53 protein-coding genes and 1 tRNA gene (1 of these 54 running past the window's edge) are annotated in these 57,671 nt (G+C 59.7%); 32 read left to right on the top strand and 22 right to left on the bottom strand.

The features are described 5' to 3' along the window. Positions 1–1,358: the 5' portion of a TonB-dependent receptor gene (locus tag FHS09_RS02095; RefSeq protein WP_183456235.1), read on the bottom strand. Its footprint begins 742 nt before the window's first position; only the first 1,358 of its 2,100 coding nucleotides appear in the window; its start codon is at positions 1,356–1,358; its stop codon lies off the left edge, out of view. A gap of 300 nt (positions 1,359–1,658) precedes the next feature. Between FHS09_RS02095 and FHS09_RS02090 the strand changes: the two genes are divergently transcribed. From FHS09_RS02090 to FHS09_RS02040, 11 genes are all read left to right on the top strand, one after another. Further along, positions 1,659–1,735, top strand: a tRNA-Met gene (locus FHS09_RS02090). A gap of 234 nt (positions 1,736–1,969) precedes the next feature. Next, the gene (rimP, locus tag FHS09_RS02085) at positions 1,970–2,434 is read left to right on the top strand and encodes a ribosome maturation factor RimP (protein ID WP_183456233.1); all 465 of its coding nucleotides are present in this window, start codon (positions 1,970–1,972) and stop codon (positions 2,432–2,434) included. A 37-nt stretch (positions 2,435–2,471) separates the two neighbouring features. After that, positions 2,472–3,974, top strand: a complete 1,503-nt coding sequence (gene nusA, locus FHS09_RS02080; protein ID WP_183456231.1) for a transcription termination factor NusA — start codon at positions 2,472–2,474, stop codon at positions 3,972–3,974. A 73-nt stretch (positions 3,975–4,047) separates the two neighbouring features. Next, positions 4,048–6,780 (top strand): translation initiation factor IF-2, encoded by a 2,733-nt coding sequence (infB, locus tag FHS09_RS02075; RefSeq protein ID WP_183456215.1) that lies wholly within the window; start codon positions 4,048–4,050, stop codon positions 6,778–6,780. Between the two features lie 138 nt (positions 6,781–6,918). Continuing rightward, positions 6,919–7,341 carry a 30S ribosome-binding factor RbfA gene (rbfA, locus tag FHS09_RS02070; protein ID WP_183456213.1) on the top strand — a complete coding sequence of 141 codons (423 nt, stop codon included), beginning with the start codon at positions 6,919–6,921 and terminating at the stop codon, positions 7,339–7,341. A 3-nt stretch (positions 7,342–7,344) separates the two neighbouring features. Next, positions 7,345–8,286, top strand: a complete 942-nt coding sequence (gene truB, locus FHS09_RS02065; RefSeq protein ID WP_183456211.1) for a tRNA pseudouridine(55) synthase TruB — start codon at positions 7,345–7,347, stop codon at positions 8,284–8,286. A 146-nt stretch (positions 8,287–8,432) separates the two neighbouring features. Next, complete coding sequence (rpsO, locus tag FHS09_RS02060) at positions 8,433–8,702, top strand: 30S ribosomal protein S15 (protein WP_183456209.1); 270 nt, start codon at positions 8,433–8,435, stop codon at positions 8,700–8,702. Between the two features lie 157 nt (positions 8,703–8,859). Then, entirely contained in the window at positions 8,860–10,983 is a 2,124-nt protein-coding gene (gene pnp, locus FHS09_RS02055) for a polyribonucleotide nucleotidyltransferase (protein ID WP_183456207.1), read from the top strand. 167 nt (positions 10,984–11,150) lie between these two features. Beyond that, positions 11,151–11,795, top strand: a complete 645-nt coding sequence (locus FHS09_RS02050) for a hypothetical protein (RefSeq protein WP_183456205.1) — start codon at positions 11,151–11,153, stop codon at positions 11,793–11,795. 64 nt (positions 11,796–11,859) lie between these two features. Then, the gene (locus tag FHS09_RS02045; RefSeq protein ID WP_183456203.1) at positions 11,860–12,732 is read left to right on the top strand and encodes an aldose epimerase family protein; all 873 of its coding nucleotides are present in this window, start codon (positions 11,860–11,862) and stop codon (positions 12,730–12,732) included. Between the two features lie 22 nt (positions 12,733–12,754). After that, positions 12,755–13,219, top strand: a complete 465-nt coding sequence (locus FHS09_RS02040) for a DUF3291 domain-containing protein (protein ID WP_183456200.1) — start codon at positions 12,755–12,757, stop codon at positions 13,217–13,219. A gap of 118 nt (positions 13,220–13,337) precedes the next feature. Here FHS09_RS02040 and panB read toward each other — a convergent pair whose 3' ends face one another. From panB to dksA, 9 genes are all read right to left on the bottom strand, one after another. After that, the gene (gene panB / locus FHS09_RS02035) at positions 13,338–14,153 is read right to left on the bottom strand and encodes a 3-methyl-2-oxobutanoate hydroxymethyltransferase (protein WP_183456198.1); all 816 of its coding nucleotides are present in this window, start codon (positions 14,151–14,153) and stop codon (positions 13,338–13,340) included. A 1-nt stretch (position 14,154) separates the two neighbouring features. Next, positions 14,155–14,841, bottom strand: a complete 687-nt coding sequence (locus FHS09_RS02030) for a deoxynucleoside kinase (protein ID WP_183456196.1) — start codon at positions 14,839–14,841, stop codon at positions 14,155–14,157. Positions 14,842–14,906: 65 nt separating this feature from the next. Continuing rightward, on the bottom strand, positions 14,907–15,383 hold the full coding sequence (gene folK / locus FHS09_RS02025; protein ID WP_183456194.1) for a 2-amino-4-hydroxy-6-hydroxymethyldihydropteridine diphosphokinase: 477 nt from the start codon (positions 15,381–15,383) through the stop codon (positions 14,907–14,909). Next, a complete protein-coding gene (gene pcnB / locus FHS09_RS02020) occupies positions 15,384–16,733 on the bottom strand; it encodes a polynucleotide adenylyltransferase PcnB (protein ID WP_183456191.1) in 1,350 nt (449 codons plus the stop codon). A gap of 943 nt (positions 16,734–17,676) precedes the next feature. Beyond that, positions 17,677–19,062 carry a sigma-54-dependent transcriptional regulator gene (locus FHS09_RS02015; protein ID WP_183456189.1) on the bottom strand — a complete coding sequence of 462 codons (1,386 nt, stop codon included), beginning with the start codon at positions 19,060–19,062 and terminating at the stop codon, positions 17,677–17,679. Positions 19,063–19,225: 163 nt separating this feature from the next. Further along, positions 19,226–22,201 carry an ATP-binding protein gene (locus FHS09_RS02010; protein WP_183456187.1) on the bottom strand — a complete coding sequence of 992 codons (2,976 nt, stop codon included), beginning with the start codon at positions 22,199–22,201 and terminating at the stop codon, positions 19,226–19,228. Then, positions 22,191–22,367, bottom strand: a complete 177-nt coding sequence (locus FHS09_RS02005) for a hypothetical protein (protein WP_183456185.1) — start codon at positions 22,365–22,367, stop codon at positions 22,191–22,193. The genes FHS09_RS02010 and FHS09_RS02005 overlap by 11 nt, the downstream gene beginning before the upstream one ends. A gap of 201 nt (positions 22,368–22,568) precedes the next feature. Next, complete coding sequence (gluQRS, locus tag FHS09_RS02000) at positions 22,569–23,438, bottom strand: tRNA glutamyl-Q(34) synthetase GluQRS (protein ID WP_183456183.1); 870 nt, start codon at positions 23,436–23,438, stop codon at positions 22,569–22,571. A gap of 196 nt (positions 23,439–23,634) precedes the next feature. After that, complete coding sequence (gene dksA / locus FHS09_RS01995) at positions 23,635–24,072, bottom strand: RNA polymerase-binding protein DksA (protein ID WP_183456181.1); 438 nt, start codon at positions 24,070–24,072, stop codon at positions 23,635–23,637. Positions 24,073–24,342: 270 nt separating this feature from the next. Here dksA and sfsA point away from each other — a divergent pair, with 270 nt between their 5' ends. Further along, positions 24,343–25,041, top strand: coding sequence for a DNA/RNA nuclease SfsA (gene sfsA / locus FHS09_RS22655; protein ID WP_183456179.1), 699 nt, complete (start codon positions 24,343–24,345; stop codon positions 25,039–25,041). A gap of 188 nt (positions 25,042–25,229) precedes the next feature. On the opposite strand, the gene FHS09_RS01985 is transcribed toward sfsA, so the two are convergent. The 4 genes from FHS09_RS01985 to FHS09_RS01970 all read right to left on the bottom strand — a co-directional run bounded on the left by FHS09_RS01985 (position 25,230) and on the right by FHS09_RS01970 (position 27,950). After that, positions 25,230–25,586, bottom strand: coding sequence for a Rieske (2Fe-2S) protein (locus tag FHS09_RS01985; protein ID WP_183456177.1), 357 nt, complete (start codon positions 25,584–25,586; stop codon positions 25,230–25,232). 67 nt (positions 25,587–25,653) lie between these two features. After that, positions 25,654–26,694, bottom strand: coding sequence for a S1C family serine protease (locus FHS09_RS01980; RefSeq protein WP_183456175.1), 1,041 nt, complete (start codon positions 26,692–26,694; stop codon positions 25,654–25,656). A 28-nt stretch (positions 26,695–26,722) separates the two neighbouring features. Further along, positions 26,723–27,598, bottom strand: coding sequence for a protease HtpX (htpX, locus tag FHS09_RS01975; protein WP_183456173.1), 876 nt, complete (start codon positions 27,596–27,598; stop codon positions 26,723–26,725). Between the two features lie 67 nt (positions 27,599–27,665). Continuing rightward, positions 27,666–27,950: a TfoX/Sxy family protein gene (locus FHS09_RS01970; protein ID WP_183456171.1), complete on the bottom strand. Its 285-nt coding sequence runs from the start codon at positions 27,948–27,950 to the stop codon at positions 27,666–27,668. Between the two features lie 269 nt (positions 27,951–28,219). Here FHS09_RS01970 and FHS09_RS01965 point away from each other — a divergent pair, with 269 nt between their 5' ends. Genes FHS09_RS01965 through FHS09_RS01955 form a run of 3 tightly spaced genes read left to right on the top strand, consistent with a single transcriptional unit; the run spans position 28,220 to position 30,328 of the window. Then, a complete protein-coding gene (locus tag FHS09_RS01965; RefSeq protein ID WP_246394325.1) occupies positions 28,220–28,939 on the top strand; it encodes a M15 family metallopeptidase in 720 nt (239 codons plus the stop codon). Positions 28,940–28,994: 55 nt separating this feature from the next. Next, the gene (cysE, locus tag FHS09_RS01960) at positions 28,995–29,795 is read left to right on the top strand and encodes a serine O-acetyltransferase (RefSeq protein ID WP_425487756.1); all 801 of its coding nucleotides are present in this window, start codon (positions 28,995–28,997) and stop codon (positions 29,793–29,795) included. 32 nt (positions 29,796–29,827) lie between these two features. Continuing rightward, the gene (locus FHS09_RS01955; RefSeq protein ID WP_183456169.1) at positions 29,828–30,328 is read left to right on the top strand and encodes a hypothetical protein; all 501 of its coding nucleotides are present in this window, start codon (positions 29,828–29,830) and stop codon (positions 30,326–30,328) included. Positions 30,329–30,359: 31 nt separating this feature from the next. Here the strand turns inward: FHS09_RS01955 and FHS09_RS01950 are convergent, their stop codons facing one another. From FHS09_RS01950 to FHS09_RS01935, 4 genes are all read right to left on the bottom strand, one after another. Beyond that, a complete protein-coding gene (locus tag FHS09_RS01950) occupies positions 30,360–31,289 on the bottom strand; it encodes an ROK family protein (protein ID WP_183456167.1) in 930 nt (309 codons plus the stop codon). 236 nt (positions 31,290–31,525) lie between these two features. Then, positions 31,526–33,955, bottom strand: a complete 2,430-nt coding sequence (locus FHS09_RS01945; protein ID WP_183456165.1) for a TonB-dependent siderophore receptor — start codon at positions 33,953–33,955, stop codon at positions 31,526–31,528. Positions 33,956–34,314: 359 nt separating this feature from the next. Next, positions 34,315–35,307, bottom strand: a complete 993-nt coding sequence (locus tag FHS09_RS01940; RefSeq protein ID WP_183456163.1) for a glycoside hydrolase family protein — start codon at positions 35,305–35,307, stop codon at positions 34,315–34,317. A gap of 146 nt (positions 35,308–35,453) precedes the next feature. Next, positions 35,454–36,668 carry an ROK family transcriptional regulator gene (locus FHS09_RS01935; protein ID WP_183456161.1) on the bottom strand — a complete coding sequence of 405 codons (1,215 nt, stop codon included), beginning with the start codon at positions 36,666–36,668 and terminating at the stop codon, positions 35,454–35,456. A gap of 264 nt (positions 36,669–36,932) precedes the next feature. On the opposite strand from FHS09_RS01935, the gene FHS09_RS01930 reads away from it, so the two are divergent. Continuing rightward, positions 36,933–38,528 (top strand): sodium:solute symporter, encoded by a 1,596-nt coding sequence (locus FHS09_RS01930; RefSeq protein ID WP_183456159.1) that lies wholly within the window; start codon positions 36,933–36,935, stop codon positions 38,526–38,528. 285 nt (positions 38,529–38,813) lie between these two features. Here the strand turns inward: FHS09_RS01930 and FHS09_RS01925 are convergent, their stop codons facing one another. Further along, entirely contained in the window at positions 38,814–40,766 is a 1,953-nt protein-coding gene (locus FHS09_RS01925) for an NHL repeat-containing protein (RefSeq protein ID WP_183456157.1), read from the bottom strand. 53 nt (positions 40,767–40,819) lie between these two features. Here FHS09_RS01925 and FHS09_RS01920 point away from each other — a divergent pair, with 53 nt between their 5' ends. Further along, the gene (locus FHS09_RS01920; protein WP_183456155.1) at positions 40,820–41,011 is read left to right on the top strand and encodes a hypothetical protein; all 192 of its coding nucleotides are present in this window, start codon (positions 40,820–40,822) and stop codon (positions 41,009–41,011) included. Between the two features lie 711 nt (positions 41,012–41,722). Here FHS09_RS01920 and ppa read toward each other — a convergent pair. Next, on the bottom strand, positions 41,723–42,259 hold the full coding sequence (ppa, locus tag FHS09_RS01915) for an inorganic diphosphatase (protein WP_183456153.1): 537 nt from the start codon (positions 42,257–42,259) through the stop codon (positions 41,723–41,725). Positions 42,260–42,403: 144 nt separating this feature from the next. Between ppa and FHS09_RS01910 the strand changes: the two genes are divergently transcribed. The 5 genes from FHS09_RS01910 to FHS09_RS01890 all read left to right on the top strand — a co-directional run bounded on the left by FHS09_RS01910 (position 42,404) and on the right by FHS09_RS01890 (position 50,211). Beyond that, on the top strand, positions 42,404–43,777 hold the full coding sequence (locus tag FHS09_RS01910) for a glutamine synthetase family protein (RefSeq protein ID WP_183456151.1): 1,374 nt from the start codon (positions 42,404–42,406) through the stop codon (positions 43,775–43,777). 79 nt (positions 43,778–43,856) lie between these two features. Continuing rightward, positions 43,857–45,245 (top strand): aldehyde dehydrogenase family protein, encoded by a 1,389-nt coding sequence (locus FHS09_RS01905; RefSeq protein ID WP_183456149.1) that lies wholly within the window; start codon positions 43,857–43,859, stop codon positions 45,243–45,245. Continuing rightward, positions 45,242–46,405 carry an iron-containing alcohol dehydrogenase gene (locus FHS09_RS01900; RefSeq protein WP_183456147.1) on the top strand — a complete coding sequence of 388 codons (1,164 nt, stop codon included), beginning with the start codon at positions 45,242–45,244 and terminating at the stop codon, positions 46,403–46,405. Before FHS09_RS01905 ends, FHS09_RS01900 begins: the two co-directional genes overlap by 4 nt. A 42-nt stretch (positions 46,406–46,447) precedes the next feature. Next, positions 46,448–47,023, top strand: coding sequence for a peptide-methionine (S)-S-oxide reductase MsrA (gene msrA, locus FHS09_RS01895; RefSeq protein ID WP_183456145.1), 576 nt, complete (start codon positions 46,448–46,450; stop codon positions 47,021–47,023). Positions 47,024–47,370: 347 nt separating this feature from the next. Continuing rightward, positions 47,371–50,211 (top strand): ExeM/NucH family extracellular endonuclease, encoded by a 2,841-nt coding sequence (locus tag FHS09_RS01890; RefSeq protein WP_183456144.1) that lies wholly within the window; start codon positions 47,371–47,373, stop codon positions 50,209–50,211. A 240-nt stretch (positions 50,212–50,451) separates the two neighbouring features. On the opposite strand, the gene FHS09_RS01885 is transcribed toward FHS09_RS01890, so the two are convergent. Further along, positions 50,452–50,685 carry a phage integrase N-terminal SAM-like domain-containing protein gene (locus FHS09_RS01885; RefSeq protein ID WP_183456142.1) on the bottom strand — a complete coding sequence of 78 codons (234 nt, stop codon included), beginning with the start codon at positions 50,683–50,685 and terminating at the stop codon, positions 50,452–50,454. 292 nt (positions 50,686–50,977) lie between these two features. On the opposite strand from FHS09_RS01885, the gene FHS09_RS01880 reads away from it, so the two are divergent. The 4 genes from FHS09_RS01880 (at position 50,978) to FHS09_RS01865 (ending at position 53,826) form a co-directional block, all read left to right on the top strand. Beyond that, on the top strand, positions 50,978–51,520 hold the full coding sequence (locus tag FHS09_RS01880) for a hypothetical protein (protein ID WP_183456140.1): 543 nt from the start codon (positions 50,978–50,980) through the stop codon (positions 51,518–51,520). 117 nt (positions 51,521–51,637) lie between these two features. Then, positions 51,638–52,183, top strand: coding sequence for a hypothetical protein (locus FHS09_RS01875; protein ID WP_183456138.1), 546 nt, complete (start codon positions 51,638–51,640; stop codon positions 52,181–52,183). Positions 52,184–52,435: 252 nt separating this feature from the next. Continuing rightward, entirely contained in the window at positions 52,436–52,966 is a 531-nt protein-coding gene (locus tag FHS09_RS01870; RefSeq protein WP_183456136.1) for a hypothetical protein, read from the top strand. Between the two features lie 17 nt (positions 52,967–52,983). Continuing rightward, entirely contained in the window at positions 52,984–53,826 is an 843-nt protein-coding gene (locus FHS09_RS01865) for an alpha/beta hydrolase family protein (protein WP_183456134.1), read from the top strand. Between the two features lie 180 nt (positions 53,827–54,006). Here FHS09_RS01865 and FHS09_RS01860 read toward each other — a convergent pair whose 3' ends face one another. Continuing rightward, a complete protein-coding gene (locus FHS09_RS01860) occupies positions 54,007–54,351 on the bottom strand; it encodes a helix-turn-helix domain-containing protein (RefSeq protein WP_183456132.1) in 345 nt (114 codons plus the stop codon). Between the two features lie 276 nt (positions 54,352–54,627). On the opposite strand from FHS09_RS01860, the gene FHS09_RS01855 reads away from it, so the two are divergent. The 6 genes from FHS09_RS01855 to FHS09_RS01830 all read left to right on the top strand — a co-directional run bounded on the left by FHS09_RS01855 (position 54,628) and on the right by FHS09_RS01830 (position 57,588). Further along, complete coding sequence (locus tag FHS09_RS01855) at positions 54,628–54,981, top strand: hypothetical protein (RefSeq protein ID WP_183456130.1); 354 nt, start codon at positions 54,628–54,630, stop codon at positions 54,979–54,981. Between the two features lie 200 nt (positions 54,982–55,181). Further along, positions 55,182–55,697 (top strand): hypothetical protein, encoded by a 516-nt coding sequence (locus FHS09_RS01850; RefSeq protein ID WP_183456128.1) that lies wholly within the window; start codon positions 55,182–55,184, stop codon positions 55,695–55,697. Between the two features lie 2 nt (positions 55,698–55,699). After that, a complete protein-coding gene (locus FHS09_RS01845) occupies positions 55,700–55,927 on the top strand; it encodes a hypothetical protein (protein WP_183456126.1) in 228 nt (75 codons plus the stop codon). Between the two features lie 109 nt (positions 55,928–56,036). Continuing rightward, positions 56,037–56,582 (top strand): SRPBCC family protein, encoded by a 546-nt coding sequence (locus tag FHS09_RS01840; RefSeq protein WP_183456125.1) that lies wholly within the window; start codon positions 56,037–56,039, stop codon positions 56,580–56,582. A 306-nt stretch (positions 56,583–56,888) separates the two neighbouring features. Next, positions 56,889–57,209, top strand: a complete 321-nt coding sequence (locus tag FHS09_RS01835; RefSeq protein ID WP_183456122.1) for a hypothetical protein — start codon at positions 56,889–56,891, stop codon at positions 57,207–57,209. A gap of 16 nt (positions 57,210–57,225) precedes the next feature. Beyond that, complete coding sequence (locus FHS09_RS01830) at positions 57,226–57,588, top strand: polysaccharide deacetylase family protein (protein ID WP_183456120.1); 363 nt, start codon at positions 57,226–57,228, stop codon at positions 57,586–57,588. Positions 57,589–57,671 lie beyond the last annotated feature (83 nt).

Genomic DNA, 57,671 nt, shown 5'->3' with positions numbered 1-57,671 from the left:
ATATTGCCCAGGGTTTCGCTGAACTTCGGTTCACCCCCTTCGACGAATTGGCTGCCGTAAGACGCCAGGGTGGTGAAATCGTCCACCTTGAGTTTGGAGATTTCCCGGCGCAGGCCGGCGGTGATTGCCAACCGCTCGATACCGGTGAACTCCAACTGCGCATAGGGCGCGATATTCTCGTAGCGGGTTTCCGGCACCCAGGCGCGGCTGGTCTGGACCAGTTGTTGCCAGGTCTCGTCCGCGAGGATGTCCAGGCCGTAGGCCAGGCTCACCGGTGCGCTCGCCAGTTCGTCCTTGATCAGGGTGATTTTCACCCCCTGCTTTTCCGAGTTGTTCTGGGATTGGTCGAAAATATCTTCTCCGTAGACCGGGTCCTGGAAAGTGCCGAAGTTACCGCCGCCGTAGGTACCGGCAAAGTCCTGGCGGAAGGTCTGCATCCGCAGTTTCTGTCCGAGGAAGTCGTCGTTGCTGTACTGCAGGTTAATGGTGGTGACCTCGTTGGACGGGGCGTCGCCGGGGACCTCGCCCTTGACGGCGGTGGTGGGTACGCCGTTGGCCCAGCCGTCCTCTACGTAGAGGGCGGTCCAGTCGTTGCTACCCTCGATCTCGTAACGGTTGACGGTCAGCTCCAGCCGCTGTCCCTCCCAGCTGTGGCCCAGCTTTATAAAGGTGTTCAGGGCCTCGCTGTCCATGGTGTCGCCCTGGGTATTATCGAAGCCGATCACTTCGCCGTCGGCGTCGTAGCCGAGGCCGTTTTCGCGGTAGCTGGCGCTGCCCAGCAGGTCGATGCCGCCGAGCTCGCCGGACAGGCTGTAGCTGCCACCGTAGCTCAGGCTGTCGCCGGTGTCCTCGGGCTGGAAGGCGGATTCCGCCCGCAGACTCTGCTGCAGTTCGCCGCTGGGCTTTCTGGTGACCAGGTTGATGATGCCGCCGGAGGCCCCCATACCGTGAATGGCGTTGGCGCCGTGAATCACCTCCACCCGCTCCAGCATCAGCGGATCGATGGTGTGGCCGTCGCGGCCGCCGTCGCGCAGGGGGTTGGACTGGGGCACGCCGTCGATCATGTACAGCGGCTTGCGACCGCGCAGGCTCTCGCCGGAGTTGGTCAGCTTCTGGCGGCTGGGAGAGAAGCTGGGCACCAGATTGCCGAGGATGGTGGAGAGGTCGCTGCTTACGCCGATCTGTTCCGCCAGGGCCTCCCGGTCGATCAGGGTGACGGTGTTGGGTACCGAACTGAGGGGCCGCTCGGTGCGGCCGGCGGTTACCACCACTTCTTCTTCGATGCGCTGGTCGTCGGCCAGGGCCGGGATGGAAGTGAGGGAAATGGCCAGCGCCAGAGTGGTTTTTGCACCGCGCATAGGAACTCCTGTCGAAACAAATCTGCCGCCCGGGTCGCCGGACCGGTGGGGGGAAAGGCAGGTGATACTAAAATAAATGAGAATCTATATCAATTGTATTATTATGAAGTGGTGCGGCCGTCGGCTGCTGTTTCTTCTATCTATACTGTGCGACGGACGGGCTTAAGGTGGCGTGTAAATAAATGCCAGATGTGACTTGACTCGCCCGGGCGGTGCCCCTAGAATGCGCAGCCTCTTGAGCGGTTGGGGTAACCCACCGCAGAGAAGCGAAGAGCACCAGGCTTCGTTTCTTAGAGTTGATGCGGGGTGGAGCAGCCTGGTAGCTCGTCGGGCTCATAACCCGAAGGTCGTAGGTTCAAATCCTGCCCCCGCTACCAAATTTTGCTGTGGGAGCCTGCCTTGCAGGCGAATTCGCGAGCAGCGCTCGCTCCCACAGGCGGTCAAAGCCCCGTCAGGGGCTTTTTCGTATCTGCGCCAAAAATTGCGCAGGAATACTTCGAAGTGGGCCGCAGGCCCATTTTTTGTTTCATGAAGTGCCTCCCTGCACTTCACCCATTGGGGCAGCTGACAGCTGTGCAAATCGGCTGTCCTGCCGATTTGTATGGCGGCTAATGGCGACTAAGCGCGAACGGTTGGAACAACTTCTGGCCCCGGTGGTGGAATCACTGGGTTGTGAGCTGTGGGGTATCGAGTATCAGACTCACGGCCGCAACGCATTATTGCGTATTTACATCGATTCCGAGCGGGGTATCGCCGTAGAGGACTGCGAGAAGGTCAGTCGTCAGGTGAGCGCCGTGCTGGACGTGGAAGACCCCATCAGCGGCAAGTACACCCTGGAAGTCTCCTCGCCGGGGCTCGACCGTCCCCTGTACAAACTGGATCATTATCAGCGCTTTGCCGGCTCCCGGATCGAGGTTCGCCTGCGTATGCCGCTGGACGGCCAGCGCAAATGGCGCGGCCTGTTGGTCGGCGTAGAGGGCGAGGAAGTGGTACTGCGCGTCGACAGTGAGAACGAATATCTGTTGCCCATCGACAGCATCGAGCGGGCCAATGTCATTCCCCAATTTGAAAAGTGATCAACGTAGCGTTTAGCGTGTTTAAAGAGGCAGCTGCATGAACAAAGAAATCTTGCTGGTAGCCGAAGCGGTTTCCAACGAGAAGGGCGTGGATCGGGAAATTATTTTCCAGGCGATCGAGGCGGCACTGGCGACAGCCACCAAGAAACGCTACGACGAAGATTCCACGATTTCCGTTACCATTGACCGCAGTACCGGCGACTACGAAACTTTCCGCAGCTGGGAAGTGGTGGATGACGATACTCTGGCGGAGCTGGGTACCCAGTTCACCCTGGAAGAGGCCCACGAGAAAGATTCCGAGCTGAAAGCCGGGGATGTTTACCGCGAGCAAGTGGAAAACGTTGAGTTCGGCCGCATCGCCGCGCAAACTGCCAAGCAGGTGATTGTGCAGAAGGTGCGTGAGGCGGAACGCGCCAAAGTGGTGGACGAATATCGCGACCGCGTAGGCGAACTCGTCAGCGGTACCGTGAAGAAAGTGACCCGCGAATTTATCGCCGTGGACCTGGGCGGCAACGCCGAGGCGCGCCTGCCCCGCGACCAGCTGGTGGGCCGCGAGATCTTCCGCCTGGGAGACAGGGTGCGCGCTATTCTTCTGGAAATCCAGCCGGAAGCGCGCGGACCGCAGTTGATGCTGAGCCGCTCCTGCCCGGAAATGATTATTGAGCTGTTCCGCATCGAGGTGCCGGAAATTGCTGAGCAGGTGATCGAGATCAAAGGCGCTGCCCGTGACCCGGGCCTGCGCGCCAAGATTGCGGTGACCACCAACGATGGTCGCATCGACCCGGTGGGCGCCTGCGTTGGCATGCGCGGTGCACGGGTACAGGCGGTGTCCAACGAGCTGTCCGGTGAGCGCGTGGATATCGTGCTCTGGGACGACAATCCGGCCCAGTTTGTAATCAATGCCATGGCGCCGGCGGAAATCGAGTCCATTGTGGTCGACGAAGATACCGGCTCCATGGACGTGGCAGTGGCCGAGGAAAACCTGGCCATGGCCATCGGCCGCAGCGGCCAGAATGTGCGCCTGGCCTCCGAGCTCACCGAGTGGCAGATCAATGTGATGAGCATCGAGGACTGGCAGGCCAAGCAGGAAGCCGAGTCCAGCGGCGTCATGGAAACCTTTATGCAGCGCCTGGATATCGACGAAGATGTGGCCAATGTGTTGGTGGAAGAGGGCTTCACGACTCTGGAAGAGGTGGCCTATGTGCCTCTGGAGGAGATGCTCACCATCGAGGGCTTCGACGAGGAAGTCGCCGAGGAACTGCGCGCTCGAGCCAAGGACGCACTGCTGACTCAGGCGCTGGCCTCCGAGGAACAGCTGGACGCCTCCGAGCCCCAGGAAGATCTGCTGAATATGGAGGGTATGGACCGCCACCTGGCCTACTTGCTGGCCAGCCGCGGTATTGCCACCATGGAAGACCTGGCGGAACAGGCCGTGGATGACCTGTTGGATATTGAAGGTGTGGACCAGGAACGCGCCGCCGCGCTGATCATGAAAGCGCGTGAGCCCTGGTTTGCCGACGACAGCGGCGAAGAAGCCTGAACAGGCTTGTAAGCTTATGCCCGTCGTATAAACAAGATAGAACCCTCCGACCAAGTGACCTTTAGGAGAGAGAATGGCCGAAGTAACAGTTAGTGAACTCGCGAAATCGGTAGGTGCCACCGAGGAGCGTCTGCTCAAGCAGATGCAGGAAGCGGGTTTGCCCCACACTTCTGCGGATGCGGTGGTGTCGGACGAGGAAAAACAGGTCCTGCTCAACTTCCTGAAAAGCAGCCACGGGGAGCAGGGTGTTGCGCCGCGCAAGATTACCCTCAAGCGCAAAACCACCACCACGCTGAAAACCGGCTCCGGCACCGGCCGCAAAACCGTGAATGTGGAAGTGCGCAAGAAACGCACCTACGTAAAACGCCCTTCGGAGTCGGAGGAGACGGAGGTCCTTGTGGAGCCGCCGCAGGCCGAACTGGACAAGGCGCTCGCCGAGCAGGCTGCGCTGGAAAAGGCTCGCGCCGAGCAGGCGGAGGCCGAGCGCGCCCGCGCCGAAGCGGAAGCCGAAGCTGCCCGCGAAGCGGCCGAAGCCGAGGTGGCAGTGGAGGCTCCCCCGGCCGAAGAGAAGACCGAAGAGCCGGAAGTTGCCGAGGAAAAGGTCGAGAAGCCAGAACTCCGACCGGTGCGCTCTACCTACGTGGACGACATCGAAGCGATGCGTATCGCCGCCATGGAGCGCCGCAAGCAGCAGGCCGTCCAGGAAGAGCAGGAACTGGAAGAGAAGAAGGCCCGTCTCGAGGCGGAGCGCCAGCGCGTGGAGCTGGAAAAGAAAGAGAAGGAAAAGACCGAAGCGGTCAAGCCCTCCCTGCGCCGCAAGCTGGAGGCGACTCCCGCTGTTGCGGAAAAAGACGAGGAAGAGCCGCGCAAGCGCCGCGGCCGCCGCGGCGCCAAGGCCGGCCCCAAAAAATCCAGCAAGACCGCTCTCTACGAGCAGGCGCTGGAAGCTTTTGAGAGCGACGAGGCGGAAAGGCGCAGCACTCGCTCGTTGTCCCGCCCGACCCTGAAAATCAAACCTACCCACGGCTTCAAGAGGCCCACGGCAAAACAGGTATACGAAGTGCAGTTGGGCGAAACCATCACCGTTGGCGAGCTGGCCAAACAGATGAACATCAAGGCCGGCGACCTGATCAAGCGCCTGATGAAAATGGGCGAGATGGTCACCATCAACCAGAGCCTGGACCGCGAAACGGCGCAACTGATCGCCGAGGAAATGGGCCACAAGGTGGTATTTCGTTCCGAGAGCGAGCTGGAGGAGAGCCTGGTGGCCGAAGCCCAGCAGGTTGAGGGAGAAGAGGTTTCCCGCGCACCTGTGGTCACCGTGATGGGTCACGTAGACCATGGCAAGACCTCGCTGCTCGACTATATCCGCGAGACCAAGGTGGCGTCCGGGGAAGCCGGCGGTATTACCCAGCATATCGGCGCCTACCGGGTGAAGACCAGCCAGGGCGAAGTCGCTTTCCTGGATACCCCCGGCCACGCCGCCTTTACCGCCATGCGCGCCCGCGGCGCCCAGGCCACCGACGTGGTGATTCTTGTTGTCGCCGCGGACGATGGTGTGATGCCGCAGACCGAAGAGGCCATCAACCACGCCCGCGCAGCCGGCGTACCGCTGGTTGTCGCCATCAACAAGTGCGACAAGGAAGCGGCGGATCCGGATCGGGTCAAGAATGAGCTGGCGGCAAAAGACGTGATCCCGGAGGACTGGGGCGGCGACACACAGTTTATCAATGTGTCCGCGCACACGGGCCAGGGCATCGACGAGCTGCTGGAAGCGGTTTCCCTGCAGGCGGAAATGCTCGAACTCAAAGCCAAGACCGGCGTACCGGCCACCGGCGTGGTAATCGAATCCCGCCTGGAGAAGGGCCGCGGTGTGGTCGCCACCCTGCTGGTGCAGAACGGCGAACTGAAGCGCGGCGATATTGTGCTCGCCGGTCAGAGCTACGGCCGTGTGCGCGCCATGACCAACGAACTGGGCAAACAGGTGAAAGACGCCGGCCCATCCACCCCGGTGGAACTGCTGGGCCTGGATACCACGCCCAATGCCGGCGACGAGTTCCTGGTGGTGGCGGACGAGCGCAAGGCCCGCGAAGTGGCCGAACAGCGCGCCGAGAAGGAGCGCAGCGAGCGCATGCAGCGCCAGCAGGCCGCCAAGCTGGAAAACATGTTTGCAGACATGGAGGCCGGCGAGAGGAAAGTACTGCCGGTGGTGATCAAGGCGGACGTGCGCGGTTCCCTGGAAGCTATCTTGTCTGCACTGGCGGATATCGGCAACGAGGAAGTGTCCGTCAACGTGGTCTCCAGCGGTGTGGGCGGTATCGCCGAAAACGATATCAACCTGGCGCTGACTTCCGGTGCCATCGTGATCGGTTTCAACACCCGAGCCGATGTCGCCGCGCGCAAGCTGGCGGAGACCGAGAGCGTGGAAATCCGCTACTACAGCGTGATCTACAATCTGCTGGACGAAGTGAAGCAGGCCCTGTCGGGTATGCTGGAGCCGGAAGTGCGCGAGGACATTGTCGGTATCGCCGAGGTGCGCGATGTCTTCCGCTCGCCCAAGTTCGGCGCCATCGCCGGCTGTATGGTCACCGAGGGCACCGTGTACCGCAACAAACCGATCCGCGTACTGCGCGACAACGTGGTGATCTACCAGGGCGAACTGGAATCCCTGCGCCGCTTCAAAGACGATGTGCAGGAAGTGCGCAACGGTATGGAGTGCGGTATTGGCGTCAAGGACTACAACGACGTCAAGCCCGGCGACCAGATCGAGGTCTACGATATCGTCAAGGTTGCCCGCGAGCTGTAATACCTCCTGCTCCCCTCCCCCTCTGGGAGGGGGCCATGCCCGCGAACGGAGCCTGATCGCGGGCATGGGCGGATGGCCGCCCCCCCGCTCCTACAGGGTGCTCCGTAGATCATCAGCGCCCTTCGATATAGGTAAAAAATGGCAAGAGAATTCCACCGAGCCGACCGCGTCGCCGACGCTATGCGCCGCGAACTAGCGCAGCTGATCCAGCGCGAAGTGCGCGACCCGCGCTTGGGCATGGTCAATGTCAACGACGTGGAGGTTAGCCGCGACCTCGCCACCGCCAAGGTGTTCGTGACCCTGGTGGGCGAGGATGACCCGGCCAAGATCAACACCTCCATGGAAGTGCTCAACAAGGCCGCTGGCTTCCTGCGCAGCCAGCTGGCGCGCTCCATCCAGATGCGCACTATTCCGCGCCTGCAATTCCGCTACGACGAGACCTCCGTGCGCGGCCAGCAGCTGTCCGCGCTGATCGACGAGGCGGTCAAGGCAGACCGCGAGCACCATACCGACGACGACAAATCCTCAGGAGAGGATTTGGGCGATTCCAAAGAAGATTGATTCATGGGCCGCAGACCTAAATGGGGCCGCGCGGTTCACGGCGTGCTGTTGTTGAACAAGCCCGCCGGCATCACCGCCAACGACGCCCTGCAGAAAGCCAAGCGACTGTTCTTCGCCAACCGCGCCGGCCACACCGGTGCGCTGGACCCGCTCGCCACCGGGGTGCTGCCGATCTGCTTCGGTGAGGCCACCAAGTTCTCCCAGTACCTGCTGGACGCGGATAAACGCTACCGCAGCACCTTCTGTTTCGGCATGGCCACCGACACCGGCGATGCTGACGGGCAGGTGGTGGCGAGCACCGATGCCTCGGGCCTTACGGAAGAAAAGTTGCGCGATGCCATGGGCGCATTCCGCGGCCGTATCCAGCAGGTGCCTTCGATGTACTCTGCGCTCAAGCACAAGGGCCAGCCGCTGTACAAGCTGGCGCGCCAGGGACTGGAAGTGGAGCGCGAGGCGCGCACTGTGGACATCTTTTCGTTTGAATTGCTGGGTTTCACCCCCGGCCCCCAACCCCGCGCCGAAGTGGAGGTGCACTGTTCCAAAGGCACCTATGTGCGCAGCCTGGCGGAAGACCTGGGCCGCAACCTGGGAGTGGGTGCCTATGTGGATCAGCTACACCGCTCCGCCTGCGGCCCCTTCGACGAAGCGGATGCCGTTACCCTGGATGAGTTGACGGAAGAGCGTGGCGAGGGCAGGGCGGAAAACCTGGATCACCACCTGTTGCCAGTGGACTCACCCGCCTCGGGGCTGCCCAAACTGACCCTGCCGGACGACTCCGGTTATTATCTGCGTCAGGGCCAGCCGGTAATGGACCTGCAGGTCTACCGTATTGGCGCGGAAGGTGATATGGTGCGCCTCTTCCTGGAAAGTGGTGATTTTCTGGGCGTTGGAGAAATTACCGACGACGGGCGGGTCGCCCCGCGCCGCCTGGTAAGCACCCTGTAGGAGCGGCGGGGCGGCCATCCGCCATGCCCGCGATCAGAGTTTGTTCGCGGGCATGGCCCGCTCTTACAGGAAAAACTGTTAGCTGGTCTGTAAATATGCACGGGCCAGCCGAATCTTCAAAGCATATTACGACGAGGTATTTCGTTATGGCACTGACTGCATCTGAAAAAGCAGCCATTCTCAAAGAGCACGGCCAATCCGAAGGCGACACCGGTTCCCCGGAAGTCCAGGTAGCCCTGCTGACCGCCAACATCAACAAGCTGCAGGGCCACTTCTCTGCACACAAGCAGGACCACCACTCCCGCCGTGGCCTGATTCGCATGGTAAATCAGCGCCGCAAGCTGCTGGACTACCTGAAGCGCAAGGACCTGAATCGTTACGCACAGCTGATTGCCAAACTCGGCTTGCGTCGATAAGACTCCTCGATGCCCGCCCCTGGCGGGCATTGTTTTTTTGGGAGCGCGGAGAAGCCTCCGCACGCGGGCATATGCCCGCTAATATTCGTTCTGGTAAGAGCGAATTCTGTAGGGGTTGCTGGAATGGGCCAGCGACCGAAGGAAATAGGAAAATACCGTGAATCCAGTAAGCAAAACATTCCAGTACGGCAATCAGCAAGTCACCATCGAGACCGGCCGCATTGCGCGCCAGGCCACCGGTGCGGCGCTGGTAACCATGGGTGAAACCGTGGTTCTGTGTACCGTTGTAGGCGCCAAGGAAGCCAAGCCCGATCAAGGCTTCTTCCCTCTGTCCGTACACTATCAGGAAAAGGCCTATGCGGCCGGCAAAATTCCCGGTGGCTTTTTCAAGCGTGAAGGCCGCCCGTCCGAAAAAGAGACTCTGACTTCCCGCCTGATCGACCGCCCGATCCGCCCGCTGTTCCCCAACGGCTTTATGAACGAAGTGCAGGTGATGATCACTGTGCTGTCCGCGGAAAAAGACGTAGATCCGGATATTGCCGGCATGATCGGCACCTCGGCGGCACTGTCCGTTTCCGGTATCCCATTCGGCGGCCCGATCGGCGCCGCACGTGTGGGCTATACCCAACAGGACGGCTACCTGCTAAACCCGAGCTACAGCGCGCTGAAAACCAGCGAGCTGGACATGGTGGTGGCGGGCACCGAAGACGCCGTGCTGATGGTGGAGTCCGAAGCCAAGGAGCTCCCGGAAGACATCATGCTGGGCGCGGTGCTGTTCGCGCACCAGGAAATGCAGGCGGTGGTGAAAGTCTGCGAAGAGCTGAAAGCCGAAGCCGGCAAGCCCATCTGGGACTGGCAGCCTGAAGCCGTCAACGAAGAGCTGAAAGCCGCCCTGGAAAACCAGTTCGGCGAGCAGGTGGCAGAAGCCTACCGCATCACCGACAAGCAGCAGCGCACCACCCGCCTGGGCGAGCTGCGCAATGCCGCCGCGGAAGCGCTGGCAACCGAGGAAGTGGACGAAGGAACAGTCAAGAGCTACTTCGGCAAGCTGGAGAAGAAAATCGTGCGCGGCGCAGTGGTGCGCGGTGAGCCCCGCATCGACGGCCGCGATACCAAGACCGTGCGCCCGATCAACGTCGAAGTCGGTGTACTGCCGAAAGGCCACGGTTCCGCGCTGTTCACCCGCGGCGAGACCCAGGCCCTGGTTGTTGCCACACTGGGTGCGACCCGCGATGCGCAGATCATCGACGCCCTGGAGGGTGAGCGCAAAGACTACTTTATGCTGCACTACAACTTCCCGCCCTACTCTGTAGGTGAAGCGGGTCGTGTGGGCGCTACCGGTCGCCGCGAAATCGGCCACGGTCGCCTGGCGCGCCGCGGTATCGCCGCCGTGCTGCCGAACCCGGAGAGCTTCCCCTACACTCTGCGTGTGGTATCTGAAATCACCGAATCCAACGGTTCCAGCTCCATGGCCTCCGTGTGTGGTTCCAGCCTGGCGCTGATGGATGCCGGTGTGCCGCTGAAGGCGCCGGTAGCCGGTATCGCCATGGGCCTGGTGAAAGAGAACGAAGGCTACGCGGTACTCACCGATATCCTCGGCGACGAAGATCATCTCGGCGACATGGACTTCAAAGTGGCAGGTACCGCCTCCGGTGTGACCGCGCTGCAGATGGACATCAAGATCGAGGGGATCACCGAAGAGATCATGGAGACCGCGCTGGAGCAAGCCCTGCACGCGCGTCTGCATATCCTCGCGGAAATGAACAAGGTGATCGGCGCCTCCCGCGAGGTCGTCAACGAGAACGCACCCCGCTACGCGACGCTGAAGATCCATCCGGACAAGATCCGCGATGTTATCGGTAAGGGCGGTGCCACCATCCGTTCCATCACCGAGGAGACCGGTGCATCCATCGATATCGAGGACGACGGTACCATCAAGGTGTTCGGCGAGGACGGCGAGAGCCTGGAAGCGGCGGTTACCCGTATCGAGGAGATCACCGCGGAAGCCGAGATCGGCGCCATCTACGAGGGCACCGTGGTGCGCATCGTGGACTTCGGTGCTTTCGTCAACTTCCTGCCGGGCAAAGACGGCCTGGTGCATATCTCCCAGATCGCCGAGGAGCGCGTCAACGCAGTCACCGACTACTTGAGCGAAGGCCAGAAGGTATTCGTGAAGGTACTGGACGTGGACCAGCGGGGCCGTATCAAGCTGTCCATCAAGGAAGCGAAGGCCGATCAGGCGGAAGAGCCTACTCAGGCCCAGGCGTCTGACGAAACCTGATTCTTTGCCGTTCGATAAAAAAACCCGGCAATTGCCGGGTTTTTTTATGGACGCTGGCTAATCCGGTGCAGGAGCGTCATGCCGGCATGACGACCAGCGATCACGTCACTCGCCACTCCCCACCCCAACCCGTTAGAATCCCCTATAAAGAAAAAGGGGAGCCCGCCTTGCACAACTACTGGCTTGTGGAAATCCTGCTCGCACTGGCCGCCACGCTGGTCGCCACCCAGTATTGGCATATTTCCCGCTACCGCCTTCAGACGCCGGCCCTGCTGGTGACCGGGGGCCTGCTGTGTCTCGCCCTCGCGGCCGCCGCCGGGGCCTACCGCTACGGCATCGACCCGGGGATTACCGGGTTGCACCGCGCGCTGTCGCGTCTGTCCGGCGCCGTCTCGTTCCTGTCGATCGGGCTTGGGCTGTTGTGGGCCCGGCTGCAGCTGCCCCTGGGATATCGCAGTCGCGCACCGGTCTATGCGATCTTCGCACTGACGGTCGGCTCTGCGCTGGGCTTGGCGGAGACCACCGGCTTCGATGCGCAGTCCGTAAATAGGCTGTACAGCGCTGTGGGGGTTTCCCTTTGGCTGCTGGTGGCTGCGATGGAATTGTTTGGGCGGCACAGTCTGTCCCGGTTGCAGGTGTTGCTGCTCGCCGCGGGCGCTCTGCTGGTGATTATCGCCGGGCTGTTTGTGGGAACCGGCGCGAGGCGGGTGCTGGGGCTGGCGCGCATCAACTGGTTCCACTTGATGCTGGCATTGGGAGTGATGTCACTACTGTGCGCGCTTCCGATTTTCCGGCGGGAGAAAAACAAATGAATGTTCGCCTAAACCAATGCAGATCCCCTATGAGTGAGTAATTACAAAAAAGGTTGCAATCCAAGTGAGTGAGTCGATACAAATCCAAACCATTAGCCGTACCGACAGCGGCACCCTCTACGGTAAACCCGGCCTGGACCTGCTTCTGGTACAGACGTCCCTGTGCCGCGCGGTGATTGCCAGGCAGGGCGCCCAGTTGCTGGAGTTTCAAGCCGCTGGCTGTGAGCCCCTGCTTTGGCTCAGCCCGAAAGCCTGTTTCGAGCCCGGCGAACCCGTGCGAGGCGGTATCCCACTGTGTCTGCCCTGGTTCGGTATCAACAATCAGGACCCGGAAAAACCCAAGCACGGACTGGTGCGAACCGAGCCCTGGCAACTGGCGAGCGGCAAGGAGCTGGAGGGCGGGGAGGTGGAGTTGGTATTCACTTACCGGCACCCCGGCAGCGAACTTTTTAGCGCGCCTTTCTTCTGCACGATGACCATGCGCCTGGGAAGGGAATTGGAGTTACATCTGGAACTGGAGAATCGGGCCGGGGAAGCTACAGAGTACAGCTGGGCCTGGCACACCTATTTTCCGGTGGACGATGTGCGTGAGATCGAGGTACGCGGGCTGGAAAACACCGAATACCTGGACAAAACCCGCGAGCTGGAGCGCTTCACCCAGGAGGGAGTACTCACTTTCCCAGGGGAAGTGGACCGGGTTTTTGAAAATGCCCCGGAACAACAGCAGATCATCAACGGTGATGCGATTACCGCTCGCAGCGAAAACTGCCACACCGTAATCGCCTGGAACCCGGGCGCAGAACTGTCCGCGACCCTGGAGGATGTGGGCGATCACTATCGGGAGTATGTCTGCGTGGAGCACGGCAATGCGTTTGCCAATAGCTGGCAGCTGGAAAGCCGGCAAACAGCAACTGCGTCGCTGCGGCTCACTAGGTAAAGTCCAGTAAAAGGAGTTGATTTTGGCAAAAATATTTCACTTGGCACAGGTCAATATCGCACGGGCAAGGGGACCCATGGACAGCCCGGTCATGAAGGGATTTGTGGATCAGCTGGACAGGATCAATGCCCTGGCGGAGAGCAGCCCCGGTTTTGTTTGGCGCCTGCAAGCTGAAGAGGGTAATGCTACGGCGCTGCAGGCCTTTGACGATGAGCGGATTATCATCAATATGTCGGTGTGGGAGTCCTTCCAGGCGCTGAAGGATTATGTCTACGCCGGTGGGCACCTGAAGGTACTGAAAGACAAAAAGAACTGGTTCGAGAAGATGCCGGGCCCGATCCTGGCGTTGTGGTGGATACCCGCGGGGTCGACACCAACGGTCGACGACGGCAAGCGGGCTTTGCAGGTCCTGGAAGCAAAAGGCCCCACTCCGGAGGTCTTTTCTTTTGCCAGACCTTTCGCTGCGCCGGAGACCCAGCCCGCCTGACAGTATTCATCGAAGGCAGCCCTCCCGGGACCGCGGAGCTCCAGCTCCGCAACGGGCCGCAGGCCCGCCTCAGCGGCCGCAAGCGGAGCTGGAGCTCCGCGGTCCCGGGGGAGGGTTTCTATTCGAAGGTGTGGCTGGCATCGGGGAAGATGCCGTTCTTTACGTCTTCCGCATATTTGCGTAATGCGCCGGGAATATTTCCCGTTTCTTCCAGAAAGTTCTTGGAGAATTTCGGAGGCGTTTCGGTGAGGCCGAGGATGTCGTTGATCACCAGCACCTGGGCATCCGTATCCCGGCCGGCACCGATGCCGATGGTGGGCATGGAGACAATGTCGGTGATTCGTCTGGCGAGGGAGGCGGGTACACATTCCAGGACCAGCAGGTCCGCGCCGGCCTCGTCCAGTTGTGCGGCGTCGTCGAGAATTTCCCCGGCCTGCTCTTCGTCGCGCCCTTGCACGCGGTAGCCACCGAGCTTGTGCACCGACTGCGGGGTAAGGCCCAGATGTGCACATACGGGGATGCCGCGGTCGGTAAGCATTCTCACCGTTTCCGCCAGCCAGGCGCCGCCCTCGATTTTCACCATATGTGCGCCCGCCTGCATGATGCGGGTGGCGTTGGTCAGTGCCTGTTCGGGAGTGGCGTAGGTCATAAAGGGCATATCGCCCATAATCAGCGATTTTCTGTTGCCCCGGGCCACGGCCTCCACGTGGTAGATCATCTGCTCCATGGTCACCGGGATGGTGCTGTCGTAGCCGAGCACGGTCATGCCCAGGGAATCACCCACCAGCACGGCCTCGACACCGGTTTTCTGCGCCATCGCGGCCATGGGCGCATCGTATAGAGCCACGGTGATAAATTTTTCACCGTCCGCTTTCATCCTGCGCAGAGTCTGCACGGTTACGGGTTTTTCCAGTTCGGCGGGAGCGTAAGGCATATCAGACTCCGGGATTGTAATAGTGTCGGCCGCTGTTGATAGTGAGTAAGTATTCCACCAGCTGGTGGTAATCCTCTGGCCGGTCGACGATATCGATGTCTTCACTGTTGACGATCAACAGCGGCGCTTCGTCGTAATAGTGGAAAAACTGCGTGTAGGCGTTGTTGAGTGCGGCCAGATACTCGTTGCCGATGGCGCGCTCGGCGGGGATACCGCGACTGCGGATACGCTCCTGCAGGATCTTGAGGGGAGCCTGTAGATAGATCACCAGATCCGGCTTGGGGGCCTCCAGGGTCAGGTGCTGGTAGACCTGTCGGTAGAGTGCCAGTTCGTCGCTGTCGAGGGTGACCTCGGCAAACAGCCGATCTTTCTCAATCAAAAAGTCGGCAACCCGCACCGGCTTGAACAGGTCGTCCTGGCGCAGCGCCTGGATCTGCTGCGACCGCTGCAGCAGGAAGTGCAGCTGGGTGGGCAGGGCTGCGCTTTTGGGATCTCGGTAAAAGCGTTCGAGAAAGGGGTTGTCTTCGGGTTGCTCAAGCAGGGTGTCGTAATTGAATGTGGCGGCGAGCTTCTTCGCCAGGGTGGTTTTGCCCACGCCGATATTGCCTTCCACGGCGATGAATCTGGGCAGGGTTTTGCCGGAGAGATCCAGCTCGCGGGTGGTGGGTTCACCGGGTTCTGTTGCCATTGGGCTCTACTCCTTATCTCCTTCTGCCGCCGGTGTTTTTTTGTAGGGGCTGGCGCTCCGCACTCTCAGAGTTTTTCCAGGCGGTTGTGCGGGCATTGCAGCAGCAGGGTCTGTATCGACGCTCCCGAGGGGAGCTGCAGTTCCGGCTCCAGCTCTGCCAGCGGCAGAAGCACGAAATTGCGTTCGACCATGCGCGGATGGGGAACCTGTAGCCGCGGTTCGTCGATGTGCTGCTGCCCGAACAGTAGTATATCCAAATCGAGGGTGCGGGCACCCCAGCGGATGCCGCGCTCGCGCCCCTGGGCGGATTCGATCGCCTGCAGTCCGTCCAGCAGCTCCAGGGGTTCCAGCCGGGTTTCCAGTTCCGCCACCGCATTGATGTAATCGGGCTGGTTGCCGGGACCTACGGGTGCGCTGAGATAGAAGCTGGAACAGCGCAGCAGGGTGGTTTGCGGCAGCGCGGCGATAGCATCCAGCGCACTGCGCAACTGCTGCTGTGGATCGGTCAGATTGCTGCCAAGGCCGATAAAACAGCGGGTCATTTACTCGGCCCTGGTGGAGCGCCGGCGGCGGCCGCCACGGCCCCCCCTCCCGCGCCGGCCGCTGCCGTCGCGTTGCAGCTTGCTCACCATGGTTTGCCGCTGCTCTTCGTCCGCCTCCTGGAATTCGGTCCACCACTGGCCCAGGCCCTGCTGGATTTCGCCGGACTCCTCGCGCAGCAGCAGGAAATCGTAGGCAGCGCGGAAGCGCGGGTGCTCGCTCAGGTGCTGGGCGCGGTTGCCGGTGCGGCGGGGAAGGCGCAGTTGCATATCCCAGATTTCCCGCATGGGGATGGAGAAGCGCTTGGGAATGGCGGTGTGCGCCAACTGGTTGCCGATGACTTCCTGTGCGGCCTGGGCCAGCGCCGGCACCGGAGGGATACCTTTTTCGGCCAATTGCCGTTGCTCCGCCTGAACCGCCGGCCACAGCAGGGCGGCGTAAAGGAACGCGGGAGTAACCCGCTTGTCGTCGCGGATGCGCGCGTCGGTATTGCGCAGGGCCTTGCGGGTCAGGGCCAGCGCCGCCGGGTCTTCCAACTGGGCGGCGTTGTCGGGAAACAGGTGTTGCCAGAGCCTGTATTCGTGCAGCAGCTCGAAGGTACTTTCGCCGTAACCGCTCATCAGCAGCTTGAGTACTTCGTCGAACAGCCGTGCCGGGGCGATATTGTGCAGCAGCGGGGCCAGTTCGCCGAGTGGTGCTGCGGTCGCGCGCTCAATGGTGAAGTCCAGCTTGGCCGCGAAGCGCACTGCGCGCAGCATGCGCACCGGGTCTTCCTTATAGCGGGTGACCGGATCGCCAATGATGCGGATCAGGCGCTGTTCGATATCGCGCATGCCGCCGGTGTAGTCGTGGATCTCGAAGCCGTCGGTGGTGTAGTAGAGGGCGTTGATGGTGAAGTCGCGGCGTATCGCGTCGCTCTCCAGGTCCCCGTAGACGTTGTCGCGCAGCAGCATGCCGTGTTCCGATTGCTGCGCCTCGTGGGCCTCGCCCTCGCTGTGGTGGCCGCGGAAGGTGGTAACCTCGATCACCTCGCGGCCGATACGCGCGTGCAGGATGCGGAAGCGGCGGCCGACGATGCGCGAGCCACGGAACAGCTCCTTGGCCTCTTCCGGGGTGGCGTCGGTGGCTACGTCGAAGTCCTTGGGGTGGCCGCCCAGGAGCAGGTCGCGCACGCCGCCGCCGACGATATAGGCCCGGAAGCCGGCTTCCTGCAGCCGTTTCATCACCGTGAGCGCCGCCCGGCTGATATTCCGGCGGGACAGGTTGTGGTCGCTGCGCGGAATGACCCTTAGGGTGACGGGATTACCTGGCTTGCGCCAGCGTTTGATACTGCTGATCAGGGAATTGAGCATACGGCTGTCTGTTTGCTTACTGGGGCTGGGCCCGTCTATTGTGCGGGCGGATTCTACCACAGGCACAAGCGAGCGCCCCGCTATCCGCGGGCGCCAGCACAAACTGGGGGTATTTAAAGAAAATAAAGAAGGGAATTATTGTTATTCGGTATGAAGGCAGCGGCTTCCTTGCGCTCAATTTGCCGTCTGGCAAACACCCTCTCCCAGGTACAGTCAGTCAGTTTGTAACGCGCTTGTCGTTATTTTTGTTGTCTTCTGCTTTATTTTTATTTTTTATTGTTATTGTTCTGCTGGTTTTGGTCACTGTTTGCTTTTATTGTCGACCGCCCCATTATTTTTATTTTGGCTCGCCCGCTTATTGTCAGTTGTTATTAGGGCTTTAACAGTCATTTATTTTTATTCTTGGCTGTTTTTGTTATTTGTACTAAACAAAGCATTTAGTGTGCCAGTTTTAATAAACCCTTAATAATCAATAGGTTACGTTCTGGAGTGGCTTCAGCTGCCGTTCAGGATGGCTGGGATCGTTACGGATGGCGCGGAAGTTGTTACGCCGGGTGAGACAGGGGTAACACTTTGCCGGGGGAGGGCGTGCGCGGGACGAACCTTGTATTCGCCCGACAGGAAGATAGACATGCGGGCGAACACAAAGTTCGCTCCGTGCGGAACAGATAAGGGTATTAAAGGGGCTCGGGAGTTGGGGAAGAATACTGGCGTCAGACGCGAAGGCCCTGCTACCGGGGCTCGTTCATGAAAAGCGCCTGCGGCTGATAAACAGACCGATGAGACTGTTGAGTGAACGGCCCCCGGTAGCAGGGCCTCCACTGAATTGACCACGTTGCTACGGAGTGGGGACAGGCGGTCCTGCGGACCGCAGGCGGAGCTGGAGCCTTCAGCTTCGATAAAGAGCCTTCAGCGTCGATAAACAGCTCCCCCTCCCGGGGGCTCAGGCTTCGGCGGCCAGACGGCGGCTTTTCTTGCGCGGGATGCCCAGTTTCTGGCGCCGCTCCCACAGGCACTTGCGGCTTACGCCCAGTTTCTTCGCCAGTTCGGTCTCGCTCATGGTGTCCTGGTGCTCGAGTACGAAGCGGGCGAAGTAGTCCTCCAGGGACAGGTCTTCGCGGGGGTCGGTGTGCAGGCTGCGCGGGCGGCGATCCGGGTCCGCTTCGTCCACCGGCACCAGGTCCAGGTCGATATCCAGGGTGTGGTGGTCTATCTCCCCGTTGCCCTCGGTGAGGATCACCGCGCGCTGGATGGCGTTTTCCAGTTCGCGCACATTGCCCGGCCAGGTGTAGGTGGTGACCGCCTGCACCGCCTCGGGGGACAGCTTGAGGGTGGCGCGTTCCACCTTGGCGCAGAATTTCTCCAACAGGTGCTCGGCGATCGCCAGTACGTCCTTGCCGCGTTCGCGCAGCGGCGCCAGGGTCATCTGTACCACGTTGATCCGGTAGTAGAGGTCCTCGCGGAATTTGCGCTCGCCGGCCAGCTGGCGAAGGTTGCGGTGGGTGGCCGCCACCAGGCGCACATCCACCTTGCGCGATTCCACCGCTCCTATGGGGCGCACTTCCCCCTCCTGCAGGACGCGCAGCAGGCGCGCCTGGGCCTCCAGGGGCAGCTCGCCGATTTCGTCCAGGAATAAGGTGCCGCCGTCGGCGGCGGCCACCAGGCCCTCGCGGGCGGTCTGGGCACCGGTAAAGGCACCTTTCTCGTGGCCGAACAGTTCGGCTTCGATCAGGGTTTCGGGGATGGCGGCGCAGTTGACCGAGATCAGCGGTTTGTCAGCGCGGCGGCTCTCCTCGTGGATCGCGCGCGCCACCAGTTCCTTGCCGGTGCCCGTTTCGCCGTGTACCAGCACGGTGGCGTCGGTGGGGGCCACTTTGTGGATGCGGGCGTAGAGTTCCCGCATCACCGGGCTGTCGCCGATCATGCCGGAGATGCTGCGGCCCGAATCCTTGTTGCTGGGGCCTTGCGCGCGGCTCTGTGCGGCTTTGCCGATCACCCGGCGTACGGTGGCGATCATCTCGTCGTGATCGAAGGGTTTGGCGATGTAGTCCGCCGCCCCCATGCGCATGGAATCCACCGCCGAGCGCAGGCTGGCGTAGCTGGTCATGATCAGAACCGGCACATCGCCGGCCAGTTTGAGCAGGTCGGTACCCGGGGCCCCGGGCAGACGCAGATCGGAGATAACCAGGTCGACTTCGCTGAGGCGGTATTTGGTGGTCGCCTCCCGCACTGAGCCCGCCTCGCTCACCCGGTAGCGGTGCCGCTCCAGCAGTTTGCGCAGCGCCGTTCGGATAATGGCTTCGTCTTCGACGATCAGAATGTGGCTCATATGTTACGCCTGGTTACAAAATGCTCAGGGGGACCTAGTGTTACCTGTCGGGCGTTTCGATGCAACCCACAGGGGAATGCGGAATTCGGAATGCGGAATGCGGAATGGGTGCGGGGCCCAAAGATCGGGAGCTGCAGGGCACTCATTCCGCATTCCGCATTCATCATTCCGCATTAGACATGGGAAGCTGGACGATAAATCGCGCCCCCCGCCCGGTCTCGGGGTTGGCGGGACTGACCAGCTCCAACTGGCCATCGTGCTCTTCCACGATGCTGTACACCATCGCCAGCCCAAGGCCGGTACCCTGGCCCGGCTCCTTGGTGGTGAAGAAGGGCTCGAGGATGCGGTCGCGGTGCTGTGGGGAAATGCCGGGACCCTCGTCGGTGACCGCCACGCAGGCGCAGCCGCGCTCGGTGTAGCCTTCTATCTGGATGTGGCCGCCGTCCTCACTGGCGTCGCGGGCGTTGCTGAGCAGGTTGATAAACACCTGGATCAGGCGCTGGTTGTCGCCGGGGGCGATCAGGTCTGCGGGCACGGCGTTGTCGAAAGTCACCTGGGTTTTGTCCCGCTGCAGCGATAGCAGTTGCACGGCCTCCTGTACGCAGGCGTAAAGGTCCACCGGCGCACGCTCGCCGCCGCTGTCAGGGCTGCCGCTGTGGGAGAAGTTCACCAGTGAGTGCACTATGCGGCTGATGCGCTGGGTCTGGCTGAGGATCTGGTCGGCGGTGTCGCGCACTTCCGCGTTGTCGGATTCGAAGTGCAGGTTCTGCGCCAGGCAGGCGATGCCGGTGACCGGGTTGCCCACCTCGTGGGCCACACCCGCCGCCAGGCGGCCCACGGAGGCCAGGCGTTCGCTGTGGATCAGTTCCTGCTCCAGCACCTGGGTCTCGGTGATGTCCTCCAGCAGCAGCATCTGGCCGTCGCTGCGCTCGCTGTTTCGCGCGCGCGCGCTACGGTGGCTCTTGAGGTGGGTCTTGTGCAGGTTCAGCCAGTGACTGTTGCCGTCCAGATCCACTTGCTGCTTGAAGCGGTGGGCGTCCGTGGACTGGGCGAACTCGGTCATCAACGCGCGCCAGGGCTCCGCCAGGTAGTCCAGCTTGGAGCCGATCACCTCGCCGGCGACGATGCCGGTAAGGTCCTGCATGGCGTAGTTCCACAGCAGTATCTCGCCGTCGCGGCCCAGGGAGCAGGCGGCCAGGGGCAGTTCCTCGAGCATCTGCCGGTGGTAGAGCCGAAGGTTGTTGAGTTCCGCGGCCAGCCCGGTGAGCTGGTTCTTGTAGCGGCTGAGCCGGGTCTCGATCAGGTGAATGTCCTTGTTGGCCGGCTGGCCGCTGTCCTTGAAGGGGAAGTGGCGGTCGATGATCTGCCCGGCGAGCACCCGGCCCAGCAGCCCGGACAGGTTGGCTTCCAGCTTGTTGCGCAGCTGGCGCAGGGCGTAGGGGCGGCGCTCGCCATCGGGCAGTCCCAGCTGGCGCAGGGCGCGGTTTATTTCCTGGTTGGCGGTGGCGGCGCCCAGGCTCTCGGACAGGCGCAGGCGGAAGTCCGCGGTCGACTCCACGTCCATTTCCAGGCGCAGGGCCTGGCTCAGGGTGTCGTCGCTGCACAGGTCCGCTGCATACTGTTCCAGGCTGCTGCTGCGGGTGAGCAGTGAAAGTCCCACGAACAGCAGCACGTTGGCCCCCAGCGACAGGGTGGTGACCTGGGTCCAGATACCCATACCCAAGGGTATCTGTATCTCAGTCCCCGGCAGGGTGATGCCGCTGGCGCCGAACATCGACGGCAGCAACAGCCCGCCGGCCCAGACGAGCATCCCCGCCAGCAGGCCGCCGATAAAGCCGCGCTTATTGCCCCGCGGCCAGTGGATCACCGCGAAGATGCCCGGCAGGAATTGCAGGGAGGCCATAAACGCCAGCAGTGCCAGGTCGGAGAGCGACAGGCGATTGTTGAGCAGCAGGTAGAAGCCGAAGCCAGCCAGGAACAGCGCCGCCACCAGGGCGCGGCGCAGCCACACCAACTGGCGGTACATATTGTCCTCCGAGTGCCAGCGGGTGCCCGGCAGCAGCCAGTGGTTCATCACCATGGTGGACAGCGCCAGAGTGATCATCACCAGCGCCCCGGTGGCAGCGGAGAGCCCGCCCACAAAGGCCAGCACCGTAAGCAGCGCGGAACCGCTGGCCCGGGGCACGGCGAGGGCGAAGTACTGCACCGGCTCGGTGACGTCCAGCGCGAAGCCGGCCCACATAATCGGGAAGATAGGCAGCGCCATTAGCAGCAGGAATAGCGGAAAGCCCCAACTGGCGGTGCGCAGGGCCTGCGCTGCCGGGCGCTCGGCGACACTCAGGTAGAAAATATGCGGCATGGCCACCGCAGTGGCGATAAACACCAGCAGCAGCGTGTGCGAAGACCCCTGCTTGATGGGGGTGTAGAGCAGCTGCTGCATATCGCTGTTCTGCACCAGCCAGCGGTCCAGCCCGCCGAGGCCGCCGAAGACCCCGTACACCGCGTAGAAGCCCACCGCCAGCAGCGCCACCAGCTTGACCACCGACTCCAGTGCCATGGCGCTGGCGAGGCCGGCGCGGCGCTCGCCGCTGGCGCCGTACATGCTGGTAAACACTGCCAGCAGCACACAGTAGAAGAAGGCGATCAGGTTCTTGCTGGTGACGCCGCTCTCCGCCAGTGCCAGCGTGGCCACGCTGTCCCGGGATAGCAGTGCCAGGGTCTCGGATACCGCCTGTATCTGCAGTGCAATCAGGGGCAGCAGGCCCAGCAGCAGAAACAGCGTGGCCAGGGTGCCCGCCTCGCGGCTGTGGTAGCGGAACACCAGCAGGTCCGCCGGCGATGTCAGCTGGTAGCGCTGCGCCAGGCGCGCCAGCGGCTCCAGTGCCACCGGCGCGAACAGGAACATGGCGCCGGTGCCCAGGTAGTAGGCCAGTACGCCGTAGCCATACTGCCAGGCCAGGTCCACGATGCCGTAGAAGGTCCAGGCCGACAGGGATACCCCCAGCGACAGCACGTAGATCAGCGGGTGGCGCACCCACCGCGCCGGCAGCCAGCCCTTGGAGGTGGCGAAGGCGACGAAGAACAGCGCGGCGATATAGGTCACGCCGATCAACGCGATATGGCCTACCTCAAAGCTCATTGGATTTGCGCCTGAGTTGGATAAAGACCGCCAGCAGAATCAGCACGAACCAGAGGATAAACGGTCGGTACCAGGCGCCGGACGGGTTGATCATCCAGGTGAAGATCGTCGGCGAGAAGACGTAGCCCACCAGTATCAGCAGGATTAACAGAGTGCGGTTGGTCATAAAAGCCGGGACCCGGGACCCGGGACCCGGGACCCGGATCGTGACATGGAATTTGCCATTGCAGATTAGTGACGTGTTATTTGTTGCAGACCGTAAGTATGCCGATATCGGTGGAGAATTTCAGTAGGGTGGATAAGCGCAGCGCATCCACCAGAGCGGGCCTGGGGCCCGCGGGCGGAGATGGAGTTCCGCGGTCCTGGGTCACGCCAACTGCCGGTCGCGCATATCCACCTGGTGGCGCTGCCAGCGCGCCGCGGCCCACTTGAGAATATGTTCCGGCTCCTCCCGCGCCAGTTCTCCGGATGGGTGAAAGCCGAGAAAGCCCAGTGCGACGCACAGGTTTTCCGGTGCACGGGTGTCGTCTATCGCCGGGGCGTGATTCTGCTTGCTGAGTTTCTGGCCCGCGGGTCCCATCACCAGGGGAAGGTGGCCGAACTGCGGCGGCGGCGAGCCCAGCAGGCGGAACAGCCGCTGCTGGGCGCCAGTGGTATCGATCAGGTCGGCGCCGCGCACGATATGGGTCACACCCTGATCGATATCATCCACCACCACCGCCAGCTGATAGGCGTAGAGGCCGTCGCGGCGCTTGAGGATGGTGTCCTCGGCGATCGCCTGGGTCTGTGCGCCGCGCCAGAGGTCGACGAAGTGCTCCTCGCCGCCGGCGCATATTAGTCGCAGGGCGCTGGGGCCCTGTTCATCCCGGGTTCCCCGGCAGCGGGCATTGTTGTGCCCGCCGGCGGCGCGGATCAGTGCCCGGGAGCAGTGGCACGGGTAGATCAGTTCCCTCGCCGCCAGTTCCGCCAGGGTGGCTTCATAGAGCTTGTGGCGCCCGCTCTGCCGCTCCAGGGGGCCATGCCAGTGCAGGCCGTGGGCCTCCAGTGATTTGACGATGCGCGTGGCGGCGCCGGGTTCCTCCCGCGGCGGGTCCAGGTCCTCCATACGCACCAGCCAGTGACCGCCGTGAGCCATGGCGTCCAGGTAGCTGCCCAGGGCACACACCAGGGAGCCGAAATGCAACGGTCCGGTGGGGGAGGGGGCGAAGCGGCCAACGTAAGAGTGAGAAGAGTTCAACAGTTGGTTCTTGGGTAGCTCAGTGGCGACCCTGCTGCCGGGAGCTTTGTGTCAGACACGCTGTGAATACGTCCCTGTACGCTCTCCACGGCCATCCATGGCGGTGAAAGGTCTGACACAAAGCCCCCGGCATCAGGGTCTTCGCATCAGCGCTTGTGTACTTTTCTGCATCACAAGTTGTGCGTTGTAGGGGCGGTCAACCTGAGATCTGCTTTTCCTTGATTTCCGCCAGCGTCTTGCAGTCCACGCACAGGGTCGCGGTGGGGCGGGCCTCCAGGCGGCGGATGCCGATTTCCACGCCGCAGGCTTCGCAGTAGCCGTAGTCGTCCTGGTCGATCAACTCGATGGTGGCATCGATTTTCTTGATCAGCTTGCGCTCGCGGTCGCGGGTGCGCAGTTCCAGGCTGAACTCCTCTTCCTGGCTGGCGCGATCCGCCGGGTCCGGGAAGTTGGCTGCCTCGTCTTTCATATGGGAAACGGTGCGGTCCACTTCCGCCATCAGCTCGGCCTTCCAGGCCAACAGCAAGTTGCGGAAATGCTCCTGCTGCTTCTCATTCATATACTCTTCGCCCTTCTTCTCCTTATAGGGCTCAAAGCCGTGCAGAGAATCGGTGCTCGCAGCAGTTTTGGGCATAGTCGTTGCCTCTCGTTGTATACGGGCCCCCGGATATGGGGGCACCACCACCAAATTCAATCTAGCTTAGTCGGAATCTTCCCGGCTGGTGCTTTTTTGAGCGAAAGGCACCACCCTGGCGACCGAGAGCGAGGAAGCTATCAAATCTCTGCGGTTCGCGCCACAAAATGTTGTGCGGTGGATGCTGGAGCCCCGCCGACTGCCGGGGTCGCCACACCGCAGCCGGGTGTAGTATTTTGTGGCGCCCAGATTGTCAGCAGGTGCCCATCCGTGAAGTTTAATCCACCCTTGCAGCGTGGGACGCTGCTGCGCCGCTATAAGCGTTTCCTCGCTGATATCGAGATCGAAACCGGCGAATTGATGACCGTTCACTGCCCCAATACCGGCTCGATGAAAAACTGCTGGGCGGAAAACACTCCCTGCTGGTACTCGGACTCCGGCAACCCCAAGCGCAAGTACCGCCATACCCTGGAAATCACCACCACCCCCGAGGCGGCGCTGGCGGGGGTGAATACCGGGCGTGCAAACGGCCTGGTGGAGGAGGCGATTGGCGCAGGGGTTGTCGCGGAGTTGCAGGGGTATGAAACACTGCGCCGCGAGGTGCGCTACGGCAGCGAAAACAGCCGCATCGACCTGTTGCTGTCCGGGCCGGCCGGCGACTGCTATGTGGAAGTGAAGAATGTCACCCTCGCCGAGGGCGCTCGCGGGCTCTTCCCCGATGCGGTCAGCAGCCGCGGCGCCAAGCACCTGCGCGAACTGCAGGCGCTCGCCGGGAGCGGCGTGCGGGCGGTGCTCTTCTACTGCGTGCAGCACACCGGAATCGAAACGGTGGCGGCGGCTCGGGAGATAGACCCGGGCTATGCCGCCGCCCTGGATAGGGCACTGGCGGCTGGGGTGGAGGTGATCGCCTACCGGGCGGGGGTCAGTGCCGATGAGATTGCCCTGCGCGAGGCGATTCCCTTTCGCTGAATTGTTTAATGAACCCTACCTGTAGGAGCGGCCGCTGGCCGCGATCGATCCAGCTTCGAAGCGCCATCGCTGATTCGTGCCATCCATGGCGCTCACCCTTCGGACACCTTCGGCGTCCAAATTTGTTTCCAACAAATTTGTCGCGGCCAGCGGCGGATGGCCGCCCCGCCGCTCCTACAGGGTAATAATCAATCAGCCAATAATACGTACAGCCCTTCCGGACTGTGCTCCACCGGCACCGGCATCAGCGCCTCGCCGGCGCAGGGGCCGGCGATACATTCGCCGGTCTCGATCAGGAACAGCGCGCCGTGGGAGGCGCACTGGATCAGCGCCCCCTCCGGGTCCAGGAACTGGTCCGGCTGCCAGTCCAGGTTGATCCCCTGGTGGGGGCAGTGGTTTCTGTAGGCGTAGACCTCGCCATCCTTCATCACCGCGAACACATTGTCAGTGCCCGCGTCGCCCTGTTCAGATGAGGGGCCCACGGAAAACCCCTTGGATTGGCCCTCGGTCAGTTCGTCGTAACGACAAAGAAAGTGTTTCTGCATAACGGATTTGGACTCGCCGGGAACGCCGAGCCCCGGCTCGGCTTGCGGGCCGCGGGCCCGCCGGTGGTTATGGAGCCGCGAGTGTAACGGAAGTGCGATGCTCTTGTCCGTCGCGCAGGTAGCTCAGTTCCACCTTCTCGCCGACGCGGTGGTTTTCCAGCGCGTTCATGAGGTCGTCGTAGTTGCGCACCGGTTGCCGGCCCACCGCCACTATCACATCCCCCAGCTGCCAGCCGCCGCGGCTGGTGCGGTAGACGCCGCGCAGGCCCGCGCGCTCCGCCGGCATTCCCGGCGCGGTGCGCAGCACCGCCACGCCCTCGAAGCCGTAGCGGCTGGCCCACTGGTCCGGGGCCGATTCGATTCCCAGCACCGGACGCACCAGGCGGCCATGGGCGATCAGCTCGGGCACTATCTTCTTCACCGTATCCACCGGGATGGCGAAACCGATACCCACGCTGGCGCCGCTGGGGCTGTAAATGGCGGTGTTGACGCCGATCAGCCGGCCGCGGCTGTCCAGCAGCGGCCCGCCAGAGTTGCCCGGGTTGATGGCCGCGTCGGTCTGGATCACGTTGCGGATGGTGCGGTTGTTGGCGGCCTGTATCTCGCGTCCCAGGGCGCTGACCACGCCGGTGGTAAGGGTGGTGTCGAGCCCGAAGGGATTGCCGATGGCGAGCACTTTACGGCCCACCGCCAGGTCGCCGGAGGTACCCGCCACCAGCGGTGTGAGCAGCTCTTCCGGCGCCTCGATTTTCAATACCGCGAGGTCCTTTTCCGCTGCAGAGCCCACCAGCTCCGCCGGCCACTCGCTGCGGTCCTGCAGGGTGATGGTGACCTTGCGAGCGCCCTCGATCACGTGAAAGTTGGTGACCACGTGCCCCTGCTTGTCCCAGATAAAACCACTGCCGGCGCCCTTGGGCACCGTGTGCAGGCGCAGCGTCCAGCGGTCGCGCACCACGGTCTCGTTGGTGACGTAGACCACAGAGGGACTGGCGAAATTGAACACCTGCATGGTGTTCCGCTCGTCGTCGGTGGAGAAGGTTGGCGGCGAAGCTGCGGCCGCCAGTAGCGGCAGCAGGGCGGCGACAAGAATGGGCAGGAATTTACGCATGGCACCTGTGAGAGTCAGTTGTGAGTGCCTATTTTTGCAGGGCGGCGATACGATCCTCAAGAGGGGGATGGCTGGCCATCAGCGCGCCCATGTTGCCGAAGATGCCGAAGGCCTTCATGTTGCTCGGCAGGGGCTGTTCGCGCCCCGCCTCAGCTTCCGTCCTCAAATGGGTCAGGGCGGAGATCATGGCCCCGCGGCTGGCCAGGCCGGCGCCGGCGGTATCGGCGCGGTACTCCCGGCGGCGGCTGAACCAGGCTACCACCATCATCGCGAAGAAGCCGAACAGGATGTCCATGGCGATGGAGGTGACGAAGTAGCCGATGCCGAGGCCCTGTTCGTTCCTGAGCACCACCCGGTCGACGAAGAAGCCGACCAGGCGCGCGAGGAACATCACGAAGGTGTTCAGCACCCCCTGGATCAGCGCCAGGGTCACCATATCGCCGTTGGCCACGTGCCCGATCTCGTGGCCGATCACCGCGCGCGCCTCGTCGCGGTTGAAGCGCTGCAGCAGGCCGGCACTTACCGCCACCAGTGCGCTGTTGCGGTTCCATCCGGTGGCGAAGGCGTTGGCCTGGGGCATGGGAAATATCCCCACCTCCGGCATGCCGATGCCGGCCTTTTTCGACAGTTCGCGCACCGTGTCCACCAGCCACTGTTCGTCGGCGGTCTGCGGCTGTTCTATCACCCGGGTGCGGGTAGTGGTGCGGGCGATGGTTTTGGACAGCAGGAGGGAAATGAATGCGCCGCCGAAACCGAAGATGGCGCACAGCAATAACAGCCCGGGCAGGTTCAGGTCGACACCGTTGGCATCGAGGATGCCCTGTATTCCCAGCAAGTTGAATATAATGCCAACCAGGACCAGTACTGCCAGGTTGGTCAGAAGGAAGAGACCAATGCGCAACATCGGCGTTCTCCAAAACACTTCTCTAGGGAAAGTGTAGATAGGGCCGCCGGAAGTGTTTTCAACGGTCTTATTCGGTGCCCTGTGAGGACAGCAGGCGGTCCGCTTCGCTGACCAGGCGCGCCTTCAGGTCCGGGTCCAGCTCGTTCCAGTGCACGTCCAGCAGCGCCCCCTGGAGGGCGTAGAGCAGTACGCGGGAGACGTTGATGCCGCGGTTGCGGATGCTGATAAAGGCGCCCACCGGCCCGACCCGACGCAGGTCCTCGCAGGAGCGGATACCGATAGAGTGGAGAATATTGACAGAGGCGAGGCCCAGGTTCTTCAGTTGTAACAGCTCTGATTGACTCGGGTGCATGCAGTTGATCCCTAACTGGTTGTACTTCCATTTCGCCCGGCAGGTCCCGCAGCCGCGCCGGGCAACATAGCACAAAACGACCGAAGGCCAAATCGGGGCCTGTTAAACACTGAATCGCGGCTATCGAATTCAGTGCCAACAGGCCCCGATGTTGGCGATTATTGGGTCTTTGGGAATCCGTCGATCCCCGATGATATGGTTGTATGCGTAGGTGTATCTAATGTAGTCGGGTTTGGTACCTTTGCCCGCGGACAATCGAGGAGAATGACATGCTGGAGGCGCCATTGCAGCGAATGCTTTTTGGCCTGGGCGACGAACACGTCATCCTCGAGCCGCGCTCCGGGCAGTTGCTGCACCCGGAGGCACTGGTGGCGTTCGAGCGGCTGAACGCGGATGCGCAGATGGCGGGTTTCGAACCCCAGGTGGTTTCCGGTTTCCGCAGTTTCGAGCGCCAGCGCACCATCTGGAACAACAAGGTATCGGGCAGCAGACCGGTGCTCGACAGCGTCGGCGAGCCGCTGGATATGGCACAGCTGTCGCCAGAGCAGGCCGCCTTCGCTATATTGCGCTGGTCGGCACTGCCGGGCGCCTCCCGCCATCACTGGGGCACTGATTTCGATGTGGTGGACGCGGCGGCGATGCCCGCGGACTACCGCCTGCAACTGAGCCCGCAGGAGGTCGCCGACCATGGCATCTTCGGCCCTTTCCACCGCTGGCTGGACGCGCAGATCGCCGCCGGTCGCAGCTACGGGCTGTTCCGCCCCTACGCCGAAGACCGCGGCGGCGTGGCGCCGGAGCGTTGGCACCTGAGTTATGCACCGCGTGCCCGCGAACTGCAGCGGCTGCTGACACCGGAGCTGCTGCGCGCGCAATTGCAAAGTTGTGAGCTGGCGCTGGGCGATGTGGTATGCGGCAATATAGAGTCCATCTTCCAGCGGTTTATATGGGTGCCGGAGGAGTGTTATCCCGACAACTTTGATTTCCCATGAATTTGTAGGAGCGGGGGGCAGCCATCCGCTCCTACAACCAAGACTGAAGAGGGCAGTGGCTATCAACGGCGATATAGAAAAGCGGGACATCTGGAGCGCGATGCGCGCCGAGGCCACCGCGGCGGCGGCAGACGAACCAGTATTGGCCAGCTATTTTCACAACACGGTGCTGCGCCACAAATCCCTCGACAGGGCACTCGCCTACCAACTGGCCTCGGTGTTGAACCACAGCGCCCTCACCGCCACCGCGCTGCAGGAGGTCATCGCCGCAGCGCTGGCGGACGACCCGCAGATCTCCCGCGCCATGCGCGCGGACATCTGCGCCTGGTACGACCGCGATCCCGCCTGCGACCAGTACCTGACCCCCTTTCTGTACTTCAAGGGTTTCCACGCATTGCAGTCGCACCGGGTGGCGCACTGGTTGTGGCTGCAGGGGCGGCATACCCTGGCGCTGTATTTCCAGAGCCGGGTGTCGGAGCAGTTCGCGGTGGATATCCACCCGGCGGCGCGCTTCGGCAGCGGCATTATGATCGACCACGCCACCGGCCTGGTGGTGGGGGAGACCAGCGTGGTGGAGGATGACGTATCCATGCTGCACTCGGTCACCCTGGGTGGCAGTGGCAGCGGCGGCGGCGACCGCCACCCGAAAATCGGCCGCGGGGTGATGATCGGCGCCGGGGCCAAGATCCTCGGCCCGGTGAGAATCGGCGAGGGCGTGAAGATTGCGGCTGGCAGCCTGGTACTGCGCGATGTTCCGCCACACAGAACCGTGGCCGGCGTGCCCGCCAGGGTCGTCGGCCGCGCCGGGGATAAGCCGGCCTATACCATGGACCAGACCCTGAATTCAGGCGGCTAATCACTTGAGAACAACAAAACAGAGGTAAGCCTGTGTCTCAACCTACGTACAGCCTGGTTTTCCGCGGCGACCTGATGCCCGGATACACCGCCGCCGACGTCAAGGCCAACATGGCGCGCCTGTTCAAGGCGGGCCCGGAAACCATCGAGAAACTGTTCAGCGGCCGCCCGCTGGCGATCAAAAAAGGGCTGGGCAAAGTGCAGGCGGAACAGTTGCAGGCGACCCTGGCCAAACTGGGCGCCCAGTCCAGCTTAAAGGCCGAGGGCGAGCCGGCAGCGCCGGCCCCGCCACCATCGCCCGCACCGCAGGTGACAGAATCCCGAACGCCCCCGCCCCCCACGCAAACCGATTGGAGTCTGGCGCCGATGGAGGGCAACCTGGTCAAGGAGCACGAGCGGGCCGGAAAGAAGGCGGTGCAGGTGGATGTAGCCCACCTGAGCCTGAAACCGGCCGAAGGAAATCTGGTGGAGGAGAGCGAGCGCTCGTCCAGGCAGCCGGTATCGGTGCAGGTGCCGGATTGGCAGTTGGACTAGGGCAGAAATCACCAGCGGCGGGCAGCCTTTCCTACGCTGCCGGCGGATTCCCATGGAGCTGCTGTTGTGCCAACAGGAGCGCGCCCAACTGGCCGGATTCGCCGCCCAGTGCCGGCGGTACGATATAGGAATCCGGATGTGCCAGCGCCGGGGGCGGCCCGTAGCCGTTGAGCAGCTGTTGCACGCGCTCGCGAATCAGCGGGAACAGAAAGGCGTTCTGCATGACGCCGCCGCCGAGAATAATCCGCTCCGGCGCGTAGCAATAGGTCAGGTTGGCGCACATCTGGGCCAGGTAATCCGCCTGCAGTTCCCAGGCCTGGTGGGCGGGCGGCAGTTCCGTGCCGGGGCGCCGCCAGCGCAACTCCAGGGCGGGGCCGCAGGCCAGCCCTTCCAGGCAGTCGCCGTGAAACGGGCAGCAGCCGGGGAAGGGGTCCCGGTTCGCATCCCGGGACATGCGCATATGCCCGACTTCGGGATGCGTGAAACCATTGATAATGCGACCGCCCATCACTATACCGGCGCCGATGCCGGTACCCACGGTGACATAGATAAAATTGTCGATACCCTGCGCCGCCCCCAGGCGCTGTTCCGCCAGCGCGGCGCCGTTGACGTCGGTCTCCAGGTTCACCGGAACACCCAGGTGTTCGCGAAACCAACCCAGCAGATCGATGTGTACCCAGTCGCGTTTGGGGGTGTTCAGGATGCGACCGTAGTCGGGCGAGGCCCGGTTGTTGTCCACGGGTCCGAAGCTGGCGATCCCCATTGCGCCCAGCGGGTCCAGGCGCGCGCTTTCCTCGCGGAAAAAAGCCAGTACCTTCGCCAGGGTGCGCTCCGGTTTTTCAGTGGGAAATCGGGCGCGGGCGAGGATGGTGCGCGGATCGCGAGCCAGCACACAGTTGAAGTTGGTACCGCCCGCCTCGAGGCCGGCTAAAAGCGGTGTATTTTGAGTATCCTGTAACATCGTGAAAAAGAGTCCCAGAAAATCCTGTCGGCAACTTGTGGAATCGAAAAAAGGTCCGGGCGCAGGGAGGGGGATTGCCCGGACCAACGGGTACTACTGACGATCTTTCTGATCTATTCGATCATCACCCTCGAAATACTGGCACAGATGCGCGGATCTGCCGGTATTTCGCGAGCTCGCGCCGACCTGCGGCCGGCGGCGGCGCATCCCTGTGCCGCTATCAATCAGAAAAAAAATCAGAATTCATACTTGAACGTCACCGAACTGGTGCGACCGTTGATGGAGCGGGCGCGGATAATACCGTTCTCGGTCATCGAGCCCTCTTCCGCCTCGGTGAGCCCCTCTTCGTCGAACAGGTTGTTCACGTTCAGGCTGACGGAAACCGCCGGGGTGATGAAATAATTGGCGAACAGGTTGGCCTGGGTGTAGGTATCGAATTTCAGGCCGTTATTGTCCTGCGCATAGGCGTCGCTGGTGCCGATGATATTTACCCCCACACTGTAGCGGTCGGTGGTGTAGGAGGGCGTCAGCGCGTAGATCCAGTCCGCCTGGCGGCGCGGGGTGTTGCCTTCCAGCGACGGATTCAGCTTGTCGCTGGCGATCTCGGCGTCGGTCCAGGTCACACTGCCGGAGAGGTTGAAATCGCCCATTTGATAGGAGCCTTCGAACTCCACGCCCTGCGCCTTGTAGTCGCGATCAAAGAACGTCTGGGTAGTGGCCTCGAAATTCTGCTCCTCGGTTTCCGCGTAGAAGGCGGTTACGAACAGGCCCAGGTTGTCGCGCCGGTATTTCACTCCGGTCTCCACCTGGTCCACTTCGTCCACCGCGGCGTTGTCGTCCAGCAGGCCGCCGTCGGTCAGTACGTTGGGGCCGAACAGCAGGCGGTCGGCATTAGCGCGGCCGCCGTGACTGAGGCGCCCGAACACCGCCAGGTCCTCCGTGAGCAGATAGTTGGCGCCGACGGAGTAGGAGGTGTAGCTCCAGTCGTAGTCCACCGGCAGGGCGTTGTCGTTGTCCACGAAAGACACGCTCTGTTCCGGCACCGAGATTGTGCCGTCGCCATTCACGTCCACGTCGGCCATTTGCACGGTGCCGGCATAGGAGCCGTCGGCGCTGCCGCTGTCGTGGCGCAGGCTGGCATCCAGGGTGAGGTCGCCCAGCAGCCACTCGAGGGAGACGTAGGGCGCGCGGATATCGTATTCGGTATCGTAATTGCGCGTGCAGCAATTGCCCCAAAAGGGCACCCCGTAGGCGAGCAGGCCGTTATCGGTTTGCAGATTGCCGTCGGCGTCCACCACGTCCAGCAGCGCCGCCTTGTCCCCTTTGACTTCCATCAGGTAGGAGTTCCACAGCCAGGACATGTCGATGGTCTGGGAGGCCGCGTAGTAGCCGAAGGTCAGGGTGGCACTGTCGAAGGCTTTGCTGATCTTGAGATCGTTGGTATAGCTGCCGAAGTCGTTGTACTCGACATCGAACAGGTGCATGCGCATGGCCAGGCCGTTGCCGTTGAGGGCGCTGCCGGCCTGGGAGCCGTTGGCGTAGACCAGGGTGGCGCCGGCCCCGCCGATGGATTCGGTGATGCCCTGGGCGTCGCCAATCTCTGCCGGGAAGGGGGTGTTGAAGCCGCCGTCCACAAAGGCCTTGCGGAAGCGGTCGGTCACCGTCCAGCTGTCCGCCAGGTCGAAGGACAGTTCAGTACCCACGGCGGTATAGACGGGGTGCATGCCGTCGGTGATATCACTGCGGCGGGTGTTGCCGTCGTCACCGATGCCGAGATTGGTTTTCAGCAGCGGCGTCTGCAATGTGTCCTCGAGGATATCGTAGCCGGTGATGGAGCCGCCGCCAGCCCTGGCGGGCATGGGCATGTAGCTGACGGCCTTATCGTCCAGGTGCTTGAAGTAGACCCGCGCGTAGCCGTTGTCGAATTCACGGGTCAGATTGGCCTTGATCTGGCCGCCGGAGTTGCCGGTATAGCCGGCGTCGCGGGGGCCGTCGCCCTCGCGGTAGAAGCCGCCGACGTGGTAGCGCCAGCCGTCCGCCAGGGGGCCGCCGTATTCGAAGTCGGTGCGCACGCTGTCATAGTCCAGGCCGACGGTGGCGCTGGCACTGCCGATGGCCTCCTCGCCGGTCTTGCTGATCACGTTGATCACCCCGCCCGGTGAGTTGGAGGCAAAAGTGGAGGCGGAGCCGCCGCGGATGGATTCTACCCGGCCGACAGTGGAGTCGAGACGCAGAAAGATATCGGCGTTGCCGAAGGCGATATCGCCGAACTGCATCACCGGCAGGCCGTCCTCCTGCAGCTGCAGAAACTTGGCGCCGCCGGAGGCCACCGGCAGGCCGCGCACGGCGATATTGGCATTGCCCTCGCCACCCGACGCCTCGGCGCGGATACCGGGGATATTGCGAAAGGCCTCGGCGGTGGAGCGGGGCGCGTAATTGGCCAGGTCGTCGGTGTTCATTGAGCTCACCGAGGTGCTGGACTCCATCTTGGACACGGGCCGGGGACTGGCGGTGACCATCACCTCTTCCAGTTCCAGCAGGTCATCGGCCAGGGCCGGCTGCACAATGACACCGACACCAGCGACGGCCAGGGCCAGCAGGCTGGGGGCAAAGGGATTGCGGGCGCGGGAGTTTTCTCCCTGGCGGACTACTTCTTGTTCTCTCATCGTTATTCTCCTCAAGGATCTCTTTTATCGTTGTAAATCCTTGCCCGCGCGGGCGGCGGACTGGCCGTTTGCACACTGGTGGTGTGTCGACTCTATTAATTAAATCACTGTTATTTAATTTATACAACTCAGTTTTCGAAGGTCGGTGCAGGGCCGGAAACTGGTACTGGGTAAGGGTGAGCACCTGTGGGGGCCAGCCCTGCTGGCGAAACGGGTGTCGCCGGTACTCCAATCGCCTGCAGGGCAGGCTCCCACAGCGCCAAGAGGCCTGAAACCCGCGCCGGCCCTGGCCGATGCGCACGGCGCATCCTGCGGCACTGGAGCGTTATTTTTAGTTAAGCTAAAGCAGGATTAAATATTCAGGGGCCGCTTTCGGCGGGGGCCAGCGACAGCTGCCCATCTTCCCCTTGGACTATGGGCAGCGGGTCGCTGACTCCGCCTACAAACTGCCCCTCCTCGTCCAGGTTGCGAAAAGCCATCAGGTACCAGCCCCCGTCCGGCCCCTCGACCACCCGGCCGGCGTAGAGGCTGCCCCGGGCATCCGCGCCGAGGAATCCCGAGCCCTCGGTGTGGAAGGGGCCCAGGGGGCCGTCGCCGGGGAAGTACTTCAGTCCGGTCAGCGGGGTGACGCCCTCGGCCAGGTGCGCCTGGCTGTGGTATTTCACCGAGACTGAACAAAACAGATAGTGGCGCCCGCCGATACAGGCCACTTGCGGCACTTCCATCTCGCCATACCAGCCGGGAGCGAACAGCGGCGGTCCCGCCTGCCAGTGGATCAGGTCGGTGGAACTGGCGTAGCCCACGGCGCCGCGCCCGTCCGGCGCGCCGGTATTGGCGCGACAGGTAAGCAGCATGTGGTAGAACTCGCGATCGGCGTCCTTGAATATCCAGGGATCGCGCCAGGACTGGTCGTGCCAGTGGTCCAGGTTGAGGGTGTCATACCAGCGCGGGTCGGTTTCCAGCACCGGGCTGGCCGGGTTCTTATGCCAATGCACCAGGTCGTCCGAGGTGGCGAGGCAGACCCGCTGGATCAGGCCCTTTTCCGATTGGCGGGTGCCGGTGTAAAACATGAGCCAGCGGTCGCCGTCGCGGACAACACTGCCGGTCCAGGTCGTCAGGGAGTCGGCGGGGTCTTCCGCCCGGGACTGGGGGGAGGAGGGCGCGAGGGCATCGGGCAGGGGCGTCCAGTGGCGCAGGTCCTGGGATACCGCGTGGCCGACACTGACGTTCCAGTGCCGCAATTCGGGGTCCCCCAGGGCGCGGTCGGCCTGTAGGTAGAACAGGTGGTAGTCCTTACCGTCTTTTGCGAACCAGAAATCCCAGATCCACTTGTCTTTCAGATCGAGCGCCATTAGATACTCCTCAGATTTGCTTTCGGGCCGGCACTGCGCTCGGAAATCAGGAGACTCCAAACAGACTCTTACTCAAGTTTCGGAGTTCGAGGCGCCTGCCGGTGGCACCCCGCTCCAGCTCCCAGAGCTGAACCTCGAAACTTGAGTTACACAGATACGCGCTCCGGCACCCCGCCTTTCAACAGCACCGTCTTATCCGGTGCGAAATTCGAATAGAAGGGCAGTATCGCCCCGCCCACCGCCACTGCATCCGCGCCAAGGATGCCGGCGCGGATCACAGGCACGAACAGGTCCGCCTGGGCCGCCTGGCGCATACGGCGCGACACCATGTCCACCAGTTCGTCCAGCAGGTAGCGCGGCAGTACCGCATCGATCACGATGGCTTCCAGGTCCAGAATGCCCACTGCCGACAAGAGCGCGAACACCAGCGCATCGGCGCAGTCTTCCATCCACTCCTGCACCAGGGGGCGGGCGGTATCCATCACTGTTTCCAGGTCCGACACAAAGGCCAGGTCGATACCGTGGGCGTTCAGGTGCCGGCGCAGGCCGAACAATGAAGCGCGGTTGTAGAGCGCGTCGAAAGGACCGGCCGGCGCCGGTACTGAATCCAGGCTCGACCGGGGCACCGGCATGGAGGCAAGGGCGCCGGCGTTGCCGTGCACGCCCGGCTCCAGGTTGCCGTTTAGTATCAGTCCGCCGCCGATAAAGGTCCCCAGGTAGACGTAGAGGAAGTTGTCCTCCCCGTCGCCGAACTGCTGTTCGGCGGCCGCCGCCGCCGAGCAGTCGTTCTCGAAAAATACCGGAAGGCTGGTGCGCGCCTGCAGTTCTTCGGCGAAGTTGACTTCCTCCCACTCGCGCACCCGTTCGGGACTTATTTCCAGCTCGCGGCTCCAGGCCCCCATAAACCAGGGCATGGCCACGCCGACCCCCATCAGCTTGCGGGTCTCCTGAGGGCTGAGCTTTGCTACCAGTTCCGCCATTCCGCTTTCGATGTGTTCGAGGACAAACGCCGGCCCCGGCATCTCCCGCTCATATTCCAGTTTGTGCAGTATCCGCCCGCCGAAATCCATCAACAGCACCTCGACGCCGCGCCGCCCCACCTTGACCCCGATGGCGTAGGCCCCGCGCGGGTTGAGGGCGTAGAGTGTGGAGGGCTGGCCCTTGCCGCCCAGGCGGCGGCCTTCCCGCAGCACCAGTCCGGTCTCTTCCAGGTCGTCGACTATCCTTGTCACCGCCTGGGCGGTCAGGTTGGCCGACCGGGCCAGGTCCGATTTGGACGCCGTTCCCCGCTGCCGCAATGCTGCCAGCAACACCCGTTCGTTATAGCGGCGCAAACCGCTGGAATTGCTTCCCCTGCTCATGCCTCAGTCTCCCGCTTGCCTTGGCCGTGGTGCGCACAAAAATTCAGTTTAAGGGTGGAGTGGAAAGCTTTCAATTGGTTTAATCCAGGGCGTTTCGTAATGTAACTCTTTGTTATTGAGGGAATTTTTCGTCCTCTCCGGAATTCATTGATTTATTAAACCACTGTGAATTATTATTGTAAAATAAAATCGATGACGCGGCGGCGCCAATGGCCGGTCGCATAGTGGAATAACCATAAGAAACCATAAGAAGAGTTGAGCGAGATGATTGAGAGTACCGCGGACCTGGGCCTGAACGGCATTGACCTTACCATCGTCGGTGTCTACTTCGTCGCCACCATTGCCATCGGCCTTTACCTGAGCCGTAAACACGACAACGCAGAGGACTATTTCCTCGCCGGCCGCGCCATGCTGTGGCCGTTTATCGGCCTGTCCCTGTTCGCCTCCAATATCTCCAGCACCACGCTGATCGGCCTGGCGGGCGATGCCTACAGCAGCGGCATCGCGGTCTACAACTACGAGTGGATGGCGGCGGTGATACTGGTATTTTTCGCGGTGTTCTTCCTGCCGGTGATCCTGCGCACCGGCCTCTACACCATGCCGGAAATGCTCGAGCGGCGCTTCGATTACCGCGCGCGGCGCTACTTTTCCGTGCTGACGATCTTTCTCAATATCGTCGTGGATACCGCCGGCAGCCTCTACGCCGGTGCGCTGGTGCTGAAACTGATCTTTCCCGATTTCCCCATTTGGCAGATGGTCGCCCTGCTGGCGATAGTCGCGGGTATTTACACCATCAGCGGCGGGCTGGCAGCGGTGATGTACACGGATACCATCCAGGCGGTGCTGCTGGTGGTCGGGTCGGTGGTGATCACCATTTTCGCGCTGGACAAGGCCGGTGGCTGGGAGAACGTGCTGGCCCAGGTCTCGGCCGACAAGCTCAGCCTGGTCCGCCCGGCGGATGATCCGGGCGTGCCCTGGCCGGGGCTGGTCACCGGCGTGGCGCTGCTGGGCTTCTACTTCTGGTGCACCAACCAGTTTATGGTGCAGCGGGTGCTCTCGGCGAAAAACCTGGACCACGGCCGCTGGAGCGTGCTCTTCGCCGGCCTGCTGAAACTGCCGGTACTGTTCATCATGGTGCTGCCGGGCACCTTTGCCATTCTTCTTTACCCGGATCTGCCCCGGGCGGACCTGGTCTATCCCACGTTGATGTTCGACCTGTTGCCGGTGGGCCTGCTGGGGCTGGTGTTGGCCGGTTTTATCGCCGCGCTGATGTCGCAGATCGATTCCACCCTCAACTCGGCCTCAACGCTGATCACCATGGATTTCGTCAAACCGCTCCGTCCATCGCTGACCGCACACCAACTGATGCGCGTGGGCCAGGTGGTGACTTTTATTTTCATGGTGCTGGCGGTGGCCTGGGCGCCCCAGATCGAAAACTTCGGCTCGCTGTTCAAGTACCTGCAGAAAATCCTCTCCTACGCCGTGCCGCCGGTGCTGGCGCTGTTCCTGGTGGGCTTTTTCTGGCGCGGTGCCAATGCGCATGGGGCGATAGCGACCCTGGTGCTGGGGACCCTTGCGGGTATCGGCTTGTTCCTGGCCAATGAGGTATGGGACTTGTTTAATCTGCATTTCCTGTATGTGGCGCCAACGCTGTTTGTGTTCTGCGCGCTGGTGCTGGTGGTGGCGAGCAAACTGAGTTCGGAGGTGCCGACGGACAGCGCGCTGGTGTTTACCTGGAATCCGGCGAGCTTCGCCGAGGAGACCCGGGAACTGCAGGGGCAGCCTGTGTGGAAAAACTACCGGGTGCTGTCTGTGCTGCTGTTGGCGCTGACCGCAGGAATTGTCGGCGCCTTCTGGTAGGCCGTCGTGAACGGGTCAGGAGCCTTCGGTGATCAAAGCGCTGACAATTGAATTGCTTGAAATCGGGGGTACGGATATGGCATTCGAGTTTGTACTGCCAGTGGGAATAGCGGGGATCTGTCTTTGAGAAGTGAGGCAGGGTCCCTACCGGTACGCCGCCAGAAAAGAAAAATGCCAGTCAGTCAGTTGACTTGTCTGACTGGCATTACCGCACTGCGGATTACTTTTGTTGGAAGACGATATTCCTCGGCATGCGCGGGCCGGACGCCCACGCATGCGCAAAGATTATCGAGAGCTGATCGCCCCCTCGCCCGTTTCCAGTTCAACGACGACGAGCGCTTTCACTGTGTAATCGATGACGAATGCCCGATTATTGGCGCTATCGAATGCAAGATCGACGAGGTTGTCAAGATGCAGGGCGGAGCCGGCATTGAAATCGGAGACAATGCTGCGGTCGCCGGTGTCGAGATCGATTGCTACCAGGGTATCCCACCTGCGATCAGTGACCAGCGCCCGGTTATTGGCGCTGTCCAAAGCAATGGAGTTAGGTTGGCCTAAGGCAGGGCCGTTGCCGGTGCCGACCCCATCCATGGAGACGATAGTCCGGTCACCGGTATCGAGGTCTACCGCCACCACTGCATGCTGGTCCTCATCAACCACCAGCACTCGGTTGTTGGCACTGTCTAGTGCAAGCTGCGTGGGGCCTTCAAAAGGGTTGCCGGTACCGGTATCCGTGTCGGAGATGACGGTGCGATTGCCGCTTTGCAGATCCACTGCTATCAGTGCACCCAGGTTCCAATCAGTGACCAACGCGCGATTGTTGGCCTTGTCTAACGCAAAGCCCAGGGGCAACACAAAAGCCTTGCCGGTGCCGACCCCATCCCCGGAGGCAATGGTGCGATCACCGGTGTCGAGATCCACAGCCACCAGTGCGTCCAGGTCCGCATCAAGGACCCATGCGCGATTGTTGGCGCGGTCAAGCGCAAGACCCCGGGGGAATTTAAAGGGCGTGACGGGATTGCTTCCGGAGATGATGGTACGGTCGGCGGTGTTGAGATCCACCGCTATCAATGCCTCCAGACTCGAATCAAGGATCAACGCGCGATTGTTGAGGCTGTCTAACGCAAGTTGCCTGGGGAAACCAAAATCCGGCCCGGTGCCGGTGCCGCCATCGAACAGGATGCTGCGGTTGCCGGTATCGAGGTCGACCGACAGGAGTAGATCCGTCCCGTAATCCGGGATCAGCGCGCGGTTATTGGCGCTGTCCAGAGCAAGGGCGATGGGTCCGGTAAAATTCGTGCTGGAGCCGGTACCATCGACGGAGATCAGGGTGCGGTCGCCGGTGTCGAGATCGATCGCCACCAAACTGTTCGACGAGGAATCGGTGATCAATGCCCGATTGTTGGCACTGTCCAGCGTAAGGGTATTGGTACCCTGAAGAGTGATGCCGGTGCCGGTGTCACTGTCGGAGAGAATGGTGCGATCGCCGGTGTCGAGATCCACAGCTACTAGAGCCGGCAACCCAAAATCAAAGAGCAGCGCGCGATTATTGGTGCTGTCCACCACAACGTGCGAAATTTGACCAAAAGCGGGGCCTTCGCCGATGAGGCTGTCGGCATCTGAGAGGACGCTCCGATCGCCGGTGGCGAGATCCACTGCGAACAGAATATCCTGCGATGTATCGACAACCAGCACTCGGCTATTCGCGCTGTCCAAGTCAAGGCCGTAGATGCGTTGAAAAGCAGTACCACCGCCGATGTGTCTGCCGGAGAGTGTAGTGCGCTCTCCCGTGGCGAGATCTACCGTCCTTACAAACTCCAGATCGGAAACCAGCGCACGGTTATTGGCAGTGTCCAGCGCAATGTCACCGACCGCGAAGGCACCGGGGGAGAGAGTGGCGCGCTTGCCGGAGGCAAGATCAATGGCTATCAGCCCCGCCTGGGACCTATCAGTGACCAGCAGGCGGTTATTGGCGCTGTCCAGCACGGCATGGCCTCCGGTTCGACCAAGGAAAGGCTGATTGTAGGCAGTTTGCGAAATATCCCCGCTATTTCCTGACGCATCCTCCCAGACTACCTTGAGTTCCTGAGAGCCGAGCTGTGGGTCGACCGGAACCTCGGCGTGCCATCGGTGGGGCTCGTCCAGGTCAAAAGTGGCGAAGACATCGTTGACGGACAGCCTGCTTGTATCCTCAGCGCTGGCCGGTGCCTCGTTCCCTAATGCGTCGACCTTGACCATAATGCCGGTGACCGTGGTGGTAGTGACAGATCCAGCGAGGTTGGCATTGGGGGTTGGATACGAGACCTTGGCGACGGCTGCGGGGGCGCCACTGCCACTGCTGCTACTACTACTGCTACTACTACTGCTACTACTACTACTACTGCTACTGCTACTACTGCTACTGCTACTACTACTGCTACTGCTACTACTACTGCTACTACTGCTACTGCCACCACCACCACCACCGCCACCACAGCCGGTGAGTAGGGCGGAAGTGAGAAGAAGCGGGATAAGGAGTCGTTGAAGCATTGTTCAATCCTTGGGTGCGTTTTTTGTTGAGGTGCGGGAAGACCGCACAACCAGGCTGAAAAAGGGAAGGGCGGAGTGAAACTGTAACGGGTTTCTTTATCTAATCAGCTGGGTGAAGGCTGGATTTTGATCGGGTTCATAATAAAAATTCCAACCTTTCAACTCTGAATTTTGGCTTATGCATAGCTTTGCACTGGCGTGAGCTGCTAATCAACACCGGCTTCAGATTAATTCGGCGGGAAACTTATCAGAGATTTGCGCGTCACTTTCTTCCTGGAGTGCTATTAATGATCAAAAACGCGCCTTCATATCGCAATGTTGGATATATCTTGCCACTGGTTTATTTATGTCGGAGAACGAAAGGGAAAAACGCTCCAGCCGGAGCCTGGCATTGAAAGCCGTACTTAAAGATTTGCAAAATTTTTTAATTGCATCCCAAACGGTAGGATCGGTTTTTTCGCTGAGACTCGTTTCGGAGTAAGCTGCTGATGCACTACAGGGAGTCACATTAACTAACTCTTTTGGCTTATCGCCAGATCCGTATTGTTGCAGCTAACCGTGGCAAGGGGATGCAGGGGATAGGTGGTTAGAAAAGAAAAATGCCAGTCAGTTGGCTTGACTGACTGGCATTAGGCGCGAGGCCGTTTTTTAGGGCTAAGGAGGGTTTAGCCTTCTTCTTTAAGATAGCGCTCGCGGGAGGCCAGCACCTCGGCACGCGCCGCTTCGGCATCGGCCCAGCCTTCCACCTTCACCCACTTGCCGGGCTCCAGGGCCTTGTAGTTCTCGAAGTAGTGCTCGATCTGCTTGATCAGCAGTTCCGGCAGGTCGGAGATTTCCTGCACGTGGTCGTAGAGTTTGGTCAGCTTGGTGTGGGGGACCGCCAGCAGCTTGGCGTCCACGCCGGACTCGTCGGTCATGTTCAGCACGCCGACCACCCGGGAGCGGATCACCGAGCCCACTATCACCGGGTAGGGGGCCACTACCAGCACGTCCAGGGGATCGCCGTCTTCGGACAGGGTCTGGGGCACATAGCCGTAGTTGGCAGGGTAGAACATGGGGGTGGCCACGAAGCGGTCCACGAATACTGCGTCCGAATCCTTATCCACCTCGTATTTGATTGGATCGTGGTTGGCGGGGATTTCGATGATGACGTTGATATCGTTGGGCAGGTCCTTACCTGCGGGGATCTTGTCGAAGCTCATTGCTGGTCCTGACTGAAAAATGGGCGAAATTGGGGAGCGCGGATTATAAACCTTGTCTTATAAGGCTGAAAGCGGCGCCCTTAGATCCTTTGGTTCGGACTATCCTGTAACCAGCCATAACGACAATAGCGGCGGAGGGAATCGATGCTGAATCCACGGGAGGTAAAGACACTCGACGACGCCCGGGCCATCGTCGAGGAGCGCAACCTCAGCCACATCAAGGTGGGCCTGTTCGACAACGACGGAGTGATGCGCGGCAAGTATATGAGCCGTGCCAAGTTCCTCTCCGCGCTGGAGCAGGGTTTCTCCTTCTGTGATGTGGTGCTGGGCTGGGACGTCAAGGACCAGCTCTACGACAACGCCCGCTACACCGGCTGGCACACCGGCTACCCGGACGCGCCGGTGCGCATACTGCCGCACAGTTGCCGGGAGATCCCCTTCGAGGAAGGCATGTTGCTGTTCCTGGCCGAATTCGACCAAGGCGCCCGGGCGGTGTGCCCGCGCGCTACGTTGAGCCGGGTGATAGAACGCAGCCAGGCCCTGGGCTTTGAGCCCCTGGCGGCGCTGGAGTACGAATTCTTCCTGTTCGACGAGACCCCGGATTCCGCGCGGGAGAAGGGCTTCCGCAACCTCAAACCCTACACCCCCGACTGGTTCGGCTACTCGGTGATCCGCAACTCGGTGCACGCGGAGCTGCACCGACAGATCCTCGAGTTGGGTGAGCGCATGGATTTCCCCCTGGAAGGGCTGCACACCGAGACGGGCCCCGGGGTGCTGGAGGCTGCCATCGCCGTGGACGGTGCCGAGGCGGCGGCGGACAAGGCGGCGCTGTTCAAGACCTTTATGAAAGTGCTGGCCCAGCGCAACGGCCTGATGGCCACCTTTATGGCCAAGTGGTCCGGCCAGTACCCGGGGCAGAGCGGGCACATCCACCTTTCCCTGCGCCACGTCGATTCCGGCAAATCCGCCTTTTACAACCCGGAGCAGCCGCAGGCGATGAGCGCGCTGCAACGCCATTTTCTCGCCGGCCAGCAGCGGCTGATGCCGGAATTTCTGTGCCTGATGGCGCCCACGGTGAACAGCTACCGGCGCCTGGTGCCCGGCTTCTGGGCGCCCACCGACGCCACCTGGGGGGTGGAGAATCGTACCACCGCGCTGCGCGCCATCCCCGGCAGCGACAAATCCCAGCGCCTGGAATACCGCCTGGGCGCGGCGGATGCCAATCCCTACCTGGCCCTGGCCGCGGCCCTGGGCTCCGGCCTCTACGGCTTAATGCACGAATGGGAGCCCACCGAAGCCGTGGCTGGCAACGCCTACGCCCTGGAGCACCCGCCGGAACTGGCCCTGCCGCGCACCCTGTGGGAGGCGGCGCAGCGCTTCAAGGCCTCGAAACCCGCTCGCGAACTGTTCGGCGACGAATTCGTAGACCACTTCGCCACCAGCCGCGAGTGGGAGGAGCGGGAGTACCGCCGCCACGTCAGCGACTGGGAGCTGGACCGCTATTTCGAAATCATCTGACCGGGGCCCCGGGACCGCGGAGCTCCAGCTCCGCAACGGGCCGCAGGCCCGCCAACACCACCGCAGCAGAGAAACACCTATGAACAAACTGCAATGCATCTCCCCAATCGACAACTCTGTTTACCTGGAGCGCCCCCTGGCATCCCCTGGCGAAATCCAAACCGCACTGGACAACGCCCAAAAAGCCCAAACCGCCTGGAAACAAACCCCATTAACAGAACGCATCGCCATCACCCGCGCCGCGATCAAAAACTTCACCGCCAAAGAAAGCCAACTCGCCGAAGAACTCTGCTGGATGATGGGCCGCCCCATCCGCCAGGCCCCCTCGGAAATCCGCGGTTTCGCCGAGCGCGCCACTTATATGGCGGATATCGCCGAAGCGGCCCTGGCCGATATCCGGCTGCCGGAAAAGCCCGGCTTTGTCCGCTTTATCCGCCGCGAACCACTGGGGGTGGCACTGGTGATCGCGCCCTGGAACTATCCCTACCTCACCGCGGTAAACGCGGTGGTGCCGGCGCTGCTGGCCGGCAATGCGGTGCTGCTCAAACACTCGGCGCAGACGCCCCTGGCCGCCGAGCGCATGGTGGAGGCATTTGTCGAGGCGGGGTTGCCGCGGGGCGTATTCCAGTACCTGCACCTGAACCATGGGGATATAGAGCGGCTGGTCTGCTCCCCGGCAATCAAGCACCTCTCCTTCACCGGCTCGGTGAAGGTCGGTGCCGCGATGGAATACGCGGCGGCGGGGCGTTTTATCGGCGTCGGCCTGGAGCTGGGTGGCAAGGACCCGGCCTATGTACGCGCCGATGCCGACCTGCAATACGCGGTGGAAACCGCAATCGACGGCGCCTTCTTCAATTCCGGGCAATCCTGCTGCGGCATAGAGCGCATCTATGTGCAAGAGACGCTTTACGAGGATTTCGTCGAGCGCGCGATCGCACTGGTGAGGCAATACCGCCTGGGCCGTCCCGATGATCCGGAAACAACCCTGGGTCCGCTGGTACGCGTGGAAGCCGCGGATTTTGTGCGCGGGCAGATAGACGAGGCCATTGCCCAGGGCGCCAGCGCGCATATCGACCCGGTGGATTTCCCCGCGGATAAACGCGGCACTTCCTACCTGGCGCCGCAGATTCTGACGGAAGTCCACCACGGCATGCGCTTGATGAGCGATGAGACTTTCGGCCCGGTGGTGGGCATCCGGAAAGTCCGCGACGACGAGGAGGCGCTGGCGCTGATCAACGACAGCGAATACGGCCTCACCGCGGCGATTTTCAGCAGCGACCTGGAGGCGGCCGAAGCACTGGGCGACCGCATTGAAGCGGGCACAGTATTTTTGAACCGCTGCGATTACCTGGACCCGGCGCTGGCCTGGAGCGGGGTGAAAAACTCCGGGCGCGGCTGCACCCTGTCGAGCATCGGTTACGAACACCTGACCCGGCCGAAATCCTTCCACTTAAAGATTCGATTATGAACATCACCCGATTTCACGCGAACTGGAACTACCCCACCGACATGCGCGTCGGCGCCGGCCGTATTGCCGAACTGCCGGAGGCCTGCGGCGAGTTGGGCATGGCCGCGCCGCTGCTGGTGACCGATCCGGGGCTGGCTGCGCTGCCGATGGTGGAAAATGCCCTGACCCTGTGCCGCGACCGCGGGTTGAAAGCAGGGCTCTTTTCCGCCGTCAAGGGCAACCCCAGCGGACAGAATGTGGCGGACGGCACAGCGGTCTTCAAAGCCGGCGGTCACGACGGCGTTATCGCCTTCGGCGGCGGTTCCGCGCTGGATGCGGGCAAGGCGGTCGCGCTGATGGCCGGGCAGCATCGGCCGCTGTGGGATTTCGAGGATATCGGGGACAATTTCCAGCGGGTGGACGTCGCCGGAATGGCACCAGTGGTGGCGGTGCCCACCACCGCCGGCACCGGATCGGAAGTGGGGCGCTCCTCGGTGATTGTCGACGAGGAGGCGCAGGTCAAACGCATTATCTTTCACCCTAAAATGCTGCCGGCGCTGGTGATCCTCGATCCGGAACTGACCCTGGGCCTGCCGCCCGGAGTCACCGCCGCTACCGGTATGGATGCGCTGTCCCACTGCCTGGAAGCTTTCTGCTCGCCGTCGTACCACCCCATGGCCGAAGGCATTGCCCTGGAGAGCATGGGCCTGGTGCGGCAGTATTTGCCGCGAGCGGTGGCAGACGGCTACGACCTGGAGGCGCGGCTGCAGATGCTGGTGGCCTCCAGCATGGGCGCCACTGCCTTCCAGCGCGGCTTGGGCGCCATGCACGCGCTGTCGCATTCCCTGGGTGCGCTCTATGACGCGCACCACGGCCTGCTCAACGCGATACTGATGCCCTATGTGCTGCGGGCCAACCGCGAAGCCATAGTGCCGCAGATGGAAAAACTCGCGCGATATCTGGACCTGGACACCCCGGACTTCGACGGTGTCCTCGGCTGGATACTGGCCCTGCGCAAGGAAATCGGCATCCCCCATAGCCTGGAGGAAATCGGCATCGGCGACGCGGATATCGAACGGATAGGGCATATGGCCGAAATGGACGCCGCCGCGGCCGGCAACCCGATCCGCTTCGATGCGGCGCAATACAGCCTATTATTCGAACACGCCCTCTGCGGTTGATTTGACTCCGGGGGTGAGGGCCCAAGGACAAGGAGAAAACCTATGCGTTATCTATTCGCTTTGATATTGACCCTAACCACCAGCACCACCCTGGCCCAAGACAATATCCGCACAGCAATTTTCGCCGGCGGCTGCTTCTGGTGCATGGAACCGCCCTACGACAAACTCGAAGGTGTACTGGAAACCACCTCCGGCTATAGCGGCGGCCACGTAAAAAATCCCAGCTACGACCAGGTTTCCGCCGGCAACACCGGCCACGCGGAAGTGGTTCGGGTGAAATACGACGCGGACAAGATCGGCTACGAAGAATTACTGCAAGTCTTCTGGCGCAACGTAGACCCGCTGGACGCGGGCGGCCAGTTCTGCGACCGCGGCAGCCAGTACCGCAGCGCCATCTTCTACGGCAATGAGGAAGAGAAAAAGCTGGCAGAGGCCAGCAAAGCAAAAGTGGCGAAAAAGCTCGACGGAAAAATCGCCACCGAAATTGTCGCTGCCAGCAAGTTCTACCCCGCGGAGAAATACCACCAGAATTACTACCAGCGCAATCCCATCCGCTACAAGTACTACCGCTTCCGCTGTGGGCGCGACCAACGCCTCGAAGAAGTCTGGGGAGGGTAGAGTGCGCACGGCGCACCCTACAACTCAACACTATTCCTGTTTACGGTGAGCAGATCACAAAACAGTACATGCGCCCGGCGGTTTTCATCTTTTCATCACACTTCCCCTGGCAAGCTTCCTGCTTGGAAATCCTGTTCGCAATCGCGAACGGTTACGGCCGTGGGGATTTACGGCTTCCATTTTGGAGCTACTCCTCCCTGTAGGAGCGGCCGTTGGCCGCGATCGGCTTCCGCTACGAAGCCAAGTCGATCGCGGCCAACGGCCGCTCCTACAGGGAAATATGGACGTTCCCATTATCCTCAGGGTGAGTAGTTACTCATTTTTCAAATAATCAAAGGAAAGACCTGATGAAAACCACAACAATGTCGCAGCTCGCGCTGTGGCTCATCCTGCTGGCCGGCAGTGCCCAGGCCAGCGACCTGATAATCTCCGAATATATCGAGGGCAGCAGCTACAACAAGGCGCTGGAAATCTACAACGGCACCGGCAACCCGGTGGACCTCGGCAGTTATGCGGTGGAAGTCTATTTCAACGGCTCCACCTCCCCCGGTGCGAATATCACCCTCAGCGGCAGCCTGGCCGACAGCGAGGTATTTGTGCTCGCGCACTCCAGCGCCGATGCCGCGGTACTGGCCCAAGCCGACCAGACCTACGGTGGCAGCCTGTTCAATGGCGACGACGCGGTGGCCCTCGTCGGCCCCGCCGGCTTCGCGGATGTGATCGGCCAGATCGGCGTGGACCCGGGCAGCCAGTGGGGCAACTCCAGCCTCGGCACCCAGAACCAGACGCTGATCCGCAATGCCGATGTGGCGAACGGCCGCACGGACGCCGGCGCAGCTTTCGATCCGGCGGTGGAGTGGACCAGCGCCGGCCAGGACAGTTTTGCCGATTTGGGCCAACACAACGGCAGCGGCGATGGCGGTGACAACGGCGGTGGCGGCGATGCCGGACTCGGCCAGTGCGGCGATCCGGCCACCCTGATCAGCGCGGTGCAGGGGAGCGGTGCGGCCAGCCCGCTCGTCTCCGAACGCCACGTAATCGAAGCCGTGGTGGCCGGGGACTTCCAGGATACCGCCAGCGGCCTCGGCGGCTTCTTCCTGCAGGAGGAGGACGCGGACCAGGACGGCCTGGACACTAGCTCCGAGGGCCTGTTCGTGTTCGACAGCGGCTTCGGCGTGGACGTGAATGTGGGCGACCTGGTGCGCGTGGGCGGCCAAGTGACCGAGTACTTCGACTTCACCGAACTCAACCAAGTGGACGGCGTCGCTGTTTGTGGCAGCGGCCATAGCGTCACCGCTGCGGAAGTGAGCCTGCCGTTTGCCGATGCGGACCACGCGGAGCGCTACGAGGGCATGTTGGCCAACTTCGCACAGACGCTCACAGTCAGCGACAACTACAACCTGGGCCGCTACGGCGAACTGGGTCTCTCCGCCGGCCGCCTCTACCAGCCCACCCACGTCGCCGAACCGGGCCCCGCGGCCCAGGCGCAGCAGGCTGCCAACGACCTCAACCGCATACTGCTCGACGACGGCTCCACGGTGCAGAACCCGGAAACCATTCCCTATCCGGCCCCGGGGCTCAGCGCCGACAACAGCCTGCGCGCGGGCAGCACGGTGACCGGCCTGCGCGGCGTCATCGGCTACGGTTTCGACGCCTACCGTGTGCATCCGGTGGAAACGCCACAATTCGCCGACGCCGAACCGCGCACCGCCTCCCCGGCGCTACCGGGCACCGGCAGCCTGCACGTAGCCAGCTTCAATGTCCTCAACTATTTCAATGGCGACGGTAACGGCGGTGACTTCCCCACCTCCCGTGGCGCCGACACCTTCGACGAGTTCCAGCGTCAGCGCGACAAAATCATCGCCGCCATCCGCGGCACCGGTGCGGATATCGTCGGCCTGATGGAAATCGAGAACGACGGCTACGGCACCGACAGCGCCATCCAGGACCTGGTTGACGGCCTCAACGCCGCCGCCGGCAGCCAGGTCTACGCCTTTGTGGACCCGGGCCAAGCGCAATTGGGCAGCGATGCGATCACCGTGGGTATCGTCTACCGCAGCGACCGGGTGCAACCCCTCGGCGCCGCCGCCACCCTGGACAGCTACCCCTTCGACGACCTGAACCGCCAGCCGCTGCTGCAGGCCTTTACCGAACTGGCCAGCGGCGAATCCCTCGCGGTGGCGATCAACCACTTCAAATCCAAGGGCAGCTGCCCCTGTGACGGCAGCCTCAACGACGACCAGAACGACGGCCAGGGCTGCTGGAACCAGGTCCGGACCCAGGCCGCCGACGCCCTGGCGGACTGGCTCGCGGCCGATCCCACCGGCACAGGCACCGACAGCGTTTTGGTCCTCGGCGACCTGAACAGCTACGCCCGGGAAAATCCCATCACCGCACTGCAGGACGCCGGCTACACCAATCTGCTCGCCAGCTTCCACGGCGACGCCGCCCACTCCTACGTATTCCAGGCCCAGGCCGGCTACCTGGATCACGCCCTCGCCAACGCCGCCCTGGCACCGCTGGTCACCGGCGTCGCCGACTGGCATATCAACGCCGACGAGCCGCGGACACTGGACTACAACACCGAGTTCAAGAGCGCGAGCCAGTTGGATTCCCTCTACAACGCCGACCCCTACCGCGCCTCCGACCACGACCCATTGGTGGTGGAGCTGGACCTGAGTGCCGGCAATGCCGCGCCCACCGCGGATTTCATCACGGAGGCGCAGGGCAAGCGCGTCCACTTCACCGACACCAGCAGCGATAGTGACGGCAGTATTGTTAGCTGGCACTGGGATTTCGGCGACGGCCACTCAAGCGCGGAGCAGAATCCCAGCCATCGTTACCAACAGGGCGGTACCTACTCCGTAACCCTGCAGGTAGAAGATGGCCTCGGTGCCCAGTCCAACACGCAGCGGGAATTGCTGGTGGACGACAACAGCGGACCCCAGGCCCGCTTCTCCCTGTGGCGTTTCTTCAACTGGGTCTGGGTATTCGACCGCAGCCGCTACGACGGTGACGGCGACCTCAGCTACAACTGGGATTTTGGAGACGGCCGTGAGGCACAGCAGCCAAATGCCTGGCACCGCTACGGCCGCAAGGGTAGTTACGAGATTACCCTGACTGTGAGCGACGGCACGGGCCGCGAGGACAGCGCAAGCGGCAGAGTTGCCATCGGTAGGGCTTGGTAATCGCACTAAGAACCTTTTAAACATCGTCATTCCCGCGAAGGCCGGAATCCAGCGCATGTGGATTCTCCGGACTCTGACGTGAGCTTCGCAGCTCTAACGAGTTGCCGGAATGGCGATTTTCAGAAATTACCCACCCAAAACGGGTCTCTCCAGAGGCCCGTTTTCTATGCACCTCTCTCCCGCTTGCGGGAGAGGGGCCGGGGGAGAGGGATCTAACTCAGTAACCTACTCTTCAAACTGTCACTCTGTACTGTGCGATCTTTTGAGCGAGTCACCTTTATCTTCTCCCGGCTGTAAATCCGGCAAACGCCCGACGCTGTTTGGCGGGTTGAAATCAAGCAGATTGATATCTTTGCCGAGGAAGCGCTTGAAAAGATACACAAGCGCGTTGAGCGCTATACGCTGGGTATTGGCTGAGCAAAAGGGCTGCGATGCGAGGAAACTCAGGAAATCTTCGATTTCCGTCTCTCCCATCTCCTTGTATCGTCACATGCCAATAGCTGAATTCAGCAGTGGCTTCGTCTATCTACAGAAAACGCTCCCTAAATCATTGACTTTTAAGGCGTCGCCAATATGATCAAAAGCGTCTCTATGGGGGAGATATAAAGCTGAGCTGTACTATTTATTTGTTGAAAAATCCGCCAATTCAGTTTAACTGCTTGTTTTGTCAGGATTTTTCCGTCAAGAAGATTTGGAATAGGCCGCAGATAGAGCGCAGGTAGATATATGGCAGTGTCTTTTGAATTAACTGTTATACGGAAAAATAGTGAAAGTAATTTATCTTATACCTTTAATTTTATTCATTGCTGACATCTCTTCTGCGAATGAGTTGGTTGTTTCATACGCTCCATCGGCCACCGTTAAAGCTGATATAGATGAAAGTGAGATGAACGGCAGCCCATATTCGAGATTGAGCCTGGATTCTGGAACAGCTAAAGGCGTGCGTTGGGTGCCTCACTCCAAACTATATTACGTCGATTTTACTTTGCTTGAGTCAGAAAGAGATGTTCAAGGTGAGAATAACAACAATTATAAATCAGTATCGGCCGGGGTTCGTTTTATACGAGAATTCACTATTGATGAAGACCTAAACGCATATTTAGGTTGTACTACTGGGGTTGGGGCAGCTGAATTTAGCATTGATCGAAGTAAAATTAGGTCTATGGCTGAGGCATCTTTTAAAGGTGGGCTGGTATTTAGAGATACATTTACTGTTGGCCCTGAAGTAAAATTCCAATTTGTTGGCAGTCCTGGTGAGACCGTGGCTCGTGTCCTGTTATTTAACCTCAACGCGGGCTTCAGGTTCTGACGTATAACGATGCGCTGCAGACCGACGTCTAACTTTGTGCACTTTATGCGCGGTCGCTACGCTCCTATTTTCGCGCATAAAGCGCCCAAAGTTAGCCGCGGCTGAGCGCGGCGTTAAATGCAATATGAAAAAAATCCGCTATTTCTACTTGTTTCTCTGTGTTCTTTATATGCGCATGCAGATCAATGGTTCTTCGAAAAGGAGCTGAAAGAAGATAGATTTAAGTTCGATGATATAGTGATCAAAAGGATAAGAGACACAAGGGAGAATCAATCATACCCAGTGTTTCGATTGGTCGTGTCAGATGAAGAAAAGGAAATTGCTAATTTTAAGAATCTTACTTTTGATAAGATATCTAGTTTCGAGAGAGGTAACTATTTTTTAGGAGTTTCAAATTCCGGGCTTTCCACATTTGCATTTATTATTCTAGATAAATATGGAAATCTTCTTAGGGCAGAGAACCATTCAAAGAATATGAGTTACTGTAGAATGTCGGTTACCTTAGAGCGAGAATGGGTAAATTTGGAAAATCTGGATATAAAAGAAGAATACGAAACTATTGAAAATGAATTTTATCCAGAAAATCCTTATGTTTTTTTAAAAAGCGTTTCAGTCAATGGCTGTGATGGGAACCGTGTAGAGGTCTGGACCACCAGCATTTAACGACCGAAAGGGAGACACGAAAGGGGACGGATCTATTTATGGCGTGCATTTTCCCTTTGGGAAAATGGCTGTATGAGGGTAACTTCTCACCCTGTGGATAACTCGAGCGTCGATATTTCTCTGTAGGAGCGGCCGTTGGCCGCGATCGGTTTCGCTTCGTAGTGGAAGCCTATCGCGGCCAACGGCCGCTCCTACAGGGAGGGAGTAGTTACATATGAGGGCCGAAAAGTCGCACAGTACAATGACTCTTAGGTGGTTGAATTTGATGACAAAAATAGATGCGTCCCCTTTGTTATGAGAAATCTCATACTTTTTCTGGGTCTCTTCCCAATTTTGGCGGTGGCATATGACACAACCAGTTTGCATTCCCATCATGTCTATGTTGAAGGTGTTCTTCCAGAACCATATAAAAATGTCTCAATAGAAATAAACCTGGATGCAGAAAACGATAATTTAAAGAGTATTGCACTCAAGGTGGATGAAAAATTAATCAGTTTTCCTATGTCAGAGAAGGCAAAGCTTACCGATCTTGATTTGCATACAATGAAAGTAGAGCACGGTATATTTAGCGCTCATGATAGAGGTATGGGTGATGTTCTTTATGTGAAAATTGCAAAAGGAAAAAGAAAATCACAGAAATGCAATTTTGATAAAGAAGAGCTAAATCACGGGGTCTACGATGTCGCGCTAATCCAATATAACTTCGAAGATCCACCAGTTGTAAGGCTGTATAATCCATACAAATATTACCGCGGTCGTTACCTGTGGTGCTTCCAGGAGTGAAAATATTAGGATAACCTATGAAAAAAGTAATATTTTTGATTCTTTTTTTTCTCGGAAGTACTTGTGTCTACGGTGAAGGTTACAAAATTGAGGAAATTGAATTTGTTAGTCACACAGAGCGACTTTCTGGATCAATAGTATTTCCCAAGAGCGATGAGATTCATTCTGCTGTGGTTTTTATTCATGGTTCAGGTAAGCAAGAGAGAAATATGCATTGGGCTCAGCGCTTCGCTTCAGAAGGTATTGCTGCGTTGGTTTATGATAAGCGTGGTGTTGGGCGTTCGGGTGGTAACTATGAAGGCAATCAAAATGTGAGTGGGAAAAATATCAGCTTGCTTGCTGACGATTCGATTGCCGCTTTGAATGTTCTGCGTGAACACCCAAAAACAAAAACATTGCCTATCGGTTTAACTGGCATTAGTCAGGCTGGCTGGATTGTCCCTCTGGCAGCGGAAAGAAGAAAGGTCGTAGATTTTATGGTTTTATGGAGCGGTCCGGTCTGCAAGGTAAGTGAAGAAGATATTTTCAGCAAATACACGTCCGATCTGGATGGCAAGCGGATTCCGAGTTATGAGGAAGCCTTAAAATCGAGAAAGGTAAAGTATATTTGGCCTGGATTTCTAGGTAAAGATACTGATCCTAGTGAAAGCTTAGCAAAACTTAAAATTCCTGGTATTTGGGTGTTTGGAGGAAATGATGGCAGTGTCCCGGTCGATCTATCTATTCGGAGACTGAGGAAACTAATAGACGATGGGCATGAATACGAATATGTACTGTTTTCAAATCTAGGCCACAACAATATGACTGAAACATTTTCTACGGTCGCTGATTGGATCAAAAGGTTTGCCAAGGTAAAATGAAAATCTAACATAAGCTCTTGCGGAAAATCTATGCGTTGCTTCGGTTTCGGCAAAGCTTGGTGTTATCGCGTTGGCAAAGCCCGGCATCTTGCAGGGTGAAAGTCCCCGTCGGGTCCAGGTAAGGGGTGCCCGCCCATCCGTATCGAGTGTTGAGCTGATACGGAGCAGAAAAGGACAGATTTACCCATCCTCATTCTCCGCAAACACCCCACCTTCCACCTTGTATCCCTTCCCTATAAGAAAGCCCTTGGCAAAGCCGTGCAGGTACTCTTCATGCCGGCTCGTGCCAGGTGGTGTTTTCCCTATGACCGCATCCACTACTGCATGTATATCCAGTGAGAGCTCAGTGCAGATTGCCTGAAGCTCGAATACATCCAGTCGTCGATCCCCGGACTCGTATTTGGTAACAAAGGTTCGATGCTTTCCGAGGCGTTCTGATAGCTCCTCCTGCGTGATCTGCCGCTCTTTGCGGACCTCTCGGAGAAGGCGGATAAGGACGTCGTAGGATGGGTAGATGTTTGGCATCGCGCAAGCATAGGGTACTCGGCGATACCTACCAAAAAAGGAGATTATTTAAATAATATTCCTTTTTGGTGTTTTTGGGGGAGTAATACTTCACTCTATTCGCGATTCTCGCGTAGTGGAAGGAGAGGCGAGATGTGCCGGCTATGTAGGTGCCGTTGATACAGACCATGGAGCTTGCTGGCGGCGGCGGCGGCGGCGTGGTAAGGGGGAAGAATCGGAAGCTAGCATGCCCCCACCCCCACCCCCACCCCGCAAGCGATCTGGTAGTCGAGGCCAATGATGGAAGATATAGACGAGCTACTAAAAAGCATGAATTCCCTTATCCAAAGGGCGAGCATCTTGTCCACGGACTTGGTTAACTTTAATCGTGCGGAATCAATTCCATTGGGCGAACTGATGTGTGACTGGCTAAGCTGTCGCAGCTCCCATAACGTGAATATTACTCACGGGGAGATAGAGCAGTTGATCAAACAAAGGCAGATCGCCACATGGGTAAAGGCAAAGCGAATGTTCAAGAGTCAGGAACTCGTCATACTGACCGATTGGCAAATATTGGAAGCCAAGGCGTTAGCTCTTTCAATCAATATCATTTTAAAAAATCTGTTTTTCAGAAACAAAAAAGAATATTGAGACCGGAGTAACCTAAAGTAAAAACACAATCCGGAGATCTTGTTTAAATAAGAGCTACCAATTTAGAGGGTTGGAGAGGCGGAGCGATATTTTGGCCGAGATACTTCTCGATAAAAATCGTGCCAGTACCTTGCCCTGGCCGCAATATTTCTAGTAGGATAAGTAGCTGTTTGATCGCTATTAATTTAAGGGAGTAAATAATGAAAGCAAATGTATTGACGCTAAACAAAGAGCAAGCGACTGATTATCTGAAAAGGAACAGGCGATCTAATCAAATTTATATGTACAAATTTGATGTGGATGTTGTGTTTCGTAAAGGTAAATTGGAAGACGATCAAATAGGCAAGGTACGCTATAAAGAGGATGCTCGCCCACAACGCTCTTACAATAGCAGGACTAGGGCGGAGCAAGATAAAAAGAATGATATCGTTACTTATAGGATGAATGATTCCGACGATCTTTATGTTCTGGCTAGATCCGGTGGAGCGTCACTTTTTGATGGTATAAGCAGTAAAGTTAAATTGGGGGAAAACGATTGCTGGTGGGTTGTTGCGAGGAATGCCGAGCTGGAAGAAGGATTGGTCATCGCGAAAGACACTTTCGTGGATAGCGAAGGTAATACCTATTATTCAATAGAGACAGATCGAGATATGCTGCTATCTGAATACATTGAAAAGCTTGAAGCATTGAAAAAATATATGAGAAAGAGAATGTAGTTATGCCATTTTCATACAAAGACTTAACATATATTCGCGCGGCAATACAAGCATATGGCGCTGCTTTATCAGAAGTGTCTGAGGATGAATGTAACGATGAGGATGAGTTTTCAGAGATACAGGATGATCGTCAGTATCTTGATCGGCTTTTGGCTCTTGTATCGAATGAAATTGAAAAATTAGAGGGCTCAAAACCAAGTTTGAATCCGATAAAAAATGACAAAGAGTGATTGTTAATCATAATTTTACCTGCAGATATTTTTGTGTATTCGCTACGCTTGTTGTTGCACAAATAAGAAGAATATTACGCGTTCTTAACGCAATGACAAGAGAGCCAAAATGAAGAAAAAAATTCTATTAAAAATAACGATCTTGCTTGGTTTGTGCGTCTCGTTTTCATCTGTAGCGCAGATCAACAACCTTGAAACAAATTTAGGCGGTTCATATTACTACGTGGATCATTTTGAAACGGTTATTGATAAGCCTGTTGATGAAGTCTGGCCTCATGTCGTCGAAATGAGCAAGTGGATGCCATGGATGGCCGCTGATTCGGAGAGCAACAAGATATCAGAGGGCGATAGGATTCATTTATATGGTGGCTTTTACATTGAGGTCGTAAAAATAATCCCTAAAAAAATGATTGTATTAGCTAATCTGCCTAATGTAGACCGAGGAGAGCAATCACAGGGTATTGCAATGGTTTCTGTCGCTGAAGCTAACGGAAAAACCCTTGTGTCTATATTTATGAGCAGAATTTATAATTGGTTTGATTCTAAAGAAAATCCTCAGCGTGCAACCAGGGAATCTTCTGAGTTCTCTGATCAGAGAAAAGCGACCTTCAAAGATAACTTTCTCGTTAAACTTAAGCAGCTAGCAGAAACTTAGTGGCCACCGGCTTTGCGGGGGGATGCTTAGTAGAAGTTGTTTTATAACCGCTCCCGACTATTGGGCGCCCCGATACACGCCAAAGATGACCCGGTTGATCCGGTTCATTATTCGAAAGTGTATGAAAGAGAATTGAAGAAAGTTGGCGTAAACGTGAAACTCATACTCTATCAAACTGGCGGTCATGCTTTTGGAGTCAAGAAGCAAGGCAAAGACACTGACAGGTGGACTGTTGATGCACTCAGATGGCTAAAGGAAATCAAGATCCTCTGACATGAAGATTCTGCGTGCCGTTAGGCAATTAACATGAAGATATACTGGACATTAAAAAGCATACCTGAGTTTTCAGCTCTCTCGATACAAGAGCGGGGCGCACGATGGCGAAAGGTATATACGAAATGCTTTCGTCATTGGCAAACCTGGTTAGGACTTGCTACCTGTGGTTTTTGCGTCATTTTAGGTGGACATATTGGGGGTGTCGTTGGTATGGGGTTACTTGGTGCTGCGCTCGGCGGAGGTATCGGAGGCTTAATTTTTTCTCAGGCCTTTATTATCGTTGCACGTCGGTATTATCGTAACATTTCACTTTGCAAGCAGCCTGACTTAGATGGTGAGTCGCATGCCTAAGGGGAGATTCTTTGCTATGAATCGCACTTTGCTTTTACTCTACAAACTCATGACCATGGTAGGACTATTTTGGTCTATGAGTGCTTTTCCAGGTGAGATTGCTCTGACTTTTGACGACGTCCCGTTGCCTGGTGGTAATGTGATGTCTGGAAAAGAGAAAACTCAAAGAATAATTCAGCAGTTGAAGAATCGAGGTGTAAACGAAGCGCTATTTTACGTCACTGGAAAAAATGTAGACGAGGAGTCGAGCGATCGTTTATCAGATTATGTCAATGCAGGTTTTTATTTGGCAAATCATAGCTATGCTCATAAATCCGCAAATAAAGTATCTGTGGATGATATTTTGGTGGACGCGTATAGGACACATTTAACCCTGTAGTTGCATAAAAAAAGCACGTTATCCTGCAAAAATACCGAGATTTGCAGTCTCAAACGTGTCTTTCAGATAAGGTCCTGGATCTC

The organism is Microbulbifer rhizosphaerae (genome assembly GCF_014191725.1).
GTDB lineage: Bacteria > Pseudomonadota > Gammaproteobacteria > Pseudomonadales > Cellvibrionaceae > Microbulbifer > Microbulbifer rhizosphaerae.
The sequence above is the reverse complement of the archived record's forward strand: the minus strand, read 5'-3'. Positions and strand labels throughout refer to the sequence as shown.

Coding starts and splice junctions, on each gene's coding strand:
- FHS09_RS01860 (WP_183456132.1), bottom strand. CDS start 54,351: ATGCCAAACATCTACCCATCCTACGACGTCCTTATCCGCCTTCTCCGA.
- FHS09_RS01840 (WP_183456125.1), top strand. CDS start 56,037: ATGAAGAAAAAAATTCTATTAAAAATAACGATCTTGCTTGGTTTGTGC.
- FHS09_RS02010 (WP_183456187.1), bottom strand. CDS start 22,201: ATGAGCTTTGAGGTAGGCCATATCGCGTTGATCGGCGTGACCTATATC.
- msrA (WP_183456145.1), top strand. CDS start 46,448: ATGCGTTATCTATTCGCTTTGATATTGACCCTAACCACCAGCACCACC.
- FHS09_RS01855 (WP_183456130.1), top strand. CDS start 54,628: ATGATGGAAGATATAGACGAGCTACTAAAAAGCATGAATTCCCTTATC.
- rbfA (WP_183456213.1), top strand. CDS start 6,919: ATGGCAAGAGAATTCCACCGAGCCGACCGCGTCGCCGACGCTATGCGC.
- FHS09_RS01850 (WP_183456128.1), top strand. CDS start 55,182: ATGAAAGCAAATGTATTGACGCTAAACAAAGAGCAAGCGACTGATTAT.
- FHS09_RS02030 (WP_183456196.1), bottom strand. CDS start 14,841: ATGGCAACAGAACCCGGTGAACCCACCACCCGCGAGCTGGATCTCTCC.
- FHS09_RS01830 (WP_183456120.1), top strand. CDS start 57,226: ATGAATCGCACTTTGCTTTTACTCTACAAACTCATGACCATGGTAGGA.
- nusA (WP_183456231.1), top strand. CDS start 2,472: ATGAACAAAGAAATCTTGCTGGTAGCCGAAGCGGTTTCCAACGAGAAG.
- FHS09_RS01835 (WP_183456122.1), top strand. CDS start 56,889: ATGAAGATATACTGGACATTAAAAAGCATACCTGAGTTTTCAGCTCTC.
- truB (WP_183456211.1), top strand. CDS start 7,345: ATGGGCCGCAGACCTAAATGGGGCCGCGCGGTTCACGGCGTGCTGTTG.
- FHS09_RS01950 (WP_183456167.1), bottom strand. CDS start 31,289: ATGTTACAGGATACTCAAAATACACCGCTTTTAGCCGGCCTCGAGGCG.
- FHS09_RS02015 (WP_183456189.1), bottom strand. CDS start 19,062: ATGAGCCACATTCTGATCGTCGAAGACGAAGCCATTATCCGAACGGCG.
- FHS09_RS01980 (WP_183456175.1), bottom strand. CDS start 26,694: ATGCGTAAATTCCTGCCCATTCTTGTCGCCGCCCTGCTGCCGCTACTG.
- FHS09_RS01945 (WP_183456165.1), bottom strand. CDS start 33,955: ATGAGAGAACAAGAAGTAGTCCGCCAGGGAGAAAACTCCCGCGCCCGC.
- FHS09_RS01905 (WP_183456149.1), top strand. CDS start 43,857: ATGAACAAACTGCAATGCATCTCCCCAATCGACAACTCTGTTTACCTG.
- FHS09_RS01925 (WP_183456157.1), bottom strand. CDS start 40,766: ATGGTCAAGGTCGACGCATTAGGGAACGAGGCACCGGCCAGCGCTGAG.
- FHS09_RS01970 (WP_183456171.1), bottom strand. CDS start 27,950: ATGCACCCGAGTCAATCAGAGCTGTTACAACTGAAGAACCTGGGCCTC.
- FHS09_RS01875 (WP_183456138.1), top strand. CDS start 51,638: ATGCAATATGAAAAAAATCCGCTATTTCTACTTGTTTCTCTGTGTTCT.
- panB (WP_183456198.1), bottom strand. CDS start 14,153: ATGCCTTACGCTCCCGCCGAACTGGAAAAACCCGTAACCGTGCAGACT.
- FHS09_RS02005 (WP_183456185.1), bottom strand. CDS start 22,367: ATGACCAACCGCACTCTGTTAATCCTGCTGATACTGGTGGGCTACGTC.
- FHS09_RS01935 (WP_183456161.1), bottom strand. CDS start 36,668: ATGAGCAGGGGAAGCAATTCCAGCGGTTTGCGCCGCTATAACGAACGG.
- folK (WP_183456194.1), bottom strand. CDS start 15,383: ATGACCCGCTGTTTTATCGGCCTTGGCAGCAATCTGACCGATCCACAG.
- rimP (WP_183456233.1), top strand. CDS start 1,970: ATGGCGACTAAGCGCGAACGGTTGGAACAACTTCTGGCCCCGGTGGTG.
- FHS09_RS01865 (WP_183456134.1), top strand. CDS start 52,984: ATGAAAAAAGTAATATTTTTGATTCTTTTTTTTCTCGGAAGTACTTGT.
- ppa (WP_183456153.1), bottom strand. CDS start 42,259: ATGAGCTTCGACAAGATCCCCGCAGGTAAGGACCTGCCCAACGATATC.
- FHS09_RS01890 (WP_183456144.1), top strand. CDS start 47,371: ATGAAAACCACAACAATGTCGCAGCTCGCGCTGTGGCTCATCCTGCTG.
- FHS09_RS01910 (WP_183456151.1), top strand. CDS start 42,404: ATGCTGAATCCACGGGAGGTAAAGACACTCGACGACGCCCGGGCCATC.
- htpX (WP_183456173.1), bottom strand. CDS start 27,598: ATGTTGCGCATTGGTCTCTTCCTTCTGACCAACCTGGCAGTACTGGTC.
- FHS09_RS01845 (WP_183456126.1), top strand. CDS start 55,700: ATGCCATTTTCATACAAAGACTTAACATATATTCGCGCGGCAATACAA.
- rpsO (WP_183456209.1), top strand. CDS start 8,433: ATGGCACTGACTGCATCTGAAAAAGCAGCCATTCTCAAAGAGCACGGC.
- FHS09_RS01985 (WP_183456177.1), bottom strand. CDS start 25,586: ATGCAGAAACACTTTCTTTGTCGTTACGACGAACTGACCGAGGGCCAA.
- pcnB (WP_183456191.1), bottom strand. CDS start 16,733: ATGCTCAATTCCCTGATCAGCAGTATCAAACGCTGGCGCAAGCCAGGT.
- dksA (WP_183456181.1), bottom strand. CDS start 24,072: ATGCCCAAAACTGCTGCGAGCACCGATTCTCTGCACGGCTTTGAGCCC.
- FHS09_RS01965 (WP_246394325.1), top strand. CDS start 28,220: ATGCTGGAGGCGCCATTGCAGCGAATGCTTTTTGGCCTGGGCGACGAA.
- infB (WP_183456215.1), top strand. CDS start 4,048: ATGGCCGAAGTAACAGTTAGTGAACTCGCGAAATCGGTAGGTGCCACC.
- FHS09_RS01900 (WP_183456147.1), top strand. CDS start 45,242: ATGAACATCACCCGATTTCACGCGAACTGGAACTACCCCACCGACATG.
- FHS09_RS01930 (WP_183456159.1), top strand. CDS start 36,933: ATGATTGAGAGTACCGCGGACCTGGGCCTGAACGGCATTGACCTTACC.
- FHS09_RS01885 (WP_183456142.1), bottom strand. CDS start 50,685: ATGGGAGAGACGGAAATCGAAGATTTCCTGAGTTTCCTCGCATCGCAG.
- FHS09_RS01940 (WP_183456163.1), bottom strand. CDS start 35,307: ATGGCGCTCGATCTGAAAGACAAGTGGATCTGGGATTTCTGGTTCGCA.